This window comes from Streptococcus sanguinis, from assembly GCF_050222175.1.
Lineage (GTDB): Bacteria > Bacillota > Bacilli > Lactobacillales > Streptococcaceae > Streptococcus > Streptococcus sanguinis_M.
This window is the reverse complement of the sequence record NZ_CP071420.1, coordinates 403577-461247: the sequence shown is the minus strand read 5'-3', so window position 1 is coordinate 461247 and position 57671 is coordinate 403577. Positions and strand designations below refer to the sequence as shown.

Sequence of the window (57671 nt, the reverse complement as noted above, 5' to 3'; positions counted from 1 at the left end):
CTGTCTGACTTCACCAAAAAAACCATCAAAAAAATTTCCCAAAAGGGCCACAAGGTCATTATCACAACAGGTCGGCCCTACCGTATGGCTTTGAAATATTATAAAGAATTAGAGCTCAATACGCCCATGATCAATTTCAATGGCTCTCTGACTCACATTCCAGAAAAGAAATGGGACTTTGAAAAATCGCTGACGCTGGATAAGTCCTTTCTGCTGGATATGGTTAAGCGCAGGGATGAGATTGAAGCGGATTTCATTGCTGGCGAATACCGCAATAAATTCTATATCACCAATCCCAACGAGGAAATCGCTGATCCCAAGCTCTTTGGCATCGATGCTTTCAAACCAGAAAACCAGTTTCAAGCTAATCTGGTAACGGAGAATCCTAACGCCATTCTCCTGCAGACACGAGCAGCTGACAAATACGCTCTGGCAGAGGAAATGAATGCTTTTTACCAGCATGAACTTGCTATCAACTCTTGGGGCGGGCCACTCAACATTCTCGAGTGTGCTCCAAAAGGGGTCAATAAGGCCTTCGCCCTTCAGTACCTGCTTAATGTTCTCAATGTGGATCGCAAAAATCTGATTGCCTTTGGTGATGAGCAAAATGATACTGAGATGCTGTCCTTTGCTGGTTCTGGCTATGCCATGAAAAATGCCAATACTGACCTGCTGCCCTACGCCGACCAGCAATTATCTTTGACCAATGACCAAGATGGTGTCGCCCACGAGCTCAACAAACTTTTTTTATAAAAGTAGACAATTAGGCAAACTCTGTTTGAGAGTTTGTCTTTTATTTTTGTATTCTCCCGAGCATCTTCAGGCTCAAAAAACTTTAAAAATAGAAGCTTATCAGCTATTTCAGAATATTAGAGTGAATTCACGCTTAGATTTGTAAGCGTTTGCTATTTGTTTGAGTTTGTGATATAATTAACATAATCAAAAACTAAATAACAGGAGGAAACTACTTATGAAAGCAGTTGTTGTAAATCCAGAGGGAACCAATGTCCAACTCATCGAAAATAAGGAACTTCGTCCTCTTGAAACAGGGGAAGCTCTCGTTGATATCGAATACTGCGGTGTCTGCCATACGGACCTACATGTCGCGCATGGTGACTTTGGCAAGGTACCGGGCCGCGTTCTTGGCCATGAAGGTATCGGTATTGTCAAAGAAATCGCTCCAGATGTAAAAAGTCTCAAGGTCGGAGACCGCATCAGTGTCGCTTGGTTCTTTGAAGGCTGCGGCGCTTGTGAATACTGTACAACTGGTCGCGAAACCCTTTGCCGTACTGTAAAAAATGCTGGTTATTCTGTTGACGGTGGGATGGCAGAGCAATGTATCGTAACAGCCGATTATGCTGTCAAAGTTCCTGAAGGACTGGATCCTGCCCAAGCTTCTTCTATCACTTGTGCCGGTGTAACTACCTACAAGGCTATCAAAGAAGCTCAGTTGCAGCCAGGCCAATGGACAGTTATCTTTGGAGCAGGTGGATTGGGTAACCTAGCGGTTCAATATGCCAAGAAAGTCTTTAATGCCCATGTTGTTGCTGTTGATATCAACAATGACAAACTAGCTTTGGCCAAAGAAGTTGGTGCTGATATCGTCATCAACGGCCATGAAGTTGAAGATGTCGCTGCTCTTATCCAAGAAAAAACTGGCGGTGCACATTCTGCCGTAGTAACAGCCGTTTCTAAAGTTGCCTTCAACCAAGCGGTTGACTCTGTTCGTGCTGGCGGTCGTGTAGTTGCCGTTGGATTGCCATCTGAAATGATGGACCTCAGCATTGTCAAAACTGTTTTAGATGGTATCCAAGTCATCGGTTCCCTCGTTGGTACTCGCAAGGACTTGGAAGAAGCCTTCCAGTTTGGTGCTGAAGGATTAGTGGTTCCCGTCGTTCAAAAACGCCCTGTTTCAGATGCAGTGGATGTCTTTGATGAAATGGAAGCGGGTACCATTCAGGGACGTATGGTACTTGACTTCACACACTAATACTTTAAAACATGTCAGTCCCAACATTTACCAAACTCTTGGAAACGTATGATAGACAGGCTTGATATTATTTAGAAACTTTTGCCATTAATAGAGGGAGACTAAAGACATAAGATGCGAATTCTTGTCTTTGGTCCTCCTCTTTCTTTTTTGATAAACAAACACTTTCTCAAACACGATTCTTTTCTTTCATTTCAAAAGTCTCTTTCATATTATTTCAATATTTTTTCATATATTGACATATTTTATTTTCTGTTTTCCTAATTTATTAAAACATTTCTATAGCTATGGTTTGCTTATACCTATATTTATCAGGCATTCAGTGAATACTGACATTTTTGAAAGAAAAAGTCGTTTTTAGGAACAAACGCTTGCATTTTTCATGAAAACGTTTTATAATAAACTTGCCTTAAAGTTTTCTTAAAACTTAAGTCAAACATTTTATAAGGAGGAATGTCAATAATGAGTATCGGAATCATTATTGCTAGCCACGGTGAATTTGCTGCTGGTATTCATCAATCAGGTTCTATGATTTTCGGTGAGCAGGAAAAAGTACAAGTTGTAACTTTCATGCCCAACGAAGGACCAGATGATCTCTATGCAAAGTTCAATGACGCTGTGGCTTCGTTTGATGCGGACGATGAAGTGTTGGTCTTGGCTGACCTTTGGAGTGGCTCTCCATTCAACCAAGCTAGCCGTGTCATGGGTGAAAATCCAGACCGCAAGTTCGCTATCATTACAGGCTTGAACCTGCCTATGCTGATTCAAGCTTATACAGAAAGGATGATGGATGCCAATGCCGGCGTTGAGGCTGTAGTGGCCAATATCATCAAAGAAGCCAAGGAAGGAGTCAAAGCTCTGCCTGAAGAGCTGAACCCTGCTGTTGAAGAAGCAAATGCTCCTGCTGCAGCTGCTCCAGTTGCCCAAGCAGCGATCCCTGAAGGGACTGTAATCGGTGACGGCAAGCTCAAAATCAACCTTGCCCGGATCGACACACGTTTGCTGCACGGTCAAGTAGCAACAGCTTGGACGCCAGATTCAAAAGCAGATCGTATTATCGTTGCTTCTGATTCAGTAGCTCAAGACGAACTTCGTAAAGAGTTGATTAAGCAAGCTGCACCAGGTAATGTCAAAGCCAATGTTGTCCCAATCGACAAATTGATTGCTGTTTCAAAAGACCCTCGCTTTGGCAACACACATGCCTTGATTCTGTTTGAAACTCCTCAAGATGCCCTTCGTGCTGTTGAAGGCGGTGTGCCAATCAAGACCCTTAACGTTGGTTCCATGGCTCACTCAACTGGTAAAACAATGGTCAACAACGTGCTTTCAATGGACAAGGAAGACGTTGCTACTTATGAAAAGCTGCGTGACCTTGGCGTTGAATTCGACGTACGTAAAGTACCAAATGACTCTAAAAAAGATTTGTTTGATTTGATTAAGAAAGCCAACGTGCAGTAGAATCAAACGTTTTGCTTTTATTAATTTACGAAAGGATTTAGAACATGTCTATTATTTCTATGGTTTTAGTAGTCTTTGTTGCCTTCTTAGCCGGTCTAGAAGGTATCTTGGACCAATTCCAATTCCACCAACCTCTGGTTGCTTGTACCTTGATTGGACTGGTAACTGGTAATTTGGCTGCCGGTGTTATGCTGGGTGGCTCTCTCCAGCTGATCGCTCTTGGCTGGGCTAATATCGGAGCTGCTGTAGCACCTGATGCTGCCCTCGCTTCTGTTGCCGCTGCCATCATCATGGTACTGGGTGGAGACTTTTCAAGCAAAGGAATCGCTGTAGCACAAGGTGTTGCTATTCCACTTGCTGTTGCTGGTCTCTTCTTGACTATGATTGTCCGTACTTTGTCAGTCGGTTTGGTTCACGGTGCAGATGCTGCTGCGAAAAAAGGAGACTTCAAAGGCGTTGAACGCGCTCACTTTATTGCTCTCTTCATGCAAGGAGCACGTATTGCTATCCCCGCAGCACTTCTTTTGATGATTCCTGCTGAGTCTGTTAAATCTGCTCTTGAAGCTATGCCAGCTTGGCTATCAGAAGGTATGCAAATCGGTGGTGGTATGGTCGTAGCCGTTGGTTATGCAATGGTTATCAACATGATGGCAACTCGTGAAGTATGGCCATTCTTCGCTATTGGTTTCGCTTTGGCTGCTGTCAGCGAACTCACTCTGATTGCCCTCGGTGCAATTGGTGTCGCTATTGCCCTCATCTACCTCGCTCTGTCTAAAAAAGGCGGAAATGGCGGTGGCGGAGCAACAGCTTCATCTAACGATCCAATCGGCGACATCCTAGAAGACTACTAAGAAAGGAGATACACTATCATGACAGAATTAAATACTGTAAAACCTGATGAGTCAGGAAAATTGACTCTTTCAAAGGCTGACCGTCAAAAAGTTTGGTGGCGTTCTACTTTCTTGCAAGGTTCTTGGAACTACGAACGTATGCAAAACTTGGGCTGGGCTTATTCATTGATTCCAGCTATTAAGAAGCTTTATACTAAAAAAGAAGATCAAGCTGCTGCTCTTGAGCGTCACTTAGAATTCTTCAACACTCACCCATATGTAGCAGCTCCAATCATCGGAGTTACACTTGCGCTTGAAGAAGAAAAAGCAAATGGTGCAGCAATTGACGATGCGGCTATCCAAGGGGTTAAAATCGGTATGATGGGACCTCTGGCTGGTATCGGAGACCCTGTCTTCTGGTTCACAGTTCGTCCTATCCTTGGAGCACTTGGTGCATCTCTTGCTTTGACTGGAAATATCATTGGTCCACTTATCTTCTTCTTAGCTTGGAATGCTATCCGGATGGCTTTCCTCTGGTACACACAAGAATTGGGCTACAAGGCTGGTTCTGAAATCACTAAAGACATGTCTGGTGGTATCCTCCAAGACATTACTAAAGGTGCTTCAATCCTAGGTATGTTTATCTTGGCTGTTCTGGTTGAGCGCTGGGTATCTATTAAGTTTGTCTTTAATGTTTCATCTGTTAAGCTAGATGATAAAGCATATATCCATTGGGACAAATTGTCTAGTGGTTATAAGGGTATCCAAGAAGCCTTTGCCCAAGTAGGTCAAGGACTATCTCAAACCCCCGAAAAAGTTACAACTTTCCAACAAAACTTGGATTCCTTGATTCCTGGTTTGATGGGACTGCTTCTAACTTTCGCTTGTATGTGGTTGCTTAAGAAGAAAGTATCCCCTATCACTATCATCATCGCCCTCTTCGTAGTTGGTGTACTAGCTCACGTTGCTGGTTTGATGTAATCAAAAAGAAGGTTTCGGCCTTCTTTTTATTGTGGTATAATAGCTATATTATTTAAAAGGGAGTTACTCTATGGCACAGTCACAAAACAAAACAGTTGAGTTTAATACCACTGGCGTATCCTATCTTGGATTAGGCGGAAAGGTTGGGAAATTTCTAATCGGCGAGACAGCTCTGGAGTTTTATGCTGATGCCAATGTAGAAGATTATATTCAGCTGCCTTGGACTAGCATCACTGCTATCGGCGCCAATGTTTCTGGCAAGAAAGTCAGCCGCCACTTTGAAATCTGGACTGACAAAGGAAAGTTTCTCTTTGCCTCCAAAGACTCTGGTAAGATTCTCAAAATTGCACGAGAACATATTGGCAACGACAAAGTCGTTAGATTGCCGACCCTGTTACAAAAAATTGCTGGAATCTTTAAGAAGAAAAAATAGGGTTGAAAAAGTTTCAACCTTATTTTTTATATTTTCGACTGAGACAAAAGCTGCTTGTATCAGCAAAATGGAGCTAGCACAAAAAATTGAAAAGTGAAACAATCTGAGAATGCACTATTTCAGTCCCTTGAAATGATGGGGTGGGGTAAGCTGACATTATCAATGCAAGACCGCATCATTAGATCTTCAAAAAGTATAAACATCAGCTAAATTTTTCTCGAAAGTCCATGTCTTGACACCTTCAACATCACGGACATCTAGCTGCTTAAATCCGTTCTTTTTGTAAAAACGACAGTTGCTTTCTGTATGAGTAATCAAAGTAAGCCGCTGGCATTTCTCTTCTTTTGCAAGCAACTCAAGCCCCTTTGAGATAAAAAGACCGCCAACTCCCTGTCCTTGATAATCAGGCAGCACACCCAGCAATTCAAGATAAAGAGTTGAAATCCCCCTTTTTTTAGCTTCTTTACTGCCCTCCCCAAAGACTTTTTGAAAGGCTAAAAGCTGGGGAATATATTGCCACATCCTCCATGCTCCTGCCCGCAAAAAGGAAAGTATACCGACAGGATGGCTACCGAGCTTATGAATAGTAGCGACCGCCATAAGACGCCCGTCCACTTCAGCAAGTAGGCAAATATGATGACGCATCGCTGCCTTAACCATAACTGCATGCAATCTATTTAGAAAATCAATATAAGACTGGCTACTGCCAAAGAGAGGACGAAATTTTTCTCTGTAGATCTCATGCTCAGCAAAAGCAGCAGTTAAAACTGAGACCGCAGCAGCAAGATCCCTTTCATCTGCTCTTCTAAAACGAATCATGATAGCTACCTCTTCAAATCTTTTCCGATAGTTTTTCTAAAAAAGCCTGCCGTTTTTCAGCTGTAGACTGAGAAATATTCCCGAAGTTCAACCAACGGCGCTGTCTAGCACCGATAGACTTAAAAGTATGTCCCAACATGGCTTTCTTGATGACATCACCACAGAAATACTTAAGATAGAAAGTCGGTGCTGCAGAGGTAGTAATAGCCAATACCTCTTTAATATTGGTCAAACGACCAACTAACTGGCGAGTCTTCGTCTCCTCGTAAATCTTATTTTTCAAAAATACCTTATCTTCAAAGCCCTTGACAATAGCTGGCATATCCGCCCACCAGATAGGAAAAATCATGATAAGGCGGTCACAGGACGCAAGAGCTTCCTGATATTTTAAAACCAGCGGGTCTGATGCCTGCCCCTTATTAAAAAGCGCTAGCTCTTCCTTGGTATAGACAGGATTAAAACCATCCTCATAAAGATCAATCAGTTCATAGGTCTGACCTTTCTTCTCCAACAAGTCCTGAACCTGCTCTAAAATAGCATGGTTAAAGCTTTTATCATAGGGATGTGCATAAACAATGAGATTTTTAAACATGTTTGTAACCTCCTAGTAAATCATTGAACATTGAGCGATAGACTTCCTCATCAAAAGGCTCCAAGCCTTTGGCAATAAAATGGCCATAACCTGTGATGAAAGTGTCCAGCTTGAGCAAGAGAATCTTTTTTTCTTTCTGACTCTCAATAGGCAGCCGATCCAGATAATCCACTGTCTTGTTCCCGATTTCCAGAAGCTCACCTTTCCGATAAGCCTCTGTCGTCACAGGGCTGAAAAAGAGAAAATCCATCATCCGACTGTTGGTCTCATATTCCGATAAAAGAAAGAGTCCTATCTGCCAAATGCAATCCAAAGGATCAGAGACTCCGTCTAAATACTGTTCCTCTAAACGTTTAAGCTGCCTCTGGTTTTCCAAAAGACAGACCTGATAATAAAGATCCTCCTTATTCTCAAAAGCCTTGTAGAAAGCACCAGTCGTAACCCCCAGCAGAGATGCCAGTTTCCTTAGGGGGATATTCTGATAGCCATACTCTCTGATAAGCTGGCTTGCCTTTTCAACCATACGGTCGCGCGTTGTTTGTTTTACCATAAGAACTCCTTTGGATAACTATGTTACCTTTATCTAAAGATAACATAGTTATCTTTTTCTGTCAAGATTTTTCCTATCCTGGGATTTACATTTTCCGGAAAATCCTGTATAATAGTCGAAACGGATAAGTACTATTGGGCACTTTTCAGAAAGTCTGCGGCGGCTGTGAGCAGATAAGGAGAAAATAGGAAATTCTACCGTTAGTTTAAAAATGAATAATTAAGCAAGTGCACTTTAGTGAAGTTGGATGGAACCGCGGCTCTGCCGCTCCAACAGTTTCATAAAGTGCTTTTATTTTTGGAGGTACCTATGTTAGATTTAAAACGCATCCGTACAGACTTTGATTCTGTCGCTGAAAAATTAGCTACGCGAGGTGTTGACGCTGCTACCCTTAACCAAATGAAAACTATTGACAAAGAACGTCGGGATTTGTTAGTCAAGGTCGAAGAACTCAAGGCTGAGCGCAATACTGTCTCTGCTGAAATTGCTCAAGCTAAACGCAACAAAGAAAATGCAGATGACAAGATTGCTGCCATGCAAAAACTCTCTGCTGAAGTCAAGAACTTAGACGCAAACTTGGCTGAGCTGGATGCTAAGTTGACTGAATTCACTACCACTCTGCCTAATATCCCGCACGAAAGTGTTCCTGTCGGAGCAGATGAAGACGAAAACGTCGAAGTTCGTCGCTGGGGGACACCGCGCCAATTTGACTTTGAAGCCAAGGCTCACTGGGATTTAGGTGAGGATTTGAACATCTTGGACTGGGAGCGTGGGGCAAAAGTTACTGGTGCTCGTTTCCTCTTCTATAAGGGGCTGGGAGCTCGATTAGAGCGTGCTATCTACAACTTCATGCTGGATGAGCATGGCAAAGAAGGCTACACAGAAGTCATCACTCCCTACATGGTCAACCATGATTCTATGTTTGGGACAGGGCAATATCCTAAATTCAAAGAAGATACCTTTGAGCTAAGCGATACCAACTTCGTTCTGATTCCAACTGCTGAAGTTCCACTGACCAACTATTATCGAGATGAAATTTTAGACGGCAAAGAATTGCCAATCTACTTCACAGCTATGAGTCCGTCATTCCGCTCTGAAGCTGGCTCTGCTGGTCGTGACACACGTGGTCTCATTCGTCTGCACCAATTCCACAAGGTTGAAATGGTGAAATTTGCCAAGCCAGAAGAATCTTATCAAGAGCTAGAAAAGATGACTGCCAACGCTGAAAACATCCTGCAAAAGCTGAATCTGCCTTACCGTGTTGTAGCACTATGTACTGGAGATATGGGCTTCTCTGCTGCTAAGACCTACGACTTGGAAGTTTGGATTCCGGCTCAGAACACCTACCGTGAAATCTCTAGTTGCTCTAACACAGAAGATTTCCAAGCTCGTCGAGCTCAAATCCGCTACCGTGACGAAGCAGATGGTAAGGTCAAACTCCTTCATACTCTCAACGGTTCTGGACTGGCCGTCGGACGTACAGTAGCAGCTATCTTAGAAAATTACCAAAACGAAGATGGCTCTGTAACTATCCCAGAAGTTCTACGTCCGTACATGGGTGGATTAGAAGTTATAGCTCCAAAATAAAAAGCAGATCATACTGATAATTTGCCTGTATCATTAGGTCTAAATGCAGACTTATTTTGCTAAAATTAAAAAAATCCGAGTTCAACTCAGAGAAAATCAAAAACTGATTTTCAAAGAGTATCATCTCGGATTTTTTGTTATCTTTCTGGCTCGCAATGAGACTGTATAGTAAAAACAAACATAGAGGACAATTACGACGGCTAGCAGAGCTTCTGCATGACTTAGCCAAACAAGCCAGGTCCAACCTAGATAATCAAGTCCTAGTTTCAGGGCAAAAGCTGTATTGACAAGAGGAAAGGTCAAGGCTGACCAGCTAAGCTGAGGCCCCAGTCGGAAAATGCGGGGTAAAAGACATAAAGCCAAGAGATAAAAGGCCTGCGATAAGAGGAGCAGCAAGGCGACAAACCAACCTTCAGCATCAGAACCAGCCAGACGGATATAACTTCCCAACAGGAGCGAGAAAGGTGCACAGTAAATGGCCCACTGTGGCTTTAAAGTATCTGGCATCCTTTGTGACCGCCTAACCTTGTAAAACAAGGGATAGAGAATCAAACTCAGTAGCAGAGCAAAAAACCAAGCCAAATAGCCCAAAAGCAGCTGATGAACTACTCCCTGGGTCAAGCTTGCCATGGCCAATCCAACATAGAGAACCGTCCAGCTCGGGGTCAAAGATAATCCCTCAGCCTTAAGCACATACTTCCATGTAAAGATAGCTATTAGAACAATATGCAGCAACAAGGCCATGTACCAAAGAAACTGGCTCACCAAAAATAAGCCAAGCTTACTTAGGTAAGCAGCTAAGAGCATACTAGCCATTGGATAAGTCGCAAAGCTCGATAAGAAAGGGGTCTTTTGCAAATCTTGCCGATAGTCCGAAAATGACAGTACTAAAGCCAGTGTCAGATAAATCCAAAGTATCAATGCCAGACCATTTAACAAGTGGAAAAAGATAGAATGGTAGTTCAGTAAAAGATTAGCTAAGCCAAATAGGCCAAGAATCAACCCAGATAAGAGAATGGGCGGTCGTTTGCTGTTCACGAAGCAACTCCTTTTATAGTAATGTCATGAAGTCCCTTTTCAATGCCAATCAGACGTTTGTTTGCTATCATTTCTATGAAACTTCTAAAATATGCCGCAGCTGGACTGCACTCGGTGAGACAATGGGAAGAAATGCTCCTTCGTTCCAACGACGGATAAAGCCAGAAGTCGAATTACTCAAATATCCTCTGCCTCCACTAGCCTGCAGCTCCAAGAGCAGACTTTGAGCTACCACATCAACTATATCAATTCGCAGCTGGAAGAGCTCCTTAGGACGTTCAACAAAATAGCCAGGCTGGAGAAGACCTCTATAGAGCTGATCCTGGATTTCAGTCAGAGCAGCCACTTGCTCCTCCCACTCCTCTCTCAAAATAGAGCGGACTGACAGATTGGCTTCGACCTCCTCCAGAGACTTCTCTGCTAGGCCAAGAGCCAAACCAAACTGATAACCTAGAAAAGCTGGTCGATTTTCTGCCAAAAAGGCCTGGGCATTTTGAGCGAGAATCCATTCCTTTTGCAAAGGTACATGATTAAAGGTCAGGGCAGCTGTATTTCCCCCTTGCAAGGATACAAACTCTAAATCCGCTGAACGGGAGAAATTCTCTGCGTCAGATGGTACAGCCAGAACCAGCGGCTGACGGCTCCCGTCTTCGAAACCGGCAACAAATATGCTGAGGAAGCGATCCGCGCGAGCATTGGTTACCCAAGGCAGACGCCCCTTGAGGTAAAGCTTCCCGTCTTCCTCTACAATAGAGACATTTAACTCTTCTAAGTCCGACAGGAATTTAACAGCATTGGACAGGGCTGTCGCACCTGCATATTCCCCTGACAGGAGACCTTCCAAATAGTGGTCTCTAAAGTAGGGATTAGCAGACTTTAAGACGTTATCAATAAAGGTCCTTTGCCCCCAAGAGATAAAGGAAGCGGTCAAAGAATGGTGAGCCAGCTCCTTGAGCACTTCAATCACATCCGTATCATTGCCACCTCGGCCTCCCAGCTCTTCTGGAACGCCAACTCGAAAGGCTCCTTCAGCAGCAATACGCTCAATCAGTTGATTGCCAGCTGCACAGGATTCTTTGTCAATTTGGTCAGCGTGATCATCCAACCAGTTGATAAACTCTTCTGAAAAAAATGTCATTTGCCACCTCCTCAAAGACTAGGCATAAGGCTGCAATTCCGGATTAATTGGCGTGTTGGCTAGATTATTGGCATAATTGCAGAGGGTCGCAAGGCTAACACCCAAAACTACATCCAGAGCATTCTCATGCGTATAGCCCGCTTCTAGGAAGTCTGCTAACGCCTCATCTCCGACCCGTCCCTTGGTATTGATGACAGCAATGGTAAATTTAGCAAGCGTATCTAACTTCGGATCTGTATCAATCGGAGTACGATTGCGCAGAGCCTCCAAAAGATCATCATTCATTTGAATCTGCTTGATTGAAAAAGCTGTATGACCCGCCACACAGAAAGCACAGCCATTGGTAACCGCAGCCGTAATCTGCACTACTTCACGCTCAGTCGGTGTCAGGCTGTTACGGCGATTGATGGCTCCAACCGTCCGATATGTTTCCAAAGCCGTTGGCGCATTGGCCAAAAGACCGATAAGATTGGGAATGTAGCCACCGTTATCTTTTTGAACAGTTTCTAGGACTTCTTTTACCTCAGCTGGTGCGGACTCAATCGTGTGGATAGTAAATTCTGACATATGAAACCTCATTTCTTTTAATTAGAAACTATCTTAACATAGGACCAATGGCTTGTATAATATATATTTTATATAAGTCCTATAAAGAGAATATAATGCAATTTTTCAAACTAAAATATATTACCCTCATGAGGTAGCTCCACATCAATTCCAAACAAGAATCCGAAACGAGAAAAAGAAGCCTTTTGGCTTCGATTTTTTAATATTTCCTGAATCTCTGATAGCGATTTTCCAGTAATTGATCCAAGGGGAGCTGAGACAGACTATCCAACTCAGCAGCGATTTCTTCTTTCACTGCAGCCAGTAATTCATGGTTGTTAAAGCCTCTTTCAGGAATGACCTTATCCACCACTTCCATCTGCAAGAGCTCATGTGAAGTAATTTTCATCAGCTCTGCCGCTTCCATAGCGCGACTGCCGTCTTTCCAGAGGATAGAAGCAAAGCCTTCCGGACTGAGAACTGCATACATAGAGTTTTCCAGCATCCAGACCTTATCTGCTACAGCCAAAGCCAAGGCTCCGCCTGAGCCACCTTCACCAATGATGATGGCAATAATCGGTACTTTGAGATTGCTCATTTCCATCAAGTTACGGGCAATAGCTTCCCCTTGGCCACGCTCCTCAGCACCGACACCAGGATAAGCACCTGCCGTATTGATAAAGGTTACCACAGGACGACCAAATTTTTCCGCCTGCTTCATAAGACGCAGGGCCTTACGGTAGCCTTCTGGATGCGGCTGTCCAAAGTTTCGTCGCAAATTATCCTGCAAATTGCGACCTTTTTGAATACCGACCACTGTTACAGGCTGACCGTTTAGCGTCCCAATACCGCCAATCACCGCACCGTCATCTCGAAAAGAGCGATCTCCATGCAGCTCGACGAAGTTATCAAAAATTCCTTGTGCAAAATCCAGCGCAGTCAAACGAGCCTGATCACGCGCTTCTTTAATAATCCGAGTGATTTTTGTCATGCTTGACCTCCATGGAATGCTAATAAGGTAGCAAGTGTATCTCTCATGTCACCACGCTTGACGATGGCATCTACAAAACCATGCTCCATGAGAAATTCAGCCTTTTGAAAATCATCTGGCAGCTTCTCACGAACTGTGGACTCAATAACCCGACGCCCGGCAAACCCAACAAGAGCCTGAGTTTCTGCCAGAATAATGTCTCCTTCCATTGCGAAAGAGGCTGTGACACCACCAGTTGTTGGATCCGTCAAGACGGTCAGATAGAAGAGGCCTGCTGCAGAGTGACGCTGAACAGCCGCAGAGACCTTAGCCATCTGCATCAAGCTCATAATGCCCTCTTGCATGCGGGCACCGCCAGAAGCCGTAAACAGCACTATTGGCAATTTATGCTCTGTCGCATACTCAAAGAGACGGGTAATCTTTTCACCCACAACTGTCCCCATAGAAGCCATGATAAAGTTTGAATCCATGATTCCTAGAGCCGCTTTATGCCCCTTGATGCTAGCTGTTCCAGTCAGAACCGCCTCATCAAGTCCCGTCTTCTCACGGGTAAGAGCCAATTTTTCTTGATAATTAGGGAAGTTCAGAGGATCCTTGGTTTCAATTCCAGTGAACATCTCCTCAAAACTATTCTCATCTACGGTTAGGTTTAAGCGCTCATGAGCAGAAATACGGAAATTATAGCCACAGTTAGGACACACACTGTCATTTCCAAGATCTTTTTGGTAAATGGTATGCTTACAACCTGGGCATTTCGAAAAGAGTTCGTCTGGTACCTCAGGCTTTGCTTGAGGCTTTTCCCGACTCGCTCGATTAGGATTGATACGGATATATTTATCCTTCTTTGAAAACAAAGCCATCGTTTACGTCTTCTCCTTTTCAAGATTTTATACTCAGGCACATCAAACTGCAATAGCCACTGTCTTTCGAGTTTACAGAGCAGCTCTTACATGTCGTATCTATTGTTTCTCTTGATAAGCCGGAAGGAACTTCTCCATGAGAAAGGCTGTGTCATAATCACCAGCAATTACATTAGAATCTGAGATTAAGTCCAGTTGGAAGCCACTATTGGTCACAACACCGTCAATTTCTAGTTCATAGAGTGCACGTTGCATCTTCATCAGAGCATCAAATCGGTTTTCCCCGTGAACAATTATCTTCGCAATCATGCTATCGTAGTAAGGCGGGATGGTATAGCCAGGATAGACGGCTGAATCCACGCGCAGACCCACTCCACCGCTTGGCAGATAAACATTTGAAATCTTACCTGGACTCGGTGCAAAGTTAAAGGCTGGATTTTCAGCATTGATCCGACACTCAATCGCATGCCCTCGGATTTCAACATCATCCTGACTGAAGGACAGCTCTTGACCGTTTGCAATCTTAATCTGCTCTTTTACAATATCCACACCGGTAACAAACTCGGTGACTGGATGCTCAACCTGCACCCGAGTGTTCATCTCCATAAAGTAGAATTCACCCTTGGCTTCATCAAGCAGAAACTCAATCGTCCCGGCATTTTCATAGCCGACAGACTGAGCAGCCCGAACAGCTGCTTCACCAATCTGCTGACGCAGGGTTTTCCCAATCGCCACAGATGGACTTTCTTCCAGCACCTTCTGATTATTACGCTGCAAAGAGCAATCCCGCTCGCCCAAGTGGACGACATGTCCCTGCTGATCTGCCAAAATCTGCACTTCAATATGGCGCGCTGGATAGATGACTCGCTCCATATACATGGCACCATTACCAAAGGCTGCTTTTGCTTCGCTAGAAGCAGACTCAAAGGCCGCTACTAAATCCTCAGCCTTTTCAACCTTACGAATACCCTTGCCGCCGCCGCCAGCCGAAGCTTTAAGCATGACTGGATAGCCTATCTTTTCGGCGACTTCCAAGGCTTCTTCAGAGGTATGAACTTCTCCATCAGAGCCTGGGATAACTGGCACTTCAGCCTTAATCATCTGAGCCCGAGCATTAATCTTGTCCCCCATCAGGTCCATAACAGCACCAGAAGGACCAATAAACTTAATGCCAACTTCTTCGCACATGGTCGCAAATTTAGAGTTTTCACTTAAAAAACCAAAACCAGGATGAATGGCTTCTGCACCTGTCAGAACAGCAGCAGACAGGACTGCGTTCATATTCAGATAAGAATCAGTGGACTTGGCTGGACCGATACAGACTGCCTCATCAGCCAGTAAGGTATGGAGTGCTTCCTTGTCAGCCGTTGAATAGACAGCTACCGTATCAATTCCCAACTCGCGGGCTGCACGAATGATTCTGACCGCAATTTCCCCACGGTTAGCAATTAAAATTTTACGAAACATGGTGAAAGCTCCTTTTATCTACTGGCCAATCGCAAAGGTCAAGGTACCGCTGGCTGCCAATTTCCCATCAACTTCTGCTTTCGCCTCTACAACCGCAATGGTTCCACGGCGCTTGACAAACTTAGCTGTCATAATTAGTTGATCACCTGGTACAACTTGCTTCTTGAACTTAACCTTGTCCATGCCAGCATAGAAGACCAGTTTGCCCTTATTTTCTTCTTTAGACAACTCCAGCACGCCAGCTGTTTGAGCCAGAGCTTCCATGATTAAGACACCTGGCATAACAGGATATTGAGGAAAATGTCCGTTAAAGAAAGGCTCATTGACTGTCACATTTTTCAGAGCAACAATCTCATCTTCGCTAATTTCCAATACGCGATCTACTAAAAGCATTGGGTAGCGGTGCGGAAGTGCTTCTTTTATTGCATTGATATCAATCATTTGATGCGTACCAGCCCTTTCCCAAATTCAACCATTTCTTCATTCTGAACCAGAATTTCTGTAACCAGACCATCTTTAGGTGCTGGAACTTCATTCATGACCTTCATCGCTTCAATAATCATCAAGGTTTGACCTTTTTTAACTTGGTCTCCAACTGATACAAACGGCGGCTTGTCTGGACCAGCTGCTAAGTAAGCCACACCAACCAAAGGGCTTTCCACAACATCACCTTCAGCAGCAGGTGCCGGAGCTTCTGAAGCTGTTTCTGGCTCTGCAGGCGGAGCTGCTTGAGGAGTTGGTTCAATCACAGGCGCACTCGTAGCCTGCAAAGGTGCAGCAATTGGAGCAGCACTGGCTGTTGGAACTGGAGCCTGACCTTCATTCTTACTAAAAGTCAGCTCATCGCTCTGATTTTTGTAAGAAAACTCACGCAGACTAGACTGGTCAAACTGCGCCATTAAATCTTTAATTTCGTTGATATTCATAGGTTTTTAAGCCTCCCAGCGTTTAAAGGCAAGAACGGCATTGTGGCCGCCAAAGCCAAATGTATTGGAAATCGCATAAGGGATTTCCTGTTCCTTACCTTGACCGTAAATAACGTTGGCTTCAATATAGTCTGGCAACTCTCTTGTACCAGCTGTTTTTGGCACATAGCTATGACGCATCGCTTCAATCGTCGCAATAGCCTCAACCGCGCCCGCTGCACCGAGCAGATGTCCTGTAAAGGATTTAGTAGAAGACACCGCTACATCTTTACCAAAGACAGAAACAATGGCTCCGCTTTCGCCTTTTTCGTTAGCAGGAGTTGATGTACCATGAGCATTGACATAAGCTACATCTTTTGGCTCAATTTCAGCTTCTTCAACCGCTTGTTTGATAGCCTTGATAGCGCCCAAACCTTCTGGATGCGGAGAAGTCATATGGTAAGCGTCACAAGTATGACCGTATCCTACCACCTCAGCCAAGATAGTAGCTCCGCGTTTCTCAGCATGTTCCAAACTTTCCAGAACTAGCATACCAGAACCTTCACCCATGACAAAACCATTGCGGTCCTTGTCAAAAGGAATAGAAGCACGCTTAGGATCTTCTGTCGTAGAAAGAGCAGTCAGAGCTTGGAAACCAGCAATCGCAAATGGTGTAATAGAAGCTTCTGAGCCACCAACCAGCATCACATCTTGATAGCCAAATTTAATTGAGCGGAAAGCTTCACCAATCGCATCGTTTGCTGAGGCACAGGCCGTATTGACAGACTTACAGATACCATTGGCTCCAAAGCGCATAGCCACATTTCCTGCCCCCATATTTGGCAATGCTTTTGGCAAGGTCAAAGGTTTGATACGTTTAGGACCTTTTTCATGCAAGCGAACAACCTGCTCTTCAATTTCCTGAATCCCACCGATACCTGAAGCAACGATGACACCAAAGCGATCCTTATCCAGCGTATCTACATCTAAGTGAGCATTATTCACCGCTTCTTGAGAGGCATAAAGCGCATAAAGAGTGTAATTATCATAACGGTTGGTATCCTTTTTGACAAAATATTTATCAAATGGAAAATCCTGAATTTCCGCCGCATTGTGAACACTGTATTCACTATGATCAAATTTAGTAATTGGACCGATTCCAATATTGCCTTCTTTTAAATTATTCCAGAATTCTTCTGGAGTATTCCCGATAGGTGAAGTTAAACCGTATCCTGTTACAACAACTCGATTAAGTTTCATATTGAGCTCCTTTATTTAGATGAATCAACTGATTTTCTACTCGTTATTATTCAAAAATTGTGACTTACTGCATAGTAAAGCCGCCATCAATCGTGATGACTTGACCTGTCAGATATTCTTGACCCGCCAAGAAGAGAGCAACATCTGCTACTTCTTCTGGAGTACCAAAACGCTTCATCGGAATGAGTGCCAGAGACGCTTCCTTGATTTTTTCTGGAAGCACATCTGTCATATCAGATGCGATAAAGCCAGGGGCAATGCAGTTCACACGGATATTGCGCGCTGCCACTTCACGGGCTACTGACTTAGAAAAACCAATCAGACCGGCCTTGGAAGCTGCATAGTTTGCCTGACCGATATTTCCTGCCAAACCAACGACACTCGATAGGTTGATAATAGCACCCTGACGAGCTTTTGTCATCGGTTTCAGGACTGATTGTGTCATATTGAATGTTCCAGTCAAGTTCACTTTCAGCACCTGCTCAAAATCTTCTTCCGTCATTTTCAGCATGAGCTTATCACGTGTAATACCAGCGTTATTGACCAATACATCAACAGACCCCAGAGCCGCAACAGCTTCTTCCACTATCCGCTGAGCATCCGCAGCTTTAGACACATCCCCAATAACAGCTACGACTTTACCAGAATAGCCGGCAAATTCAGCCAAAATATCATCAGAAATCCCGCTTAGTCCGTTTAAGATAACATTAGCTCCGACACTGGCAAATTTATGCGCAATTGCCAGCCCAATCCCACGAGCGGACCCTGTAATTAACACATTCTTGTTTTGTAATTCCATGATGATTCCTCATTATTTTTCTAGAAGAGCATTCAAACTTTCTACATCTTCAACTTGGCGTACATCCGCAGATTTATCAATTTTCTTAATAAAACCAGACAGAACTTTGCCAGGACCGATTTCGATAAATTCAGTCACACCAGCTTCCTGCATCTTAGCAATGCTGTCATAGAAACGCACTGGCTCCATTACCTGACGAGTCAAAAGCTCTTTGACTCTCTCTTTTTCCATCACAGTTGCTTCTGTATTTCCGACTAATGGCCGTACAAAATCTGAAAACTCAACTGTTTCCAAGACTTCTGCCAATCGTTCGCTGGCTGGCCTTAAAAGCGCTGTATGGAAAGGTCCGGATACATTGAGCGGGATTAAGCGCTTGACACCGGCATCTTTCAAAAGCTCCACCGCCTTATCTACTGCCGCCACTTCTCCACCGATAACGATTTGACTAGGCGTATTATAGTTAGCTGGTGAGACTACACCAATAGCGCTTGCTTCCTGACAGACCTCTTCGATGAGAGAAACTTCTGCATTTAAAACTGCGACCATTTTCCCAGAACCTGCTGGAGCTGCCTCTTCCATGAAGCTACCCCGCTTAGCGACCAAGGCCACTGCTGTCTTAAAATCAAGAGCACCAGCAGCTACCAAGGCAGAATATTCTCCAAGTGAGAGACCTGCTACCATATCAGGCTCGATTCCCTTATCAACCAAGAGCCGATAAATAGCTACTGAAGTCGTTAAAATAGCCGGTTGCGTGTAGCGAGTTTGATTGAGCTTTTCTTCATCTTGATCGATCAAAGCTCGGACATCATAACCTAGAACTTGGCTAGCTTCATCAAAAGTTGACCGCACAAGCTCATACTGATCATAAAGCTCACGTCCCATTCCAAGGTACTGCGCTCCCTGACCGGCAAAGAGAAAGGCTCTTTTAGTCATTTCTAGTTACTCCTGCCCAACGTTTTGCTTCCTGCTGAATCTTCTCAGCAGCACCATAGTAGATATCTTTGAGGATCTCTTCGACTGTCTCTTCCTTACTGATTAAACCAGCAATTTGACCAGACATGACGGAACCATTTTCCACATCTCCGCGAACAACCGCATTGGCCAAAGCACCAGCACCCAGATTTTCAAAAACAGTCAAATCTGGATTTTCTTGCTTGAAGGCTTCTTTTTCTGCCTTTTCGAAATCACGCGTCAGCTTATTCTTGATAGCACGAACCGCATGGCCGAAATGCTGGGCAGAGATAGTCGTATCAATATCACGAGCCTTCAAAATCATGTTCTTATAGTTCTGATGGGCATTGGATTCCTTAGCAACGACAAAGCGAGTTCCGACCTGAACGGCCTCCGCTCCCAGCATAAATCCAGCCGCAGCTCCAGCACCATCTGCAATACCACCAGCAGCAATAACCGGGATGCTGACTGCTTCTGCAACCTGACGAACCAAGGACATGGTAGTCAATTTCCCGATGTGGCCACCGGCTTCCATACCTTCTGCAATGACTGCATCCGCACCGATTTTTTCCATCCGCTTAGCCAAGGCCACACTTGGCACAACAGGGATAACTGTAATCCCCGCTTCATGGAAACGAGCCATGTGCTTGCTTGGATTACCTGCACCAGTTGTTACTACTTTTACTCCCTCTTCAATGACGAGATCAACAATATCGTCCGCAAAAGGAGACAGGAGCATGATATTAACACCGAAAGGACGGTCTGTTAAGGACTTAATCTTATCAATATTAGCCTTTACTACTTCCTTAGGTGCATTTCCGCCACCGATGATACCAAGACCACCAGCTTTTGAAACTGCACCAGCCAAATCACCGTCAGCAACCCAGGCCATCCCGCCTTGAAAAATAGGATAATCAATATTCAATAATTCTGTAATACGTGTTTGCATAATACCTTCCTTTTATCATTGCTTAAGTAATAGCTTGATCTCAAACTATCACATACTGGTGTATTTTCTTTACTTTGACAGTCAAACTATTACCTAAACAAGAGAGAATATCTTTCGATACTCTCAGTTACTTGCTTATTTAGTTTTTTCTTCTACATAAGCAACCAAATCACCAACTGTGTTCAAACCTTCTTCAGTTTCGATTTGGATGTCAAATGCATCTTCAATTTCTGAAATCACTTGGAACAAGTCCAATGAATCTGCTTCAAGATCATCGAAAGTTGACTCAAGAGTAACTTCTGATGGCTCTTTGCCAAGTTCTTCAACGATAATTTCTTGTACTTTTTCAAATACTGCCATGGATAGACTCCTTTAAAAATAAAATATTTTTTATCATGTGTTTCCACTTGATTAACTAAATTGTAACAATAAGCGTGCCCCATGTCAAACCCCCACCAAAACCTGACATCAAAATTGTCTGATTTCCGTTCAGTTTGATCAGTCCTTGCTCCACACACTCAGATAATAAAATCGGGATGCTAGCTGCACTAGTATTACCATATTCCATCATATTGGCTGGAAGCTTCTCCCGCGCAACACCAAGCTTCTTAGCCATTTTATCCAAAATACGGATATTGGCCTGATGCAACAACAGAAAATCCAAATCTTCCGCTAAAAGCTGACTGCTTTCAATGGTTTCTTTGATAGAACGAGCAACATCACGAATAGCAAAATCAAAAATAGCTCGACCGTCCATTGTCAGATAAGGCTGATTCTCACCCTTTTCAGAAAAAGGTGAAGACAAACCAATTTTTCCGCAGGTCAGACTATCTCCGCGAGATCCGTCCGTAAACTGACTTTCTGCCAAAAAATGCTGTTCTGAAGCACTTTCCAACAGGACACCGCCAGCGCCATCTCCAAAGAGAACAGCCGTTGAACGATCCGACCAATCTACAGTCTTAGAGAGCGTCTCACTTCCTATAACCAGACCTTTTTGATAACGACCTGAAGAAATTAATTTTTCTCCAGTCGATAAGGCGAAGATAAAGCCACTGCAGGCCGCCGTCAAATCAAAGGCAAATGCATTCTTAGCACCAATATTGGCCTGTACTCTCGCAGCCGTTGAAGGCATTAAAGAATCCGGCGTAATGGTGGCAACAATGATAAAGTCTAGGTCTTGAGCAGAAATCCCTGACTTTTGCAGCAAATTCTCTGCTACTTTTGTAGCTAAATCACTGGTCGTTTCATCTGACGATAAATGGCGGTTTTTAATCCCAGTTCGACTTGAAATCCACTCATCACTGGTATCCATAATCTCGGCTAGATCATCATTGCTGACAACCTGACGGGGAGCATAATGAGCCACCTGGCTAATCTTAGCATAGTTCATTATTTCAAATCCTCTAGGAAACTATATAAATTTTGCAGGCCCTTTTGCATCACTTGTCTCTCTTCTGGACTCATCCCATCCACCACCTGCATGACCATGCGGTTGTGGAATCGCTTGTGAAGACGATACAAAAGCCGCCCATTCTTTGTCAAATTCAGATGTACCACACGACGGTCAACTTCCGACCGACGCCGCTCAATATACCCCTTACGTTCCAGATTATTCAAACTAGTTGTAACAGTTCCCAAAGTAACCATCAATTCTCGTGATATATCACTTGGAGTAGCATTTGGGGTTGTGCCGATGACATCAATCGTATGCATTTCCTTAATGGAGACGTCGTTGAAGCGACTGCTTCTTAGGCTCGATTCTTCAATAACCAAGACATTATTGAAAATAGACGTTAAGTAATCATTTACTAACTGAAAATTCAAAACCAACCCTCCTTAAGAAAATACTTTGACAATCAAATTTTATCAGATAGAAAAGTAATTTGCAAGCTTTTTTGAAAATTAATTTGATTTTCAAATATTTTCGTAAACAACTTGCAAAATAAGCAACCTTGAACCAATACATTATTTACCTGCGAAGTTTGGACGACGCTTCTCAGAGTATGCCCGAACTCCCTCTTTGAAATCTTCTGTGAAAGCCAGCGATTTCTGAAGCTCCAATTCTAGCTCAGCATACTCAGACCAGCCGCTGAACAAACTCTTCCAGACCATTTCTTTCATGGCTCTGTAAGAATTCAGAGAACCGCGTTTGAGCTTCTTCAGCAACTGTTCCGTTGCTTTTTCCAATTTCTCTGCTTCACAGACTTTATAAAGCAAGCCATAATCCAGAGCTTTCTCTGCAGTCAGAGCTTCCCCAGTCATAACCAGATGGGTCGCCCTAGTCACCCCGATAGCACGAGTCAGTAAGTAAAGACCGCCAGCATCTGGCGCCAGACCAACCCCAACAAAGGCCTGAATGAAACGGGATTTTTCAGTGGCAATGCAGAAATCTGCTGCAACGACCATATTAGCAGCTGCACCAGCAACAGGGCCATCAACACTCATGATAACCGGCTTAGGCAAACGCTTCATAGCAAAGGAAATATCATTCACCAGTTCCGCGATTTTCACCAAGGATTGGACATCATCATCACTGACAGCTCTCTGCATCTCAGCCAAATCCCCACCCACTGAAAAAACCTTGCCATTAGCATTGATAACTAAAAATTTGACGGACTCATCCTTAGCAGCAAGTTCAATAGCCTCTAAAATTTCCTCGCACATAGGAATATTAAAGCCATTTGAAACTTCAGGGCGATTAAAAGTAATCGTTGCTACCTCATCTGCTACGTGATAGAGAATTCCATTAAATGTCATTTCAGCTCCATTCCCGACCCGATTTCAAATCAGCCGTTTTGTTTTATTCTTAAATAATTTGATATTCAAATTATACACAACTTATATTTTATCATAAAATATAAAATAAAGGAAATAAAAAATGGGAAAAATTAGATGGTCTTCAAATTTAAAGTGTAAAAGCAATATTATGGATAAAAATAGTATAAAAACAGCGTTTGAATAATTTTCAGAATTTTGTTATAATTTTTAAAATAAGATAGGAGAACCTATGAAAGTTGTAAAATTTGGCGGAAGTTCACTGGCTTCTGCGACTCAATTAGAAAAAGTTTTGAACATTGTCAAATCTGATCCTGAACGTCGGTTTGTTGTAGTATCAGCGCCAGGAAAACGCCATGATGACGATATCAAAGTAACCGATGCTCTGATTAAATATTACCGAGAGTATATAGCAGGAAATGATGTCACATCAAACCAACAGTGGATTATCAATCGCTATGCAGATATGGTGGCAGAACTTGGTTTGAAACCAAAAGTTCTGGAGAAAATTTCCAAAAGCATCACAAGCCTTGCAACCTTGCCAATTGAAGATAACGCATTTCTTTATGATACTTTTCTTGCTGCAGGAGAAAACAACAACGCCAAATTAATTGCAGCTTATTTCAGTCAAAATGGCGTTCCAGCTAGCTACGTACATCCAAGAGAAGCAGGACTCGTCGTTTCCAGTGAACCTGGCAATGCAAGAATTCTTCCTTCCAGCTATGATAAAATTGAAGAACTTAATAATTCTGATGAAGTTCTAGTTATCCCTGGTTTCTTTGGTGTTACACAAGATGGCCAAATCTGTACTTTCTCCCGTGGTGGTTCTGATATTACAGGTTCTATCATTGCTGCGGGTGTCAAAGCAGACATTTATGAAAACTTTACTGATGTTGATGGCATCTTTGCTGCCCATCCCGGCATTGTCCACAAACCGCATTCCATTCCCGAGCTAACCTATCGTGAAATGCGTGAATTGGCCTACGCTGGCTTTACTGTTCTCCATGACGAGGCTCTGCTTCCAGCATACCGCGGCAAAATTCCTTTAGTTATTAAAAATACTAATAATCCTGAACATCCTGGAACTCAAATTGTTCATAAACACAGTAAGGACCACCTCCCGGTCGTTGGAATTGCTGGAGATGCAGGATTTGTCAGCATTAACATGTCCAAGTACCTGATGAATAGAGAAATCGGCTTTGGTAGACGCGTCCTTCAAATTCTCGAAGACCTGAATATTGGTTGGGAGCACATGCCTACAGGAATTGATGACCTTTCCATTATCTTGCGCGAGCGCGAATTAACTCCTATCAAAGAGGAAGAGATCCTTCGCCAGCTTGTTCAAAAAGCAGAGGTTGATCATGCAGAAATTGAACACGACCTTTCCATTATCATGATTGTCGGCGAAAAAATGAAAAGTCATATTGGTGTAACTGCCACTGCAACCAAAGCTCTTTCAGAAAATAACATCAATATTCAAATGATGTCCCAAGGCTCAAGCGAAGTATCCATCATGTTTGTTGTTGAAAAAAATCAGGAAAAAGCTGCCATTCGTGCACTTTACCGAGCTTTCTTTGAACCCCAAACTCTGGAGTAAGACCAGACCTAGAAACCATTTTTATCAAACAAACTCTAAAAAAGCAGAAACTAGTCTCAGGCTAACTTCTGCTTTTTTTGATTCAACTATAAAGAATAAAAAGATAAAATTCAGAATACACTAAGTACTGATAAAAGTTTCATAGCTCATCAATAAGACTATAAAATACCTTGTCTCCAGTATATCCTATCACTAAAAATAAAAAGAGGTAAAAACCTCTTTGAAACTCCGCCAGTAGGACTCGAACCTACGACATCATGATTAACAGTCATGCGCTACTACCAACTGAGCTATGGCGGATAACTGCTAAGCGACTACCATATCTCACAGGGGGCAACCCCCAACTACTTCCGGCGTTCTAGGGCTTAACTGCTGTGTTCGGCATGGGTACAGGTGTATCTCCTAGGCTATCGTCACTTAACTATTGAATTAACTGTCCTGTCCTCTCAGACAAGCCTTGTCAACTCAAAATTGAATACAATATCAAATCTAACATTTCTCTAAACCATTCGCTGCACTCTGATGAAGCTCTTATTCTAGGATAAGTCCTCGAGCGATTAGTATTAGTCCGCTCCATGTGTCACCACACTTCCACTCCTAACCTATCAACCTGATCTTCTCTCAGGGCTCTTACTAACTTGCGTTATGGGAAATCTCATCTTGAGGTGGGTTTCACACTTAGATGCTTTCAGCGTTTATCCCTTCCCTACATAGCTACCCAGCGATGCTCTTGGCAGAACAACTGGTACACCAGCGGTAAGTCCACTCTGGTCCTCTCGTACTAGGAGCAGATCCTCTCAAATTTCCTACGCCCGCGACGGATAGGGACCGAACTGTCTCACGACGTTCTGAACCCAGCTCGCGTGCCGCTTTAATGGGCGAACAGCCCAACCCTTGGGACCGACTACAGCCCCAGGATGCGACGAGCCGACATCGAGGTGCCAAACCTCCCCGTCGATGTGAACTCTTGGGGGAGATAAGCCTGTTATCCCCAGGGTAGCTTTTATCCGTTGAGCGATGGCCCTTCCATACGGAACCACCGGATCACTAAGCCCGACTTTCGTCCCTGCTCGAGTTGTAGCTCTCGCAGTCAAGCTCCCTTATACCTTTACACTCTGCGACTGATTTCCAACCAGTCTGAGGGAACCTTTGGGCGCCTCCGTTACCTTTTAGGAGGCGACCGCCCCAGTCAAACTGCCCGTCAGACACTGTCTCCGTAGATGATTAACCTACCGGGTTAGAGTGGCCATAACACAAGGGTAGTATCCCAACAACGCCTCCATCGAAACTGGCGTCCCGATTTCATAGGCTCCTACCTATCCTGTACATGTGGCACAGACACTCAATATCAAACTGCAGTAAAGCTCCATGGGGTCTTTCCGTCCTGTCGCGGGTAACCTGCATCTTCACAGGTACTAAAATTTCACCGAGTCTCTCGTTGAGACAGTGCCCAAATCATTACGCCTTTCGTGCGGGTCGGAACTTACCCGACAAGGAATTTCGCTACCTTAGGACCGTTATAGTTACGGCCGCCGTTTACTGGGGCTTCAATTCATACCTTCGCGTTACCGCTAAGCACTCCTCTTAACCTTCCAGCACCGGGCAGGCGTCACCCCCTATACATCATCTTACGATTTAGCAGAGAGCTGTGTTTTTGATAAACAGTTGCTTGGGCCTATTCACTGCGGCTGACCAAAGTCAGCACCCCTTCTCCCGAAGTTACGGGGTCATTTTGCCGAGTTCCTTAACGAGAGTTCTCTCGCTCACCTGAGGCTACTCGCCTCGACTACCTGTGTCGGTTTGCGGTACGGGTAGAGTATGATACAACGCTAGAAGCTTTTCTTGGCAGTGTGACATCACTCACTCGCTACTAAACTTCGCTCCCCATCACAGCTCAACGTTAGAGGTATAAGCATTTGACTCATACCACGCCTCACTGCTTAGACGTACATCCAATCGTACGCACGAGTTAGCCTACTGCGTCCCTCCATCACTTCATACTCTAGTACAGGAATCTCAACCTGTTGGCCATCGGATACACCTTTCGGTCTCTCCTTAGGTCCCGACTAACCCAGGGCGGACGAGCCTTCCCCTGGAAACCTTAGTCTTACGGTGGACAGGATTCTCACCTGTCTTGCGCTACTCATACCGGCATTCTCACTTCTATGCGTTCCAGCGCTCCTCACGGTACACCTTCTCCACACATAGAACGCTCTCCTACCATACCTATAAAAGGTATCCACAGCTTCGGTAAATTGTTTTAGCCCCGGTACATTTTCGGCGCAGGGTCACTCGACTAGTGAGCTATTACGCACTCTTTGAATGAATAGCTGCTTCTAAGCTAACATCCTAGTTGTCTGTGCAACCCCACATCCTTTTCCACTTAACAATTATTTTGGGACCTTAGCTGGTGGTCTGGGCTGTTTCCCTTTCGACTACGGATCTTAGCACTCGCAGTCTGACTGCCGACCATAATTCATTGGCATTCGGAGTTTATCTGAGATTGGTAATCCGGGATGGACCCCTCACCCAAACAGTGCTCTACCTCCAAGAATCTTCATGTCGACGCTAGCCCTAAAGCTATTTCGGAGAGAACCAGCTATCTCCAAGTTCGTTTGGAATTTCTCCGCTACCCACAAGTCATCCAAGCACTTTTCAACGTGCCCTGGTTCGGTCCTCCAGTGCGTTTTACCGCACCTTCAACCTGCTCATGGGTAGGTCACATGGTTTCGGGTCTACATCATGATACTAAAGCGCCCTATTCAGACTCGGTTTCCCTACGGCTCCGTCTCTTCAACTTAACCTCGCATCATAACGTAACTCGCCGGTTCATTCTACAAAAGGCACGCTCTCACCCATGAACGGGCTCGAACTTGTTGTAGGCACACGGTTTCAGGTTCTATTTCACTCCCCTCCCGGGGTGCTTTTCACCTTTCCCTCACGGTACTGGTTCACTATCGGTCACTAGGGAGTATTTAGGGTTGGGAGATGGTCCTCCCAGATTCCGACGGGATTTCACGTGTCCCGCCGTACTCAGGATACTGCTAGGTACAGAATCTATTTAAAATACGAGGCTCTTACTCTCTTTGGCTGACTTTCCCAAGTCATTCTTCTATAAATTCTGAGTCCACATTGCAGTCCTACAACCCCGAAGAGTAAACTCTTCGGTTTGCCCTTCTGCCTCTTCGCTCGCCGCTACTAAGGCAATCGCTTTTGCTTTCTCTTCCTGCAGCTACTTAGATGTTTCAGTTCACTGCGTCTTCCTCCTCATTCCCTTAACAGAAATGGGTAACAGGCATCAACCTGTTGGGTTCCCCCATTCGGACACCCCCGGATCGAAGCTTACTTACAGCTCCCCGAGGCATTTCGTCGTTTGTCACGTCCTTCTTCGGCTCCTAGTGCCAAGGCATCCACCGTGCGCCCTTACTAACTTAACCTTATTTTTGACCTTTCAGTCTTAAACTCATTAATTTTCACAGCGTTTTCGGTTTATTTTCTTGTTACTATTTGATATCGGTATTCAATTTTCAATGGACAAGTTCTTTATCTAGTCAAACTAGATAATGGAGCCTAGCGGGATCGAACCGCTGACCTCCTGCGTGCAAAGCAGGCGCTCTCCCAGCTGAGCTAAGGCCCCACATAGCCCTCTCAAAACTAAACAAGACTCAAGTGCATTCCGTGTGTCCTTACGGACTCCTTAGAAAGGAGGTGATCCAGCCGCACCTTCCGATACGGCTACCTTGTTACGACTTCACCCCAATCATCTATCCCACCTTAGGCGGCTGGCTCCTTGCGGTTACCTCACCGACTTCGGGTGTTACAAACTCTCGTGGTGTGACGGGCGGTGTGTACAAGGCCCGGGAACGTATTCACCGCGGCGTGCTGATCCGCGATTACTAGCGATTCCGACTTCATGTAGGCGAGTTGCAGCCTACAATCCGAACTGAGACTGGCTTTCAGAGATTAGCTTGCCGTCACCGGCTTGCGACTCGTTGTACCAGCCATTGTAGCACGTGTGTAGCCCAGGTCATAAGGGGCATGATGATTTGACGTCATCCCCACCTTCCTCCGGTTTATTACCGGCAGTCTCGCTAGAGTGCCCAACTCAATGATGGCAACTAACAATAGGGGTTGCGCTCGTTGCGGGACTTAACCCAACATCTCACGACACGAGCTGACGACAACCATGCACCACCTGTCACCTCTGTCCCGAAGGAAAACTCTATCTCTAGAGCGGTCAGAGGGATGTCAAGACCTGGTAAGGTTCTTCGCGTTGCTTCGAATTAAACCACATGCTCCACCGCTTGTGCGGGCCCCCGTCAATTCCTTTGAGTTTCAACCTTGCGGTCGTACTCCCCAGGCGGAGTGCTTAATGCGTTAGCTGCGGCACTAAGCCCCGGAAAGGGCCTAACACCTAGCACTCATCGTTTACGGCGTGGACTACCAGGGTATCTAATCCTGTTTGCTCCCCACGCTTTCGAGCCTCAGCGTCAGTTACAGACCAGAGAGCCGCTTTCGCCACCGGTGTTCCTCCATATATCTACGCATTTCACCGCTACACATGGAATTCCACTCTCCCCTTCTGCACTCAAGTTAAACAGTTTCCAAAGCATACTATGGTTAAGCCACAGCCTTTAACTTCAGACTTATCTAACCGCCTGCGCTCGCTTTACGCCCAATAAATCCGGACAACGCTCGGGACCTACGTATTACCGCGGCTGCTGGCACGTAGTTAGCCGTCCCTTTCTGGTAAGATACCGTCACAGTGTGAACTTTCCACTCTCACACCCGTTCTTCTCTTACAACAGAGCTTTACGATCCGAAAACCTTCTTCACTCACGCGGCGTTGCTCGGTCAGGGTTCCCCCCATTGCCGAAGATTCCCTACTGCTGCCTCCCGTAGGAGTCTGGGCCGTGTCTCAGTCCCAGTGTGGCCGATCACCCTCTCAGGTCGGCTATGTATCGTCGCCTTGGTGAGCCGTTACCTCACCAACTAGCTAATACAACGCAGGTCCATCTGGTAGTGATGCAATTGCATCTTTCAATTAATTATCATGCGATAAGCAATTTCATGCGGTATTAGCTATCGTTTCCAATAGTTATCCCCCGCTACCAGGCAGGTTACCTACGCGTTACTCACCCGTTCGCAACTCATCCAAGAAGAGCAAGCTCCTCTCTTCAGCGTTCTACTTGCATGTATTAGGCACGCCGCCAGCGTTCGTCCTGAGCCAGGATCAAACTCTCATTAAAAAGTTTGAGTTCGCACTCATTACTGTCCACTGACAGATTTATTTTCTCGTTTTTTGACAGGTTACATATCTCTATGTCACCCTGCACTTGGTTCGTCTTGTTCAGTTTTCAAAGGGCTTTGTCTTTCGCGACAACTATATTAGTATATCACCTATACCCACCAACTGTCAATACCTTTTTTGAAAAAAATTAAAAAATTATTATTTTTAAATTGGTGAATAGTTTTACATACCTTTGAGGATGGTAAATTGACCTACATTCTATCTTTTTAAAGGCGTAAAAAATGCCCTTTCGGACATTTTTTCTATTCTTGTTCTTGTTTATACTTTTCGAGTTCAGCTTTATTAGCCCAGACATAGTGTCCCGGACGAATCTCTGCCATTTCTGGTTTATCAACTGAATAATCGTGCTGTTCAGGATCATAGACCTTCAACACTTTTTTACGCTCCAAGATTGGGTCTGGAATTGGAACAGCTGAGAGCAGGGATTGTGTATAAGGGTGGACAGGATGGTTGAACAATTCCTCTGTCTCTGCCACTTCTACAATGACACCTTTGTAAATCACGGCGATACGATCAGAAATAAAACGAACTACCGAAAGGTCATGGGCAATAAAGAGATATGTCAAGCCTAATTCTTTTTGAAATTTTTTCAAAAGATTCAAAACTTGAGCCCGAACAGATACGTCCAAGGCAGAAATCGGCTCATCTGCAATTACGAAGTCTGGTTGCATGACCAGAGCACGAGCAATCCCAATCCGCTGACGCTGTCCACCAGAGAATTCGTGAGGATAGCGAGTTAAATGCTCAGCTAACAAGCCAACTTCATTGATGATATCTTTGACTTTTCTTTGACGTTCTTCTTCGCTATCAAACAAATGGTAATTATAGAGACCCTCAGATATGATATAGTCAACCGTTGCACGTTCATTCAGACTGGCAGCCGGGTCTTGGAAAATCATCTGAATCTTGCGAATCAAGTCCGCTTCTTCTGCTTTTGACTTTTTACCATTAATCTTTTTGCCTTCATAGAAGATATCACCTGCACTGGTATCATTAAGGCCAATAATAGCTCGACCAATAGTAGTCTTACCAGAGCCTGACTCTCCTACAAGAGAGAAAGTTTCTCCCTTATTGATGAAGAAATTTGCATTTTTAACTGCCACAAATTTCTTACTTCCTTCGCCGAAGGAAATTTCTAAATCTTTAATTTCAACTAATTTTTCAGTCATTTCCTTCCTCCTAAGCTTCTAATTGATTGAAGCCCATTTTTGAACGAATTTTTTCATGCAGGTTTTCGATAATCTCTGGTTTATCAACCTTAGGCGCATCTTCGTGCAGCAACCATGTCTTAGCCCAATGAGTATCTGACACATTGAAAGCCGGTGCTTCTTCTTCAAAGTCAATTGACATGGCATAGTCAGAACGCAAAGCAAAGGCATCCCCTTTGATTGGTGAATAAAGTGACGGTGGAGTACCAGGAATCGAGTAGAGCGCACCATTCGCATCTGCCAACTGAGGTAAACTGGATAGCAAACTCCATGTATAAGGATGTTTTGGCTCGTAGAAGATTTCTTCAACTGTACCGTATTCTACAATTTCACCGGCATACATGACCGCAACCTTATCTGCAATACTAGCCACAACACCAAGGTCGTGCGTAATAAAGATGGTTGTGAAATGATATTCTTGCTGCAAGGATTTGAGCAAGTCAATGATCTGCGCTTGAATCGTTACATCAAGGGCCGTTGTCGGCTCATCACAGATAAGAATATCAGGACGGCAAGCCAAAGCAATAGCAATAACAATCCGCTGACGCATACCACCCGAGTATTGGAAAGGATATTCTTCGAAACGTTTTTCCGCATCTGGAATCCCGACCTTACTCATATAGTCAATGGCCATTTTTTTAGCTTCTTTGGCTGATTTTCCTTGGTGCTTGATAATGACCTCTGTAATCTGGCTCCCAATCGTATTAATGGGATCCAAGCTCGTCATCGGATCTTGGAAGATAGTCGCAATTTTTGCACCGCGAATCGGCTCCCAATCCTTATTATTACGAAGAGTTGTCAAATCTTTTCCGCGATAGTCAATAGTTCCTTTAGCTACACGGCCATTTTCTTCTAACATACCAGTAAAGGTCTTTGTTAATACAGACTTTCCTGAGCCTGATTCACCAACAATAGCCAGCACTTCGCCTTCAATCAAGTCCAGAGAGACTCCACGAATGGCGGTTAAGACACGATCGCGAACATCGAATTCCACGACAATATCGCGAGCAGTCAATATTACATTTTCATTCTTTGTCATATTTACTCCTATCTATGTGTACGTGGATCGCTGGCGTCAGCTAAGTTTTGACCAACTACGAAGAAGGTAAGAGATACCAAAATCAGAGTTGTGAGTGGAATCCAAAAGAGGTAGGCATTCGTCGTCACATTTTGAGAATAATCTGAAATCAGGCGTCCCAAACTTGGCACTGTTACAGGAAGACCTAATCCAAAGAAGGACAGAAAGGCTTCGTAAGAGATAAAGCTTGGCAACATCTGTGAAGTGGTAGTCACGATAACAGATACCAACTGCGGCATAATGTTCTTCGTAACAATCTTGAGAGTCGGTGTACCAAGAGTACGAGAGGCAAGGTTGTATTCCAAATCCCGATAGCGCATAATCTGCACACGGATAGTGTAGGCAATACCGACCCAACCAGTAATCGTCATGGCAAAAATAAGATTCCAGAAACCAGCACCGATAGAGTAGGTCAAGACAATGACAATCAAGAGGGCTGGGATATTTGAAATGATATTGTAGATTTCCATCATGACACGGTCAACTGTTTTGGAAATTCCCCAGATACCGCCAATGATAACTCCGATAGCCAGATTAATAACCGTCGCAATAATCGAAATAAGAATAGAGTTACGGGCACCAAACCAAACACCGTCAAAGAGAGACTTACCATTACTATCCGTTCCAAACCAGTATTGACCACTTGGCTTGATATAACGCATGCTAAAATCATTTACCTTGCTCACGTCATTAAAGTCGAAGTTTGAAAACATAGGATAAATGAAACTCATAAGAATAATGGCAATCAGAATCCCCAGCATGGTAATGGTTGATTTCTTTTTCAGAAATTGACGCATGACTGACTTCCAGTAAGAATAGGCTGGAGCATCAATCGTTTCAGAGGCAAAATCGTCACGTTTGACAAATTGGAATTTGCTTTTATCAATTGTAGCCATTATTTACCTCCTTTTGATGTTAACTTGATACGTGGGTCCAGTACTGTCATCAGAATGTCACCCAATAAGAGGGCAAAGATAGACAGACATGTGAAGATGAATACAAGACCAACAACCATAGAGTTATTGGATGCCTTAACGGAATCAATCAGCATCTTACCCATACCAGGAAAGGCAAAGACAGTTTCTGTCAGAGTCGCACCTGCAATAACACCAACGATAGAAGCTGGGATACTAGATACCAGCGGCACCATAGCGTTTTTAAAGATGTGCTTGTTAGAAATTTCTTTTTCAGAGAGACCCTTAGCACGTGCAAAGCGGACAAAGTCCTGAGACTGCAGGTCAATCATATAACGACGAATCCAAACAGCTGTCCAAGGAGCACTCAAAAGCCCTAAAATAACAGCTGGAAGGACATAAGAACGCCAATCTCCTGCTCCCAAGATTGGGAAGGAGTCTGGAAGACCAACAGCAGACCCCGCCAAACGAACGATGTAGACCAAGGCGATGGTTGGCAGTGACATCATAAAGGTCAAGCCCGCTGTAGAAATGCTATCAAACCATGTGTTTTTGAGTCGAGCCATGTAGGATCCGAGTGGAATAGCAATCAGATAAGACAGAGCCACACCAATCAAACCGATAATGGCTGAGCTGGTAATCATGGATGGATTTTGATAGTTGCTTTGAGTCGCCGTATAGGCATCTCCCTTACCAAACTTAGCAATGTCCTGTGAATCGGCTTTGCTTGGCGTCTTGTAAGTACGAGAATAAATATTAACAGACGATGTCTTTTTACCTGTTGGGAATTGAACTTCAGAAGACTTAGTTTGCCCTTGTCCCTGTGTAATAACCTGCAGAACAGGGATATTAGCATAGGTTGGATAAGAATTACCTAAATTAAAGGTAATAAAGTTCTGGTGGACAAATGGGAACTGACCATTAAAGTACAGCAGATACTTATGCTTGGTACCAGAACCCACAAGAGACCAGCCAACAGAAGGATCATTTTCAAACCGGATATAACGCTCTAGGTTTGGATTTTCCTCATCTTGAATAACATTTGGATGGTCAATTTGAATCAAATTAGCATAGAACTCAAAGACACGCTCATAAACAGGCACTTCACGTACAGCATAGAACTCACCACTTAGTGGGAATTTCTGCAATTTCCAGCCATTGCCAAGTTTATTAATATACTTCTGATAAATCTTCTTGTTTGCTTCTGTAGCTTCTGTTGTAACAGAGGAATCTTCCTTGCTGGCCTTCTCCTGCAGTTCCTTAGTATCATAATAGTCAATGTAACCCATCCGCTCAAAGATGGTGTTTTCATAGTTAGTCTTTTTATCTTTATTTGTCGCTATCTTATTATAGTTAGGATCCTGCTTGAAAATCAACCTTCTTGGCACCATAGTATAGATAATGGCATAAGTCAGGGTCGTCACCAAGAAAATCGACACAATTGAGCGTAAGATACGCATAAAAATATATTTTTTCATTTATCGTTTCCTTTAAATTCCAAAAGAACTTTCTCCTCTATTAGAGAAAGTTCTCTTAGCAAGCTTATTTCACGTGGTCTGCTAATTCTTCTTGAGCTTTTTTATTAGATTCCGCACGTTCTTTATTCCATTTTTCCTGAGCGCTATTATAATCTTTTGTCGTTACAGGCTCATCCTGCAATTTCATGTACTTATAACTTGCTGCTTCACGCGCCTTAGCACCAGACCAAGCAAACGGTGCTGAGAAAGGCACTACCTTAGTCAAGGTTGGACGGCCTGTTCTAGAAGTTACCGGAATCAACAAAGCACTATCAGTCAGCCAAGCCTGAGCAGCCGCATATTTTTCATAACGCTTGTTCAAATCTTGCTTTTCTGCACCCGCTTCGTCAACCAGCTTGGTATATTCATCCAAACCAACTTGTTTCGCTGCTGCATTATCTGTGCCATCAAATCCTAAGAAGGTCTTGGTGTTTTCACCACCAGGTTTGATAACATCAAGATAGGTAGATGGATCTTGATAGTCTGGAGACCAGCCGACATTATCTGAAATATCCCAGTCCTCTTCAGCAGCAGAAGGTGCAAATAAGGTAATGTTAGTCACTTCATCCTTAGACAACTGGTGAACATCAATCACAACATTATCTGTTCCCAAAGTCTTTTCGATAGACTGCTTGAGGGATTGAACACGCTGTACTTTAGAAGTAGCTGTTTGATCAACCGGAATGTCCAGATGGATTGGGAATTCTACTCCATCGGCTTTCAAAGCTTCTTTTGCTTTAGCAAATTCAGCCTTTGCTTTGTTCTCGTTATAGAGACCATCTTGGCCATCTGAGAAGTCCACATCTTTCCACTCGTCGCCATAAGTTACTACTTTTTCCTTAACTAAGTCACCGAAGGATTTGTCACCAGCTTGCACAAATGTAGGTGGGATGTAAAGGTTACGAAGAAGTTTGTCCGCTCCGTCCTTACCATTAATCTGAGATGCATAAGACTCACGATTGAAGGCAAAGGTCAAAGCCTGACGAAAGTCCTTGTTAAGTAAGGCTTTCTTAGTTGAATTCTTTTGAGCTTCTGATGTCTTAGCAGTATGGTTGTAAGACTGGCGATCAATGTTAGTACCTACTAAGAAAGTTGAGGCATCCTGAGGTGTATAGACGATATTATCTTTAAAGTCTTTTTCAACCTTTTCATAAGTCGCACTAGTTGGGAAGAGTCTGGCTGTTGTCAGAGCTCCTTGACTGAACTGATCAGCTAGTTTCCCTTGATCTTGTCCATCATAGAAAGAGAGTTTAACTGCATCTACGTGAACATTTTCTTTGTCCCAATAATTAGGATTCTTTTCAAACTGGATTTCAGATTTTGAAGTCAATGATTTAAGCAAGAAAGGTCCGTTGTAAAGCAAACTTGTTGGATCCGTTGCTTGAGCGAACTTATCGCCTTGGTTTTTCAAAAAGTCTTTGTTTACTGGGTAGAGAATTCCCATTGTAGTCTTAGAGTTCCAGAAGCTTTCTGGCTCATTAAGAGTATACTCAACGGTATGATCATCGACTGCTTTAATCCCTACTTCTGAGAAATCAATCTTCCCAGAAATATAGTCCTTAAGCCCTTTGACAGAATCCTGAACCAAGTAGATTGTTTCAGATTTATTGTCTGCCGCATACTTAAGACCTGTAACAAAGTCTTCTGCTGTCACATCTGCGTACTCTTCACCTTCGGAAGTATACCACTTAGCGTCTTTGCGAAGCTTATAAGTATAGGTTTTCCCATCTGGGGATACAGTCCATTCCTCTGCCATTGAAGGAACTAAGTTTCCATATTGGTCGTTTTCTAAAAGACCGTCAATGACATTGGCAGTCAAGTCTGTTGTAGCAGCTTTACTTGAAGTGAGATAGTTCAAGTTTTCAGGATCTGTCTCGTAGATATAATTAAAGGTGTTTGAAGAGTCTGAGCTGCCTGACTTTGTGTTTGGCTTAGAGCCTGAGCAAGCAGCAAGAAAGCCAGCTGCAAGAAGAGTGACTCCTGCTAGCGCAAGGACTTTGCTTTGTTTCATATGGGTTTCTCCATCTTTTAGATTTTTAGATTTAATTAAGATTATAGCATAGATAGTACTAAAAGTAAAATAAATTTTCAGAATATTAAGTTAGCTCACTAACACCCTAAGATGTTTATGCAATTGGTTTTCTCGGATGTTGATTATCTAGGACTAGACAAGCTCAACCTCGTCCATTTCGTCTTCAAAATCATCAAAAATCCCACTGTAGCTACAATGGGATTTTCTTGCTTTATTTGATATGTTCTGCGAGTTCTTTTTGAGCTTTTTTATTGGATTCTTCCTTTTCTTTTGCCCATTTTTCACGCGCTTTTTCATATTCTTTAGTCGTTATTGGTTTATCTTGGATTTCAACATATTTAAAGCTGTATTCACCCTTGTTTCCAGTCCAAGCAAATGGTCCTGAGAATGGAACAACCTTACGGACACTTGGTGTTGCACCAGATGACCATGCCGGCATCAACAGGGCACTGTCTGTCAGCCAAGCCTGAGCTGCAGCATATTTTTCGTAACGTTTGTTAATATCCTCGTTTTCTGAAGCAGCGTCTTCCAAGAGTTTATCATACTCTTCAAAGCCAGCCTCTTTAGCTGCTGCATTATCTGTTCCAGGGTCAAAACCAAAGTAGCTGTCAACATTCTCACCAGTCTTAGAGCCAGTGATTTCCAGATAAGAAGATGGATCGTTATAATCTGGACTCCAGCCAAGATTATTATTCAAATCCCAGTCTTCTTGGGATGCAGAGGTAGCAAAGTAGGTGATATTATTCAACTCATCATCTGTCATTTGCTGAATATCAATCACTACATTGTCAGAGCCAAGATTAGCTTCAATAGACTGCTTCAGTGACTGAACACTCTTAACGCCATTGGTATCTGCTGAGCTGACCGGAATATCCAGATGAATAGGGAATTCCACTCCTTCTGCCTGCAGCGCTTCCTTAGCTTTGGCAAATTCTGCCTTAGCTTTTTCTGGATTATAAAAGCCATCCTGAGCGTCGTCTAATTTGACTCCCTTCCACTCATCACCGTAACTAGCTAGATTTTCTTCTACAATGCTGCCGAACTCTTTCCCATTAGCTTGAACAAAGGTTGGCGGAACAAAGGTATTACGAAGCTGCTTGTCTGCTGCTTCTTCGCCATTGGTTTGTGCAGAATAGGCAGTCCGGTCAAAGGCAAAAAGCAGAGCCTGACGGAAATCTTTATTGAGCAGTGCTTTCTTAGTGGAAGACTTCTGTGCATCCGTTGTCTTAGAAGTATGCTCGTAAGACTGACGATCAATATTAGTTGTAACAAAGAAGGTTCCTGAACCTTGAGGAGTGTAGACGATATTATCGCCATACTGTTTCTTCACACTGGCAAAGTTGGAGCTATTTGGGAAAAGACGAGCAATGGTGTAGTTGCCATCAGAAAAGCCACGCACCAGAGATTCTGTATCTTGACCATCATAGTAAGAGAATTTGACTGTATCAATTTTTACCTTTTCCTTATCCCAATAGTTTGGGTTCTTCTCTAAGCTAATTTGAGATTTCGAAGTTATAGATTTCAAGATAAACGGACCGTTGTAGAGGACACTGGTCGGATCCGTTCCCTGAGCAAACTTGTCACCTTTTGATTTCAGAAATTCTTCGTTAATTGGGAAAAGAATTCCCATGGTTGTCTTAGAATTCCAGAAACTTTCTGGCTGATTCAAAGTGTATTGAACAGTAGAATCATCCACCGCCTTGACACCAACTTGGGAGAAGTCAGTTATTTTACCATTGACATAGTCGTCCAAGCCTTTAACAGATTTTTGAACGATATAGAGACCATCAGACTTGCTGTCAGCAGCATGCTTCAGACTGGTCACAAAGTCCTTAGCAGTCACATCTGCATACTCTTCACCATCAGAAGTATACCACTTCACTCCCTTACGAAGCTTATAAGTATAGGTCAGACCATCCTTTGAAACGGTCCAATCTTCCGCTAGAGAAGGCACTAAGTTACCATACTTATCGCTTTCTAGCAAACCATCCACTACATTAGCCATAATCTCATTGGTTGCCCGCTTATTGGACACAGTGTAATCCAGCGTATCTGGATCTGCCGTATAAACATAGCTATAGTTTTTCCCAGATGAATTGGAGCCACCAAACGAACAGGCAGCCAAAATTCCTGCAGAGAGAATGACAAGCCCAGCAGCTGCAGCTAACTTAGATGTTTTCATAAACTTCCTCCAGTTTTCATTAAGATTACTTTCATTATAGCACTTCTGCGACAGGATGTAAACGCTTCAATGCAATAGAGAGTCATATAAAAAAAGAGACTGGGACAAAATGTCTCAGTCTCGCTTTATCGTATTCACAAACTTTTGATTCCAAACTGTTTATAAAGAATCAAAAATTCGCGGTTCAGAACCTTATTTAATGTGTTTTTCTAAGTCTTCTTGGGCTTTTTTATTGGATGCTTCCTTTTCTTTTTCCCATTTCTTAAGAGCCGCTTCATAGTCTTTAGCTGTAACAATATCATTTTGGAGCTCCATGTTCTTAAAGACATAGGCATCTCCTTTAATTCCGACATAAGAGTAAGACTTGGTAAATGGCACAACCTTCTGAACGACTGGTGAACCACCACCAGAAACACTAGGAATAACAATGGAGCTATCCGTCAACCAAGCCTGAGCTGCTGCGTACTTGGTGTAACGAGCATCTGTATCTTGTTTTTCTTGATCAGCTTCATCCAGCAAAGCCTTGTATTCATTCAAGCCAACCTTATTTGCCACATCAGCATTTTTCCCTTTTTCTATACCAATATTATCTGCAGCATCACCTGTTTCAGGGTTAAAGATATTCAGATAAGTTGATGGATCTTGGTAGTCTGCTGACCAGCCAGACATGTTGAGATCGTAGTCTTTCTGAGCTGCTGTTTCTGCAAAGTAGGCAGAATTATCAAAGTCATCTGTTGACATTTGCTGAACATCAATAACGACATTTTCTTGGCCAAGCGCTGATTCGACAGACTGTTTGAAGGAGTTGGTCCGTTGTACCAAAACCTTGTCAGACTGATCGACAGGGACGTCAATATGGATTGGGAATTCTACACCTTCAGCTTGCAAGGTTTCTTTTGCCTTGGCAAATTCCGCCTTGGCTTTATCAGCATTGTAGATACTATCCTGAGCATCCGCCAGCTTAATGCCATTCCACTCATCTCCATAAGATGAAAGTTGGCTCTCTACTACATCAGAGAAGTCCTTACCGTCCACCTGCACAAAGCTAGGAGGAACAAGCAAGCTACGGATGAGTTTAGTCGCTCCATCTTTACCATTCATCTGAGCTCCAAAAGATGTCCGGTCAAAGGCAAAGTTAATCGCCTGACGGAAGTCTTTATTTTGAATAGCAGCTGTAGTTGATGCCTTTTGAGCATCTGATGTCTTAGACGAATGATTATAAGTCTTACGATTCAGATTGAAAGCAAAATAGAAACTAGTTGAATTCTGTGGTGTGTAAATAATATTGTCTTTGTACTGCTTTTCTACAGAAGCATAGTTAGAGCTCGTAGGGTAAAGCCGTGCTTGAGAATAAGCCCCGTCTGAGAAGTTGCGGATCAAGGATTCCTGATCCGAACCATCAAAATAAGTCAGTTTTATATTTTCAACCTTGACATTGTCCTTATCCCAATAGTTCTGGTTTTTAGCATATTCAATGACAGACTTAGAAGTGAATGCTTTCAGAACATAAGGTCCGTTATAAAGAATGGAAGAAGGTTTTACGGTACCAAAATCTTTGCCTTGTGACTTCAAGAAATCCTCATTGATGGGGAACAGAATCCCCATGGTCGTCTTAGAGTTCCAGTAGCTTTCTGGCTGGTTGAGCGTGTATTCGACCGTGTGGTCATCAACTGCTTTTACTCCAACTGTTGAGAAGTCTTTAGACTCTCCTTTGACATAGGCATCCAAGCCTTTGATAGAGCTTTGGACGATAGGAAGAGCTTCAGAATTTTCATCTGCCGCGTGCTTCAAACCTGCTACAAAGTCTTGTGCTTTAACCTCTGCATATTCTTCACCATCTGATGTGTACCACTTAGCATCTTTACGAAGCTTATAGGTATAGGTCAAACCATCCTTTGAAACAGTCCAGTCTTCCGCAATAGATGGAACCAAATTGCCGTATTTATCATTTTCTAAAAGGCCGTCCACCAAGTTTGTAATAACATCGGACGTAGTAGCTCGATTTGAATTGACATAGTCCAAAGTATCAGGATCACTCAAATAGACATAAGAATAGGTATTACTGGCGCTAGAGCTTCCACAAGCAGCTAAGATTAGTGTTGACACGACTGTCAGTCCAGTAATGGCCAACCATTTAGATTTTTTCATGAGCATTCTCCTTCTCAATTTATATTGTATTATTATACAATGTTTTTTTATAAAAACAAATGTTTTATGTAGAAAAATAATAATTTTCTATTTTTCAGCTTGTATATCTGTATTATTTCAAATATTTTTCTATTTTGTGAGTTTTTCCGAAAGATGCTTTTATAAAAAATCTCTTTAAGGGGATTACCCTACTTTTCTCTACATTTATTTTGTAACCTTTTATTATCCTTGATTTATAAAAGAAAAGAGAATTTTATGATACAATGGTTATATCTTGTTTTAGGGGAAAGAAATGAAACGATTATTCCTATGTTTACTAGTTTTGGTCGGAATGACCGCCAACAAGGTGGCAGCAGATGATTTCAACATTGCCGCTAAAAGTGCAATGGCTGTGGATGCTACTTCTGGAAAGATTCTCTACGAAAAAGATGCTAATACTCCAATCGAAGTCGGCTCCATCACCAATCTTTTGACCGTCTATCTGGTCTATGAAGCCATTGACAGAGGAGACTTGACTGCCGATACTTATGTTGATATTTCAGACTACGCTTACAGTCTGACATCTAATCCAAATATCAGCAATGTCCCTTTGGAAGCCAAACGTTACAAAGTCAAAGACTTGATTGCCGCTTCCTTGATGTCCAGCTCCAACAGTGCCACGATTGCCTTGGCTGAAAAGGTTGGAGGCAGCGAAGAAAATTTCGTCCAAATGATGAAGGCCAAGCTTAAAGAATGGGGAATCAAAGATGCTACTATTGTGAACTCCACAGGGCTGAATACTCTTCTTCTAGAATACGCAACTGAAGAAACAGAGTATAGCGCCTCAGCTAGCACATCTAAAAAAAGCAAGGACACTGAAAATAAATTCAGTGCCTACGACTTGGCTGTTATCAGCCGGCATCTGATTATGGACTTCCCTCAAGTGACAGACATCACTTCCAAGTCCACAGCTAAAATTGCAGGGACGAGTCTGGAAAATTATAACTTCATGTTGGAAAACCAGTCCAACTTCCGCTCAGGTGTAGACGGACTCAAAGCCGGCAGTTCGGATAAGGGAGGCTCTTCCTTTGTTGCGACGACTACTGAAAATGGTATCCGCATGATTACTGTTGTGCTGGACGTTGAGCAAACCGACGGCGACCCCTACGCACGCTTTGTAGCCACAGCATCTTTGATGAACTATGTTTCGCAAAACTTCACTCAGACGACCATTGTGGCTGAGGGGGAGACCTACAATAAAAGTAATTCAACCGTTATTGACGGCAAGCAAAAGACCGTTCCAGCCGTCGCCAGCAAGGATTTCACCATCATTGAGCGCATCGCCAATCAGGCTGAGCACAAGGTGGAATTTTCCACCAACGAAAAAGGCTTCCAAGCTCCGCTGAAAAAAAATACTGAGCTCGGAACCTTGACCTATACCGACCCTGAGCCAATCGGCCAAGGTTATCTGGAAAACAAAGCGCCTTCTGTCACGATGGTGGCAGGCCAAGAGGTAGAAAAAAGTATCTTCTTCAAGGTCTGGTGGAATGACTTTGTCCGCTATGTCAACGAGAAATTATAAAGAACAACCGCGAATCAAATGATTCGCGGTTGTTTTGTATGTTTTCTAAATGTTGGACTAGAGCTAGCAAACATCTTTGAATATTAACTCACAATGCGTGTCTTCAAGCAGTGATTCAAAATTTCGCTTAGACGAAGCTTTACCCAACTGATCCTTCCATTTCATAGCTGATAAGGCGGTTAAGCTCAACAGCATACTCCATAGGCAGTTCTTTAGTAAATGGCTCGACAAAGCCCATGACAATCATTTCGGTGGCTTCGGATTCGGACAAGCCACGGCTCATGAGATAGTAGAGCTGCTCTTCTGAAATCTTAGAAACCTTGGCCTCATGCTCCAGAGCCACCTGAGAATTATGAATTTCATTAAAAGGAATGGTATCTGACGCTGAAATATCATCCATGATAATCGTATCACACTCAATATGGCTGACGGATTTCTGTGAATTCTTTCCAAAGGTCACTTGACCGCGGTAATCCACCTTACCTCCACCCTTAGCAATAGACTTAGACACGATAGATGAGCTGGTATGAGGAGCATTGTGAATCATCTTAGCACCTGTATCTTGGTGCTGATTGGTATTAGCAAAGGCAATGGAAAGCATGGTTCCACGCGCTCCAGGTCCATCCAGATAGACAGACGGATATTTCATAGTCGTTTTCGCACCGAGGTTCCCATCAATCCACTCAACCGTCGCATCTTTCATAGCCCGCGCCCGCTTGGTCACGAGGTTGTAGACATTATCTGACCAGTTTTGAATAGTGGTGTAGCGCATATAGGCACCATCGAGGGCAAAAATTTCGACAATCGCAGCATGCAAGCTATTGCTAGAATATGTCGGAGCAGTACATCCCTCAACATAATGGACGCTAGCGCCCTCATCAACAATAATCAAAGTCCGCTCAAACTGACCCGAATTTTCATTGTTAATCCGAAAATAAGTCTGCAAGGGAACATCTACCTTGACACCTTTTGGCACATAGATGAAGGTACCACCTGACCAGACGGCGGAGTTGAGAGCTGCTAGTTTGTTATCTGTTGGAGGGACCAATTTAGCAAAATACTGCTTGAAGAGCTCTGGGTATTCCTTAAGAGCTGAGTCGGTATCCGTAAAGACAATTCCTAGCTTTTGGAACTCTTCCTTCATATTGTGGTAGACCACTTCGGACTCATACTGAGCAGCCGCTCCAGCGAGGTATGCTCGCTCTGCTTCTGGGATCCCAATCTTCTCAAAGGTTTCCTTGATCTTCTCAGGCACTTCATCCCAGCTTCTAGCAGGCTTATCAGAGGCCTTTTGATAATAAATCAAGTCATCAAAATTAATTTCTGACAAATCCGGCCCCCAAGTCTGCATCGGCATCTTCTTAAAAGCCTCGTAGGATTTGAGACGGAAATCCAGCATCCATTCTGGTTCATCCTTGGCTGCAGAAAGCTCACGAATGACCGCTTCATTCAGCCCTTTCCCTGTTGAGAGGACAGGTTCAACATCGTCATGGAAACCAAACTTATACTCTCCGAGATCAATCGGTTTTGGTTCTACTCTTTCTTCTGACATAATTTCCTTTCACATTCTTACTTTTTATCTTCTTCAATTGCTCGCTTGAGGGCATTCCAACCCAAGGTCGCACACTTAATCCGCTGCGGGAATTTGGCAACACCTGCTAAAAAGGCGCCATCGCCCAATTCTTTCTGGCGACTGTCTTCCTGACCCTGAACCATCTGCGAGAAAACTTCTGCTAATTCCAGCGCCTGCTCTTTTGTCTTGCCCAGAACCGCATCCGTCATCATGCTGGCCGAAGCCGTTGAGATGGTACAGCCGGAATTAACAAAGGCAATATCCTCAATCTGGTTTTCAGCATTAAACTTCACAGACAGGCTGATAACATCACCACAGGTCGGGTTATTAAGGACTACCTGCTCCACATTTTCCAGTTTCCCATGATGATGGGGGTGAGCCGAGTGGTCCGTCACAACCGCCTTGTAAAGACTGTCTAACTTAGAAAGTGCCATTGAAAAACTCCTTTGTCTTTTCTAAAGCATCTACCAGCTTGTAGCAATCCGCATAGGTATTGTAGATATAAAAGCTAGCCCGCACAGTCGCTGGCACCTGCAGATAGGTGAGCAAAGGCTGGGCACAATGGTGACCCGCCCGAACAGCCACTCCTTCGTAGTCCAGAGCCGTCGCGACATCATGCGGATGGAGACCATCTAGGTTAAAGGCAATCACGCCTGAACGCTGGGCCAAATCCTGAGAGCCATAAATGGTCAAGCCTTCCACTGCCTGTAGCTTAGGAAATACGTAGGCAATCAGGTCCTGCTCATGCTGGGCAATGGCATCCATGCCCAATTCTTCCAAATAATCAATGGCCGCCGCAAGACCGATTGCTCCTGCCATATTTGGAGTGCCGGCCTCAAACTTCCAAGGAAGCTCCTTCCAGGTCGCTTCCTGCTCATAGACGAAATCAATCATTTCGCCGCCGAATTCGACTGGCGACATCTGCTCTAGCAGCTCTTCCTTGCCATAGAGAACTCCGATACCAGTAGGTCCGGCCATCTTATGCCCCGAAAAGGCGAAGAAGTCCGCATCCAAATCCTGCACATCAATCTTCATGTGCGGAATGGATTGAGCCCCATCTACCACCAAAAGTGCTCCTTGCTGATGAACCAACTGGGCAATCTCCTTGATGGGATTGATGACACCGAGGACATTAGAAGCATGAGCCAGAGAGACAAACTTTGTCCGATCATTGAGCTTAGTACGGAAATCTTCCATATCCAGAGCACCATCTTTGAGATAGACATAGACTAACTTGGCTCCGGTCTTCCTACAAGCTTCCTGCCAAGGAATGACATTGGAATGGTGCTCCATGATAGAAATCATCACTTCGTCACCAGGCTGCAGCCTTTCAGCCGCAAACTGAGCCACCCAGTTGAGACTCGTCGTGGTTCCTCGTGTAAAGAGGATTTCTCTGCTAGAAGCTGCGTTGATAAAAGCACGAACTCTTTCTCGGGCTGCTTCATAGGCCGCTGTCGCCCGCTCGGCTAGCGTATGGACACCGCGGTGGACATTGGCATTGTCTCTAAGATAGTAGTTTTCAATAGCTGCCAGCACCTGCTTGGGTTTCTGGGTTGTCGCCGCATTGTCCAAATAAACCAAAGGCTCATCATTGACAATTTGGTCCAAAATGGGAAAATCTTGCTTGATTGCTTCTGCATTAAACATGGACATGAAGGCTCCTATCTAACTAATACGGGACAAGGCCCAGCTTTTTATCTTTTTGCGAGAATAATATCGATATTTTCAATCATTTCATCACGGACTTCCTTAACAGGGATTTCTACTATCACTGAGCCCAAGAAGCCGCGCACGACCAAGCGTTCAGCCGTCGCCTTATCAAGACCCCGACTCATGAGGTAGTACATATCCTCTGGATCCACCTGTCCGATAGAAGCCGCGTGACCAGCTGTCACATCGTTTTCATCAATCAAAAGGATTGGATTAGCATCTGAACGAGCCTGGTCAGACAGCATGAGAACCCGGCTTTCCTGCTGGGCATCTGCTCCCTTGGCACCTTTGATAATATGTCCGATACCATTGAAGGTCAGGGTTCCTTTTTCTAGGATAACCCCGTGCTGCAGGATATTTCCGATAGAGTTGCAGCCATAGTTAGTTACTCGGGTATCAATCCCCTGAACCTGCTTGCCACTGGAAAGAGCCACCACCTTCATATCCGCATGGCTACCCTTGCCATAGAGGTCGCTATCAAAGTCAGCCACAACATTGCCTTCGTTCATAACGCCGATGGCCCAGTCAATCATGGCATCATTATCCAGCTTGCCACGACGACTGATATAAGCTGTAACATTTTCGCCCAAGCGATCAATAGCTGAAAACTTAATCTGAGCTCCAGCCTGAGCAATAACTTCAACAGTGATATTGGCTGTTACTGGAACAGAGCCCTCACCATAAGTCTCCAAGCGTTCCAAGTAGTTAACCTTGGAATGCTTGCCCGCGATAATCAAAATATGCTTGTTAAAAGGAACATCGCTTTCACTGTCCTGATAAAAAATTCCTTCAATCGGCTGGTCAATCTCAACATTGTCCGGCACATAAAGAACCGCACCGCTGTTGAAATAGGCAGTGTGATAAGCCGCCAATTTGTCCTCGTCATACTTGACCGCGGACATAAAATGCTTCTCTACTAGCTCTGGAATCTCTTCCAAAGTAGAGTGGAAATCTGTGAAGATCACACCTTGCGCTGCCAGGTCAGCCGGCAATTGCTCCAGAACAGTCTGAGTTCCCAACTGAACAAGCTTGAGATTGTCATCTAAAGCTGTAAAGTCTGGAACACTTGTCAGCGGCTCGCTCTCTGAAATACGGCCGTCACCCAGATTCCAGCGATGAAATTTAACCCGCTCAATACGCGGCAATTCTAACTGGTCAATTTTATCAAAGGCCTGCTGGCGCAGTTGAAAGAGCCAGTCTGGCTCTGCATGTAGCTGTGAAAATTCTTGAATCAATTCTTTAGTCATGTCATTCTCCTATCTTTTATAAAAGTCAAAAGAATGTTTGACTAGACTTCTTCGGTATAGGTGAAGCCCAACTCTTCAGCCAATTTAGCATATCCTTCTTTCTCCAAGCGGACTGCCAATTCAGGACCGCCAGAAAGAACGACTTTACCATCCATCATGACATGAACCACATCAGGAGTGATATAGTTGAGCAGGCGTTGGTAGTGGGTGATAATCATAGCACCAAAGCCTTCACCGCGCATAGCATTAACCCCTTTGGACACAACCTTAAGAGCATCGATATCCAGACCTGAGTCAATCTCATCCAAGAGGGCAAAAGTCGGCTCAAGCATGAGCAACTGCAGGATTTCATTGCGCTTCTTTTCACCACCGGAGAAACCTTCATTAAGGTAACGCTCAGCCATTTCTTCTTTCATGTTGAGCAGTTCCATCTTTTCATCCAGCTTCATGATAAAGTCGCGGACAGAGATTTTTTCCTCGTCTTCTTTGCCAGCATTCATAGCTGCACGGAGAAACTCTGCGTTAGTAATACCAGGAATTTCACTAGGGTACTGCATAGCTAGGAAGAGTCCCATGCGAGCACGCTCATCCACTTCCAGCTCCAAAATATTGACCCCATCAAAAAGCACTTCTCCTTGAGTTACTTCGTAGTTAGGATTGCCCATGATAGCTGCAGACAAGGTGGACTTCCCTGTTCCATTCGGGCCCATAATAGCTGCAACCTCTCCCGTTTTCAGAGTGAGATTCACCCCTTTGAGAATTTTTTTCCCTTCAATTTCAACATGAAGATCTTTGATTTCTAAGACAGACATTTCTTTTTCCTTTCTTTGCTTAGCTGATTTACATACTTTAGTATACCAAAAAAAAGCCCAAAAGGCTTTTATTTTGTTTAGAGCTATTCTTATTTATTCCGCTTTTGACGCCATTTCCGCCGAACTTCCTCTCGGTAGGAGGAGTTGCCAATAAAGCGGAGAATATTGAGCAAAGGAGTACGATTAGGCCCCAAAACTCCGACCAACTCAGCAAAGAGCTCAACTCCCAGAAGTAAGCCTATCATCAAGAGCACGCCACCAATTCGACTGGAAACATTCAACAAGAGAGAAATCATGGCAAAGACCAGCGAAATTCCGTAGATAACCAGCACTGTTCCTCGGTGAGTCAATCCCAAGGACAAGAGTCTATGATGAAGATGGTGCTTGTCAGGCGTGTAGAATTTCTGACCAGACAGAGTACGGCGGATAATCGCCAGAAAAGTATCCGTAATCGGCACTCCTAAGATAATCATAGGAGTCACGACCGCAACAGCCGTCGCATTTTTCAATCCTTGTAAGGACAGAACAGCAATCATAAAGCCGATGAAGAGGGCTCCTGTATCACCAAGATAAATGATAGCAGGGTGGTAATTGTAAGGGAAAAAACCAGCAATTGACAAGACCAAGACGAAAATTGTCAGGGTCAAAAAGAGATTGTGCTGGGGCAAAAAGAAGTAAGAAACAATCCCCATCGTCACCAAGGAGATGATGGACACCCCACTCACCAGACCATCCAGACCATCAATCAAATTAACCGCATTGGTGATAGAAATAATCCACACCACTGTCAAAATATAGGACAGCCAAGGCTCAAAATGCAGGAAAGGTCCGCCAAAAGGAAGCTTAAAATCATCCAATCGGAAATCAGTCAGCCACCAGATTAGACTAGCTGCCAGAACAATTCCGCCCATTTTCAGCATAGGCGACAGCTCTTTGATATCATCGACCAGCCCTGTAAAGGCAATAATCAAACCACCTAGTACGACCGGCCAAACATAATCAAAATAGGTCTGTCCAAAAAAATCTACAGCAACAATTTGCGGCATCAAGAGCAGAGTAGAGATAGAAAAGGCCGCTACAATCGCCAACCCGCCACTGCTAGGCATGGGCTTTTTATTGATGCGGCGAGCATTGGGATAATCTACCGCACCAATCTTAAAGGCTAAGAGCCGAACTAAGGGCGTCAGAATCACCCCGATAAAAAAAGTTCCCAGCAAAACCAAGATAAACTTTAAAGGAAAAGTAATCATAGGCATTCAACCTTCTGCAAGCCGGAGACGGCATCTGTCACCAAAAGAAGATGTCCGTGCTCCTGCAGCACTGCCCGAGTGATATCTGAATCATCTGCGAATTCACGCATCTTAGCCAAAAGCCAAGCTGGATAGCGCTCTGGGAAGCCCTCAACATCTACTAAAATCGTCAAATAATAAGTTGAATCATACTTATAAAGTTCTGATAAGTCAATCTTATAGTCCACCGTCTGGGCAAAAACCGCCGCAGCCTTAATATCTTCAAAGCGCAGGATATAGTAAATATAGCGTTCTGCATTTTCTGCCGACTGCTCATCAGCATCCTCCTGAGAAAGCTGCTCCCTTTCCTCTGCTTCGGCTGTTTCCAAAGATTGGACTGCTTCTATGTCTTCCTTACTCTTTTCAAAAATGCTCTTTTCCAGTGTCTTGAGGAATTCATCTGGAGACATATGAGACAGCTCGTCCATGTCTGGCAGATCTGCCAAATCCTCAAAACTCAGATTCTTATCCAACTTAGATTTGGTAACAAAAACATCTACCTTGTCTGGCTTAGGCGTCACACGGAAACTCAGCATACCGCTGTCCAAAAAATTATCCGGCATCTCCAACTCATCTAAGATGGTATAGAAAAACTCTTCCGTCTTTTCTTGGGGAACCAAGAAATCGGCCATTTCCATGCCACGCTCTTCCAAATCTTCCAGCTGAATCGTGATTTTTATGGTCGAATCACTAATCTGTTTCATTTCCATATCTCTACCTCATACACTTCTAGTCCTACTATTATACTAAAAAATCCCCCGTATTTCAAAAAATAGCTAGTATTGGTCTGAAAATGGAAGTTGCAAGAAAAAAACTCTCAGGAAATTCCGAGAGCTTATTATTTCACTACATGAGAGAGTCAGGGAAACATTAAATTTTCCCCTTTTATCCCATCAAAGCTTTGATGGCTGCATAAACCAGAAGCACGCCGCCTAGGCCAATCCGATATTTCCCAAAAATTGTAAAGTCATGCTTTTTGACGTAGTCTGTCAGGAAACGAATCACGAATAGACTGACACCGAAGGCCACTCCCATGGCAACCAAGAGCAAGAAGATTTGCCCAAATCCCAGACTGTTCCCATTCTTGATAAACTTAAGAATTTTCCAGCCACTAGCGCCAAACATAATGGGAATCCCTAGATAGAAAGTGAACTCTGTCACGACAGAACGGCTGACACCATTCAGGAGACCGCCGACAATAGTGGCACCAGAACGGCTAGTCCCAGGAAATAGAGCTAGAATCTGAAAGAGACCAATTTGCAAGGCAGTCTTGTAAGGAAGAGAAGCTAAATCTGTCACAGCAGGCTCCTCATGCTCCCGCCTTTCCAGATAGATAAAGGCCGCCCCATAGACAATCAGCATCACTGACACAGAGACCAGATTATAAAAATGCGCTTCAAACCAATCATCCAAGAATAAGCCGATAACAGCAGCCGGCAAGGCTGCCACGACGACCTTAGCCCAAAGCTGCCAGGTCTTTTGAACCTGACGGGCTGATTTGCCTGGTTTAAAAGGGTTTAGCTTGTCAAAATAGATAACGACAACCGCCAAAATAGCTCCCAGCTGGATAACGACATTAAACATTTCCATAAAGGCTGGACTTTGATTCTTAAACTGGATAAAGTCTTGAATCAAAATCAGGTGGCCTGTACTAGAAATCGGCAGCCATTCTGTGATTCCTTCGATGATACCGTAAATAATAGAGATAAAAATTTCAATGATAAACATAGAATACTCCTGAAACAAGGGTCTACTCAAGGAAAGTCGCAATTAAATTCCCAAAGAGTATTAGGTCTTATTATATCACAATTTCAAAGCTAGGAAAAGCCAGTACGATAACTTTTCTGGCTAGGAGAGAGCTTGTTTATCAGAAAGCTCCACCGCCTCCACCGCCTCCGCCGCCAGAGAACCCACCACCTGAACTTCCGCCAGATGAGACAGAGAAATTGCTGGCTGTGGTGGCTACATGGCCGTAGTTTGAGAAACTGTGCATACTGCTATAGAAGGCATAGTGCAAGTTAGCCTGAACATAGCTGTCCATAGATGGATTTTCCAAGTGAATCTGACGCAGAGCCATGACACGACTGACGCGATCTGCATAGCCAAAGAGGGTCGCATAGACCAAGAGACGGTTCCACAGGATAATGCCTTCGATTTCTGTCTTGTCCAGATGAGCAATATCTCGCAGCATATTTGAAAAACTTCTCCACAAATAGTAATCATGCGCGCCTTCATCATTCAGGACGCCATCTCGCCAATAAAGCTGCGCCTTACTAGCAAAAATGCAAATCATAACAAGTCCCACCAGTGCTAAGGGAATATATATCCAGATGAGACTTTCAAAAGCGGCCATATAGACAAACAAAACTCCAAGAGAGAACAGCAAAACAGCACTAGCTAGAATGATGGCAGTAATCAGCAATCTCTTTTCCTGAACTTTGAGAGGCCGGTAGTGACCAAAGAGGCCCAAACGCTTGCCCTCAGAGCGCACTTCTTTAGATAAGGAGCGCAGACTGTTAGTAAATAAGGACTTGATATTGCTACCAATGTTACGGATATAGGACTCATCCGCAGAAGACTTGTGCTTATAAATATCTTCTGAAATTTGATAGGCTGAAAAGAGATCTTTCACACTGGCTTGGGATTGTTTGTTGAAAGCCATGCCCAGAAAACGTCTTTCAAAGTCCGCCAGTCCATCATAGGTCGCTATTTGCAGAACAGGATTTTCAGCATCTCCCTGCAGGAGGAGATTGCCCCTATCCAGCAAGTCTAATAAAGTCGCCTGAACCATGTTTTCAAAGTTCAGCACTGCCTTGCCGCCCCTAGTCGGGTCGACATCCTCCATGTCCACCGCGTAAATATTTTCCGCCAAGACAAGAGGAGACAAGTCCTGAGGAGCCTCATATAGACGGGCATTCTTGGGATAAGACTGCTTAGGCTTGATCTTCTGGGCAAAGACAAAATAAAGAATAGCCGCTGCAAGGATGGCACATAGGAGCAGCAAGGGTATATAAATTTCTCCTAGCTGCCGGTAAAAGACCGTCTTGCGGGCAATCTTTTCTTCCTGAGCTTTAAAGGTTGGCAAGTAGTCGCTCTCGTCTTCATTCTGGGACACAAGAGAGACCGCTTGTCGATCCCAATAGCCGTGGAGCTCGACATTATCGCCCGAGCCAATTCCATTGAGTTTGACCAGATAGTCGGTGCCATCCTTATCCACGAAAGGCTGAGTACCAAAGTAGCCACTATGAGCAAAGAGCTCGCTCTTATCTGGATTGCTCAAGCCAGAAACTGTCAAAACGACCTCTCCTATCCCCTGGTCCCAGTCACTGATAGGAGTCCAGTTGAGCTCAGCAATATCCTTGTGAAGAAAAAGGAGATTTCTCAGCTGCCAGGTCACAGTAACAACAACTCTGTCACCGTCGTTTCCTGAATTATAGATTTTGACCTCATAGCCATCTCCTAAGTCTCTGACTTGGGGGTTAATGTCCATATCTGGCTCACCATTCGTCAGAACCGAGACCGTCGGATTCCCATCAATGGCAAAGCCATTGGGCATCTTTCCAGCAGAGCCCAGCGAAACAATCTGACCATTATAGTCGTCATTAAACTTGTAGGTCACTTTCTCTGTGTAGGTAGCTGTATTGTCCTCACGCAAGGCCAGATCGCCTTGATAGGATTCAATATCATAGTCAACAGCCGAGACAACCTGACCAAAACAAAGACAGGAAAATAAGACTAATAGGAGACAAAAATATCGTTTCATACTCAACCTCTCTTTACAGATATTTTGTTCTATTATATCATTTTTATCAAGTAAGGGCTTACTAGGATTGAAAAGAACGGTAATTTTCGATAGAATAGGAAGAACAATTATTAGATAAGCAGGAGAAACCCATGAAGAAATTATTACTCACTTTATTTACTGCCCTCCTGGTCGCTTTAGGAACAGCCCAAGTTATCCAAGCCGATGACTACCTGAGAATCGGTATGGAGGCAGCCTACGCTCCCTTCAACTGGACTCAGGATGACGATTCCAACGGTGCTGTAAAAATCGAAGGAACCAACCAATATGCCAACGGATACGATGTGCAGATTGCCAAAAAAATTGCTCAAGAGATGGGCAAGGAACCTCTGGTTGTCAAGACTTCTTGGAATGGCTTAATTCCTGCTCTGACCTCCGGAAAGATTGACATGATTATTGCGGGTATGAGTCCAACTGCCGAGCGGAAAAAGGAAATCGCCTTTTCCAACAGTTACTACACCAGCGAGCCAGTTCTCCTAGTTCGTAAAGATGGAAAATATGCATCCGCTAAGACTCTAGAAGACTTCAAAGACGCCAAAATCACTTCCCAGCAAGGAGTTTACCTCTACAATCTCATTGACCAACTGTCTGGTGCCAAAAAAGAGACAGCTATGGGCGATTTTGCTCAGATGCGTCAAGCCTTGGAATCTGGAGTTATTGATGGCTATATCTCTGAGCGGCCAGAAGCTTTGACTGCTGAGACTGCCAACTCTAACTTCAAAATGATCCAATTTGAGAAAGGCTTTGAAGTAGGAGAAGAAGATGCTTCCATTGCCATTGGGATGCGTAAAGATGACAATCGTATCGAGCAAGCCAATGCAGCTATCACTAAGATTACTACCAATGACCAAGTCAAGCTGATGGATGAGATGATTCAGAAACAGCCTGTTGATACGGATAGTGAAACAACGAATGAATCATTCTTCAGTCAAGTGGCTAAGATCCTGGCTGAAAACTGGCCGCAATTTTTACGCGGAGCTGGTTTGACCTTGCTTATTTCGATAACAGGAACCATCGCAGGTCTCATCATCGGACTGCTGATTGGCGTTTATCGAACAGCGCCAGCTTCTAAGAATAAACTCCTAGCATCACTGCAAAAAATCTTCGGCTGGTTCTTAAATGTCTATATTGAGATTTTCCGCGGAACTCCCATGATTGTTCAGTCCATGGTTATCTACTACGGAACAGCCCAGGCATTCGGAATTTCTATCGACCGGACTATCGCTGCCATTTTCATCGTCTCCATCAACACCGGAGCTTATATGAGCGAGATTGTCCGCGGTGGTATCTTTGCCGTTGATAAGGGGCAATTCGAGGCCGCAACAGCACTGGGTATGACTCACAGCCAGACCATGCGCAAGATTGTACTGCCTCAGGTTGTCCGCAATATTCTGCCCGCAACTGGTAATGAATTTGTCATCAACATCAAGGATACATCCGTGTTGAATGTTATCTCGGTGGTTGAGCTTTATTTCTCTGGAAATACCATCGCTACCCAAACCTACCAATACTTCCAAACCTTTACCATCATCGCTGTAATCTACTTTGTCCTGACATTCAGCGTGACACGCATCCTGCGTTATGTTGAAAAACGCTTTGACACAGATAACTACACGACAGGTGCTAATCAAATGCAGACCGGAGAAGTAAAATCATGACAGAAACCATTTTAGAAATTAAAAACCTCAAAAAGTCCTACGGTGAAAACGAAGTCCTCAAGGACATCTCCCTCACTGTTCATAAAGGAGAAGTGATTTCCATCATCGGCAGCTCTGGCAGTGGAAAGTCAACCTTCCTGCGCTCTATTAATCTTTTGGAGACACCAACCGGTGGTCAGATTTTCTACCGAGGTAAGAATGTCTTGGCAGAGAACTATAATCTGACCCATTACCGTGAAAAGCTGGGCATGGTCTTTCAGTCTTTCAATCTCTTTGAAAATCTTAATGTTCTGGAAAATACCATCGTCGCTCAGACAACAGTTCTGAAAAAAGAACGGTCAGAAGCCGAAAAAATTGCCAAAGAAAACCTCAACAAGGTTGGAATGGGCGAGCAATACTGGCAGGCCAAGCCTAAGCAACTCTCAGGCGGTCAGAAGCAGCGAGTCGCTATTGCCCGCGCCCTCTCCATGAATCCTGATGCTATCCTCTTTGACGAGCCGACTTCAGCCCTCGACCCTGAAATGGTTGGTGAAGTTCTGAAAATCATGAAAGAACTGGCTCAGGAAGGGCTGACTATGATAGTCGTAACCCACGAGATGGAATTTGCCCGTGATGTCTCCAGCCGTGTCATCTTTATGGATAAAGGCGTCATTGCTGAATCTGGCAGTCCGCAGGATATCTTCACAAATCCAAAAGAAGAAAGAACCAAAGAATTCTTGCAACGCTTCCTCAGCTAAATTACTTCTATTTTCAAAAGCAAAAAGGAATCTGGATTTAGTTCCAGATTCCTTTTTTTATTTAATGAGCAATATCAGTTGCACGATTTTGAAGTTTAGTCTTCAAATTTTTCATGGTTTTTGTCGTAGAAATCAATCAAGCCAAGAGCTGTTTCAAAAGAGATATTTTTCACTTTTGCACGTCCTTGAGCAAGAGCAATGATAGACATTTCACGTGCATTTGTTTCTTTACTAATACGGTAACCAGTGATCTTCTTATCACGTACCCAACTAACAACAGATTCTACTTTCTCGAAATTAGATTTAGCCATTTCTTACTCCTCTCTATTCTAGCTACATCAACTACTATAATTGTTTTTATACAGTTTGTCAACTTAAACAAACCAAATTCGAACAAATTAAATAATTCTGAATTTTCTTTACTTAGCTTTGAGGGCTGAAAGTATCTGAGTCCGAATACTTTCGACTCCTTCTGGATTTGCTGGAAGGAAGATGGTATTATTACCCGAACTATCTGCAAAATTATTCAGCGTATCTAGGTACTGGTTGGTCAAAAGAATAGACATAATCTGCTCTTCTGTCAACTCAATATTGGCTCCCTTCAATTCTTTGATGGAGTCAGCCAAACCATCCACAATGGCCTTCCGCTGCTCAGCGATACCAACCCCATGCAGGCGGTCTTTCTCAGCTTCTGCAGAGGCAGCTGTCACAATCTTAATCTTATCCGCTTCAGCCAATTCCTGAGCAGCCACACGCTTACGCTGCGCCGCATTGATTTCGTTCATAGACTGTTTAACTTCAGCATCAGGCTCAACCTTGGTAATCAAGGTTTTGACAATGATATAGCCATAGGTCGACATTTCTTCTGCCACTTGCTTTTGGACTTCTAGGGCAATTTCGTCCTTCTTTTCAAAGAGCTCGTCCAAGGTCAGTTTTGGAACTGAGGAACGAAGGGCGTCTTCGATATAAGACTTAATCTGAGCTTCTGGCCGCATAAGTTTGTAATAAGCGTCAATCACGTTGTTTTCATTTACACGATACTGGGTCGCAACATTCATAGTTACGAAAACATTATCCTGTGTCTTGGTCTCAACGACAATCTCGCTCTGCAGCAAACGCAGCTGAACACGAGCCGCTATCTTATCAATCCCTAAAGGAAGACGGAAATTGATACCGCTGCTGCTAGTTTTGTGGTAGCGTCCAAAACGCTCAATGATTGCCACAGATTGCTGACGAACCACATAAACTGCACTAAGCAACAAGAATATAAAGATTATGATCAATATGATAAAGAAAAATGGAATAAAAAACATGTTCAAGCCTCCTTGATTCACTATAGTATATTCTAACATATTTAATTTGCAGTTTCAAACGAAAGCATACAAATTAGGCTAAAATATATTTACAATTAGACAAGCATATTGTAGAGTGTTTCATTCCCGTTCAGATTGATAAAGGACGGATCGAACTGCTCAATACGGTTAATCAAAGAAGCATAATCATGCTTATCTGCCAGAGAAATACCAATCAAAACTGGTCCTGTTCCCTTACTTGCCCGCTTGATATATTCAAAACGAGTGATGTCGTCATTGGGTCCTAAAATATCATTCACGAATTCACGCAAGGCACCTGGACGCTGCGGGAAGTTGACCACGAAATAGTGCTTGATACCATCATAAATAAGAGCCCGCTCTTCCATCTCTGGCATCCGGTTGATGTCATTATTACCACCTGAGATAATGCAGCAGATAGTCTTCCCCTTGATATACTCGCTCAGCACTTCCAAAGCAGCAACACTTGCCGCACCAGCTGGCTCTGCGACAATCCCTTGCTTGGAGTATAGGTCAATAATGGTCTCTGAAATAAGCCCTTCATCTACACCGATAAGATTTTGAACATTCTTTTGTGTAACCTCATAGGTTGATGCACCGACCTTCTGTACTGCGATGCCGTCGGCAAATTTGTCGATTTCTTTAAGCTTGACCGGACCTCCAGCTTCAAAAGCTGCTTTCATACTGCGGGCACCGTTGGCTTCCACACCAATAACTTCGATAGCTGGCTGACTTTCTTTGATATAGGTTGAGACTCCTGATATCAGTCCGCCGCCGCCAACTGGTACTAAAACTGCATCAAAATCGATAGCTTCTCTCTTGGCCTCGTCTAAGATTTCATAAGCCACTGTTCCTTGACCAGCTTGGACATCATCATTGTCAAAAGGATCGATAAAGGTGCGATTTTCAGCCTTAGTATAGTCAAGCGCAGCCTTGGCCGAAGCATCAAAGGTATCTCCGACCAATTTAATTTCCACAAATTCACCACCAAAGAAGCGGACCTGGCCAATCTTCTGCTGAGGAGTCGTGATGGGCATAAAAATAG

The 57671-nt window shown here is 43.8% G+C and carries 49 protein-coding genes, 2 tRNA genes and 3 rRNA genes (2 of these 54 running past the window's edge); 11 read left to right on the top strand and 43 right to left on the bottom strand.

All coding sequences use genetic code 11. From position 1 onward, the window contains the following. From J1C91_RS02340 to J1C91_RS02315, 6 genes are all read left to right on the top strand, one after another. Window positions 1-753, top strand: partial view of a Cof-type HAD-IIB family hydrolase gene (locus tag J1C91_RS02340; RefSeq protein WP_125439301.1) — the 3' portion only. Its footprint begins 60 nt before the window's first position; only the last 753 of its 813 coding nucleotides appear in the window; the start codon falls outside the window, past its left edge; it ends in the stop codon at window positions 751-753. 217 nt (window positions 754-970) lie between these two features. Continuing rightward, entirely contained in the window at window positions 971-1990 is a 1020-nt protein-coding gene (adhP, locus tag J1C91_RS02335) for an alcohol dehydrogenase AdhP (RefSeq protein ID WP_002908914.1), read from the top strand. Between the two features lie 462 nt (window positions 1991-2452). Next, entirely contained in the window at window positions 2453-3448 is a 996-nt protein-coding gene (locus J1C91_RS02330) for a PTS sugar transporter subunit IIB (RefSeq protein ID WP_002908913.1), read from the top strand. A 44-nt stretch (window positions 3449-3492) separates the two neighbouring features. Further along, on the top strand, window positions 3493-4299 hold the full coding sequence (locus J1C91_RS02325) for a PTS mannose/fructose/sorbose transporter subunit IIC (protein ID WP_002908912.1): 807 nt from the start codon (window positions 3493-3495) through the stop codon (window positions 4297-4299). A gap of 18 nt (window positions 4300-4317) precedes the next feature. Then, entirely contained in the window at window positions 4318-5259 is a 942-nt protein-coding gene (locus tag J1C91_RS02320) for a PTS system mannose/fructose/sorbose family transporter subunit IID (RefSeq protein WP_002893579.1), read from the top strand. A gap of 70 nt (window positions 5260-5329) precedes the next feature. Then, window positions 5330-5692 carry a DUF956 family protein gene (locus J1C91_RS02315; protein ID WP_002908911.1) on the top strand — a complete coding sequence of 121 codons (363 nt, stop codon included), beginning with the start codon at window positions 5330-5332 and terminating at the stop codon, window positions 5690-5692. Between the two features lie 186 nt (window positions 5693-5878). On the opposite strand, the gene J1C91_RS02310 is transcribed toward J1C91_RS02315, so the two are convergent. From J1C91_RS02310 to J1C91_RS02300, 3 genes are read right to left on the bottom strand one after another with little or no spacing between them, the layout of a single operon-like run. Then, a complete protein-coding gene (locus J1C91_RS02310; RefSeq protein ID WP_002908910.1) occupies window positions 5879-6511 on the bottom strand; it encodes a GNAT family N-acetyltransferase in 633 nt (210 codons plus the stop codon). Between the two features lie 13 nt (window positions 6512-6524). After that, window positions 6525-7103 (bottom strand): NAD(P)H-dependent oxidoreductase, encoded by a 579-nt coding sequence (locus tag J1C91_RS02305; protein WP_002908909.1) that lies wholly within the window; start codon window positions 7101-7103, stop codon window positions 6525-6527. Further along, window positions 7096-7653 (bottom strand): TetR/AcrR family transcriptional regulator, encoded by a 558-nt coding sequence (locus J1C91_RS02300; RefSeq protein ID WP_002908908.1) that lies wholly within the window; start codon window positions 7651-7653, stop codon window positions 7096-7098. The genes J1C91_RS02305 and J1C91_RS02300 overlap by 8 nt, the downstream gene beginning before the upstream one ends. A gap of 309 nt (window positions 7654-7962) precedes the next feature. Between J1C91_RS02300 and serS the strand changes: the two genes are divergently transcribed. Next, on the top strand, window positions 7963-9240 hold the full coding sequence (gene serS, locus J1C91_RS02295; RefSeq protein WP_002908906.1) for a serine--tRNA ligase: 1278 nt from the start codon (window positions 7963-7965) through the stop codon (window positions 9238-9240). A gap of 120 nt (window positions 9241-9360) precedes the next feature. Here the strand turns inward: serS and J1C91_RS02290 are convergent, their stop codons facing one another. The 16 genes from J1C91_RS02290 to J1C91_RS02215 all read right to left on the bottom strand — a co-directional run bounded on the left by J1C91_RS02290 (window position 9361) and on the right by J1C91_RS02215 (window position 22901). Continuing rightward, window positions 9361-10278: a TDT family transporter gene (locus J1C91_RS02290; RefSeq protein ID WP_002908902.1), complete on the bottom strand. Its 918-nt coding sequence runs from the start codon at window positions 10276-10278 to the stop codon at window positions 9361-9363. Window positions 10279-10351: 73 nt separating this feature from the next. Then, window positions 10352-11416 carry an acyl-CoA dehydrogenase family protein gene (locus tag J1C91_RS02285; protein WP_002908901.1) on the bottom strand — a complete coding sequence of 355 codons (1065 nt, stop codon included), beginning with the start codon at window positions 11414-11416 and terminating at the stop codon, window positions 10352-10354. A gap of 18 nt (window positions 11417-11434) precedes the next feature. Further along, complete coding sequence (locus J1C91_RS02280) at window positions 11435-11983, bottom strand: carboxymuconolactone decarboxylase family protein (protein WP_009659051.1); 549 nt, start codon at window positions 11981-11983, stop codon at window positions 11435-11437. 199 nt (window positions 11984-12182) lie between these two features. Beyond that, complete coding sequence (locus tag J1C91_RS02275) at window positions 12183-12953, bottom strand: acetyl-CoA carboxylase carboxyl transferase subunit alpha (protein WP_002908900.1); 771 nt, start codon at window positions 12951-12953, stop codon at window positions 12183-12185. Beyond that, complete coding sequence (gene accD, locus J1C91_RS02270; protein ID WP_002908899.1) at window positions 12950-13813, bottom strand: acetyl-CoA carboxylase, carboxyltransferase subunit beta; 864 nt, start codon at window positions 13811-13813, stop codon at window positions 12950-12952. Before accD ends, J1C91_RS02275 begins: the two co-directional genes overlap by 4 nt. A gap of 99 nt (window positions 13814-13912) precedes the next feature. After that, window positions 13913-15280, bottom strand: a complete 1368-nt coding sequence (locus J1C91_RS02265) for an acetyl-CoA carboxylase biotin carboxylase subunit (protein ID WP_002908898.1) — start codon at window positions 15278-15280, stop codon at window positions 13913-13915. A gap of 18 nt (window positions 15281-15298) precedes the next feature. Beyond that, window positions 15299-15721, bottom strand: a complete 423-nt coding sequence (gene fabZ / locus J1C91_RS02260; RefSeq protein ID WP_002908897.1) for a 3-hydroxyacyl-ACP dehydratase FabZ — start codon at window positions 15719-15721, stop codon at window positions 15299-15301. Continuing rightward, window positions 15718-16206 carry an acetyl-CoA carboxylase biotin carboxyl carrier protein gene (accB, locus tag J1C91_RS02255; protein WP_002908896.1) on the bottom strand — a complete coding sequence of 163 codons (489 nt, stop codon included), beginning with the start codon at window positions 16204-16206 and terminating at the stop codon, window positions 15718-15720. Before accB ends, fabZ begins: the two co-directional genes overlap by 4 nt. A 6-nt stretch (window positions 16207-16212) precedes the next feature. Beyond that, on the bottom strand, window positions 16213-17445 hold the full coding sequence (fabF, locus tag J1C91_RS02250) for a beta-ketoacyl-ACP synthase II (protein WP_002908895.1): 1233 nt from the start codon (window positions 17443-17445) through the stop codon (window positions 16213-16215). Between the two features lie 64 nt (window positions 17446-17509). Then, complete coding sequence (fabG, locus tag J1C91_RS02245; RefSeq protein ID WP_002901179.1) at window positions 17510-18244, bottom strand: 3-oxoacyl-[acyl-carrier-protein] reductase; 735 nt, start codon at window positions 18242-18244, stop codon at window positions 17510-17512. A gap of 12 nt (window positions 18245-18256) precedes the next feature. After that, a complete protein-coding gene (fabD, locus tag J1C91_RS02240; RefSeq protein ID WP_002908894.1) occupies window positions 18257-19177 on the bottom strand; it encodes an ACP S-malonyltransferase in 921 nt (306 codons plus the stop codon). After that, window positions 19170-20144: an enoyl-[acyl-carrier-protein] reductase FabK gene (fabK, locus tag J1C91_RS02235; RefSeq protein WP_002902460.1), complete on the bottom strand. Its 975-nt coding sequence runs from the start codon at window positions 20142-20144 to the stop codon at window positions 19170-19172. Before fabK ends, fabD begins: the two co-directional genes overlap by 8 nt. A 135-nt stretch (window positions 20145-20279) precedes the next feature. Beyond that, window positions 20280-20504, bottom strand: coding sequence for an acyl carrier protein (locus J1C91_RS02230; RefSeq protein ID WP_002893611.1), 225 nt, complete (start codon window positions 20502-20504; stop codon window positions 20280-20282). 55 nt (window positions 20505-20559) lie between these two features. After that, window positions 20560-21534, bottom strand: a complete 975-nt coding sequence (locus tag J1C91_RS02225) for a beta-ketoacyl-ACP synthase III (RefSeq protein ID WP_125439303.1) — start codon at window positions 21532-21534, stop codon at window positions 20560-20562. Next, window positions 21534-21968, bottom strand: a complete 435-nt coding sequence (locus tag J1C91_RS02220; RefSeq protein WP_002901186.1) for a fatty acid biosynthesis transcriptional regulator FabT — start codon at window positions 21966-21968, stop codon at window positions 21534-21536. The genes J1C91_RS02225 and J1C91_RS02220 overlap by 1 nt, the downstream gene beginning before the upstream one ends. Window positions 21969-22109: 141 nt before the next feature. Next, window positions 22110-22901, bottom strand: a complete 792-nt coding sequence (locus J1C91_RS02215; protein WP_125439305.1) for an enoyl-CoA hydratase — start codon at window positions 22899-22901, stop codon at window positions 22110-22112. A gap of 250 nt (window positions 22902-23151) precedes the next feature. Here J1C91_RS02215 and J1C91_RS02210 point away from each other — a divergent pair, with 250 nt between their 5' ends. Further along, window positions 23152-24516 carry an aspartate kinase gene (locus J1C91_RS02210; RefSeq protein ID WP_002908888.1) on the top strand — a complete coding sequence of 455 codons (1365 nt, stop codon included), beginning with the start codon at window positions 23152-23154 and terminating at the stop codon, window positions 24514-24516. Between the two features lie 226 nt (window positions 24517-24742). Here J1C91_RS02210 and J1C91_RS02205 read toward each other — a convergent pair. The 12 genes from J1C91_RS02205 to J1C91_RS02150 all read right to left on the bottom strand — a co-directional run bounded on the left by J1C91_RS02205 (window position 24743) and on the right by J1C91_RS02150 (window position 40906). Then, window positions 24743-24816: transfer RNA gene (locus tag J1C91_RS02205), tRNA-Asn, on the bottom strand. A 5-nt stretch (window positions 24817-24821) separates the two neighbouring features. Further along, window positions 24822-24937: ribosomal RNA gene (gene rrf / locus J1C91_RS02200) — 5S ribosomal RNA — on the bottom strand. A gap of 116 nt (window positions 24938-25053) precedes the next feature. Continuing rightward, window positions 25054-27953: ribosomal RNA gene (locus J1C91_RS02195) — 23S ribosomal RNA — on the bottom strand. A 127-nt stretch (window positions 27954-28080) separates the two neighbouring features. Next, a tRNA-Ala gene (locus tag J1C91_RS02190) sits at window positions 28081-28153 on the bottom strand. A gap of 64 nt (window positions 28154-28217) precedes the next feature. Further along, window positions 28218-29765 (bottom strand): 16S ribosomal RNA (locus J1C91_RS02185). Together the 16S, 23S and 5S rRNA genes with 2 tRNA genes alongside form the textbook arrangement of a ribosomal RNA operon. Window positions 29766-30069: 304 nt before the next feature. Then, a complete protein-coding gene (locus tag J1C91_RS02180) occupies window positions 30070-30996 on the bottom strand; it encodes an ATP-binding cassette domain-containing protein (RefSeq protein WP_002908887.1) in 927 nt (308 codons plus the stop codon). Window positions 30997-31006: 10 nt separating this feature from the next. After that, entirely contained in the window at window positions 31007-32074 is a 1068-nt protein-coding gene (locus J1C91_RS02175; RefSeq protein ID WP_002908886.1) for an ABC transporter ATP-binding protein, read from the bottom strand. An 8-nt stretch (window positions 32075-32082) separates the two neighbouring features. Next, window positions 32083-33009: an oligopeptide ABC transporter permease OppC gene (gene oppC, locus J1C91_RS02170; RefSeq protein ID WP_002908085.1), complete on the bottom strand. Its 927-nt coding sequence runs from the start codon at window positions 33007-33009 to the stop codon at window positions 32083-32085. Next, window positions 33009-34505: an ABC transporter permease gene (locus tag J1C91_RS02165; RefSeq protein ID WP_002908885.1), complete on the bottom strand. Its 1497-nt coding sequence runs from the start codon at window positions 34503-34505 to the stop codon at window positions 33009-33011. The genes oppC and J1C91_RS02165 overlap by 1 nt, the downstream gene beginning before the upstream one ends. Before the next feature lie 64 nt (window positions 34506-34569). Beyond that, window positions 34570-36555, bottom strand: a complete 1986-nt coding sequence (locus J1C91_RS02160) for a peptide ABC transporter substrate-binding protein (protein WP_002908884.1) — start codon at window positions 36553-36555, stop codon at window positions 34570-34572. Window positions 36556-36787: 232 nt separating this feature from the next. After that, window positions 36788-38758, bottom strand: coding sequence for a peptide ABC transporter substrate-binding protein (locus J1C91_RS02155; protein ID WP_002908872.1), 1971 nt, complete (start codon window positions 38756-38758; stop codon window positions 36788-36790). A 192-nt stretch (window positions 38759-38950) separates the two neighbouring features. Then, complete coding sequence (locus tag J1C91_RS02150; RefSeq protein ID WP_032912388.1) at window positions 38951-40906, bottom strand: peptide ABC transporter substrate-binding protein; 1956 nt, start codon at window positions 40904-40906, stop codon at window positions 38951-38953. A gap of 292 nt (window positions 40907-41198) precedes the next feature. Here J1C91_RS02150 and pbp3 point away from each other — a divergent pair, with 292 nt between their 5' ends. Further along, window positions 41199-42467: a D-alanyl-D-alanine carboxypeptidase PBP3 gene (pbp3, locus tag J1C91_RS02145; protein ID WP_002908870.1), complete on the top strand. Its 1269-nt coding sequence runs from the start codon at window positions 41199-41201 to the stop codon at window positions 42465-42467. Window positions 42468-42606: 139 nt separating this feature from the next. Here the strand turns inward: pbp3 and sufB are convergent, their stop codons facing one another. The 9 genes from sufB to J1C91_RS02100 form a co-directional block, all read right to left on the bottom strand. Then, complete coding sequence (gene sufB, locus J1C91_RS02140) at window positions 42607-44019, bottom strand: Fe-S cluster assembly protein SufB (protein WP_002893631.1); 1413 nt, start codon at window positions 44017-44019, stop codon at window positions 42607-42609. A 17-nt stretch (window positions 44020-44036) separates the two neighbouring features. Continuing rightward, window positions 44037-44474, bottom strand: a complete 438-nt coding sequence (gene sufU, locus J1C91_RS02135) for a Fe-S cluster assembly sulfur transfer protein SufU (RefSeq protein WP_002908868.1) — start codon at window positions 44472-44474, stop codon at window positions 44037-44039. Then, window positions 44461-45693 (bottom strand): cysteine desulfurase, encoded by a 1233-nt coding sequence (locus J1C91_RS02130; RefSeq protein WP_002908866.1) that lies wholly within the window; start codon window positions 45691-45693, stop codon window positions 44461-44463. The genes sufU and J1C91_RS02130 overlap by 14 nt, the downstream gene beginning before the upstream one ends. A 41-nt stretch (window positions 45694-45734) precedes the next feature. Further along, the gene (gene sufD, locus J1C91_RS02125) at window positions 45735-46997 is read right to left on the bottom strand and encodes a Fe-S cluster assembly protein SufD (protein WP_125439260.1); all 1263 of its coding nucleotides are present in this window, start codon (window positions 46995-46997) and stop codon (window positions 45735-45737) included. Window positions 46998-47038: 41 nt separating this feature from the next. After that, a complete protein-coding gene (sufC, locus tag J1C91_RS02120) occupies window positions 47039-47809 on the bottom strand; it encodes a Fe-S cluster assembly ATPase SufC (RefSeq protein ID WP_002908857.1) in 771 nt (256 codons plus the stop codon). Window positions 47810-47898: 89 nt separating this feature from the next. Further along, window positions 47899-49065: a glycosyltransferase family 4 protein gene (locus tag J1C91_RS02115; protein ID WP_002908854.1), complete on the bottom strand. Its 1167-nt coding sequence runs from the start codon at window positions 49063-49065 to the stop codon at window positions 47899-47901. After that, window positions 49056-49808: an adaptor protein MecA gene (gene mecA, locus J1C91_RS02110; RefSeq protein WP_125408228.1), complete on the bottom strand. Its 753-nt coding sequence runs from the start codon at window positions 49806-49808 to the stop codon at window positions 49056-49058. The genes J1C91_RS02115 and mecA overlap by 10 nt, the downstream gene beginning before the upstream one ends. A 175-nt stretch (window positions 49809-49983) precedes the next feature. Next, window positions 49984-50826, bottom strand: a complete 843-nt coding sequence (locus J1C91_RS02105) for an undecaprenyl-diphosphate phosphatase (RefSeq protein ID WP_125439258.1) — start codon at window positions 50824-50826, stop codon at window positions 49984-49986. A 139-nt stretch (window positions 50827-50965) separates the two neighbouring features. Then, the gene (locus J1C91_RS02100; RefSeq protein ID WP_125439256.1) at window positions 50966-52861 is read right to left on the bottom strand and encodes a DUF2207 domain-containing protein; all 1896 of its coding nucleotides are present in this window, start codon (window positions 52859-52861) and stop codon (window positions 50966-50968) included. A gap of 131 nt (window positions 52862-52992) precedes the next feature. Between J1C91_RS02100 and J1C91_RS02095 the strand changes: the two genes are divergently transcribed. Both J1C91_RS02095 and J1C91_RS02090 read left to right on the top strand, forming a co-directional pair. Then, complete coding sequence (locus J1C91_RS02095; RefSeq protein WP_002908850.1) at window positions 52993-54558, top strand: ABC transporter substrate-binding protein/permease; 1566 nt, start codon at window positions 52993-52995, stop codon at window positions 54556-54558. Beyond that, a complete protein-coding gene (locus tag J1C91_RS02090; protein WP_002908849.1) occupies window positions 54555-55295 on the top strand; it encodes an amino acid ABC transporter ATP-binding protein in 741 nt (246 codons plus the stop codon). The genes J1C91_RS02095 and J1C91_RS02090 overlap by 4 nt, the downstream gene beginning before the upstream one ends. Before the next feature lie 95 nt (window positions 55296-55390). Here the strand turns inward: J1C91_RS02090 and J1C91_RS02085 are convergent, their stop codons facing one another. From J1C91_RS02085 to ilvA, 3 genes are all read right to left on the bottom strand, one after another. Continuing rightward, window positions 55391-55606 carry a hypothetical protein gene (locus tag J1C91_RS02085; protein ID WP_002893653.1) on the bottom strand — a complete coding sequence of 72 codons (216 nt, stop codon included), beginning with the start codon at window positions 55604-55606 and terminating at the stop codon, window positions 55391-55393. Between the two features lie 108 nt (window positions 55607-55714). Then, window positions 55715-56647, bottom strand: a complete 933-nt coding sequence (locus J1C91_RS02080; protein WP_002898882.1) for an SPFH domain-containing protein — start codon at window positions 56645-56647, stop codon at window positions 55715-55717. A 56-nt stretch (window positions 56648-56703) separates the two neighbouring features. Further along, window positions 56704-57671: the 3' portion of a threonine ammonia-lyase IlvA gene (gene ilvA, locus J1C91_RS02075; RefSeq protein ID WP_002925915.1), read on the bottom strand. Its footprint extends 283 nt past the window's final position; the window shows 968 of its 1251 coding nt (coding positions 284-1251); its start codon lies off the right edge, out of view; the stop codon is at window positions 56704-56706.

What these genes read in the sequence shown, in the direction of transcription:
- adhP (WP_002908914.1), top strand. Translation starts at nt 971, where the DNA reads ATGAAAGCAGTTGTTGTAAATCCAGAGGGAACCAATGTCCAACTCATC.
- J1C91_RS02330 (WP_002908913.1), top strand. Translation starts at nt 2,453, where the DNA reads ATGAGTATCGGAATCATTATTGCTAGCCACGGTGAATTTGCTGCTGGT.
- J1C91_RS02325 (WP_002908912.1), top strand. Translation starts at nt 3,493, where the DNA reads ATGTCTATTATTTCTATGGTTTTAGTAGTCTTTGTTGCCTTCTTAGCC.
- J1C91_RS02320 (WP_002893579.1), top strand. Translation starts at nt 4,318, where the DNA reads ATGACAGAATTAAATACTGTAAAACCTGATGAGTCAGGAAAATTGACT.
- J1C91_RS02315 (WP_002908911.1), top strand. Translation starts at nt 5,330, where the DNA reads ATGGCACAGTCACAAAACAAAACAGTTGAGTTTAATACCACTGGCGTA.
- J1C91_RS02310 (WP_002908910.1), bottom strand. Translation starts at nt 6,511, where the DNA reads ATGATTCGTTTTAGAAGAGCAGATGAAAGGGATCTTGCTGCTGCGGTC.
- J1C91_RS02305 (WP_002908909.1), bottom strand. Translation starts at nt 7,103, where the DNA reads ATGTTTAAAAATCTCATTGTTTATGCACATCCCTATGATAAAAGCTTT.
- J1C91_RS02300 (WP_002908908.1), bottom strand. Translation starts at nt 7,653, where the DNA reads ATGGTAAAACAAACAACGCGCGACCGTATGGTTGAAAAGGCAAGCCAG.
- serS (WP_002908906.1), top strand. Translation starts at nt 7,963, where the DNA reads ATGTTAGATTTAAAACGCATCCGTACAGACTTTGATTCTGTCGCTGAA.
- J1C91_RS02285 (WP_002908901.1), bottom strand. Translation starts at nt 11,416, where the DNA reads ATGACATTTTTTTCAGAAGAGTTTATCAACTGGTTGGATGATCACGCT.
- J1C91_RS02280 (WP_009659051.1), bottom strand. Translation starts at nt 11,983, where the DNA reads ATGTCAGAATTTACTATCCACACGATTGAGTCCGCACCAGCTGAGGTA.
- J1C91_RS02275 (WP_002908900.1), bottom strand. Translation starts at nt 12,953, where the DNA reads ATGACAAAAATCACTCGGATTATTAAAGAAGCGCGTGATCAGGCTCGT.
- accD (WP_002908899.1), bottom strand. Translation starts at nt 13,813, where the DNA reads ATGGCTTTGTTTTCAAAGAAGGATAAATATATCCGTATCAATCCTAAT.
- J1C91_RS02265 (WP_002908898.1), bottom strand. Translation starts at nt 15,280, where the DNA reads ATGTTTCGTAAAATTTTAATTGCTAACCGTGGGGAAATTGCGGTCAGA.
- fabZ (WP_002908897.1), bottom strand. Translation starts at nt 15,721, where the DNA reads ATGATTGATATCAATGCAATAAAAGAAGCACTTCCGCACCGCTACCCA.
- accB (WP_002908896.1), bottom strand. Translation starts at nt 16,206, where the DNA reads ATGAATATCAACGAAATTAAAGATTTAATGGCGCAGTTTGACCAGTCT.
- fabF (WP_002908895.1), bottom strand. Translation starts at nt 17,445, where the DNA reads ATGAAACTTAATCGAGTTGTTGTAACAGGATACGGTTTAACTTCACCT.
- fabG (WP_002901179.1), bottom strand. Translation starts at nt 18,244, where the DNA reads ATGGAATTACAAAACAAGAATGTGTTAATTACAGGGTCCGCTCGTGGG.
- fabD (WP_002908894.1), bottom strand. Translation starts at nt 19,177, where the DNA reads ATGACTAAAAGAGCCTTTCTCTTTGCCGGTCAGGGAGCGCAGTACCTT.
- fabK (WP_002902460.1), bottom strand. Translation starts at nt 20,144, where the DNA reads ATGCAAACACGTATTACAGAATTATTGAATATTGATTATCCTATTTTT.
- J1C91_RS02230 (WP_002893611.1), bottom strand. Translation starts at nt 20,504, where the DNA reads ATGGCAGTATTTGAAAAAGTACAAGAAATTATCGTTGAAGAACTTGGC.
- J1C91_RS02225 (WP_125439303.1), bottom strand. Translation starts at nt 21,534, where the DNA reads ATGAACTATGCTAAGATTAGCCAGGTGGCTCATTATGCTCCCCGTCAG.
- J1C91_RS02215 (WP_125439305.1), bottom strand. Translation starts at nt 22,901, where the DNA reads ATGACATTTAATGGAATTCTCTATCACGTAGCAGATGAGGTAGCAACG.
- J1C91_RS02210 (WP_002908888.1), top strand. Translation starts at nt 23,152, where the DNA reads ATGAAAGTTGTAAAATTTGGCGGAAGTTCACTGGCTTCTGCGACTCAA.
- J1C91_RS02180 (WP_002908887.1), bottom strand. Translation starts at nt 30,996, where the DNA reads ATGACTGAAAAATTAGTTGAAATTAAAGATTTAGAAATTTCCTTCGGC.
- J1C91_RS02175 (WP_002908886.1), bottom strand. Translation starts at nt 32,074, where the DNA reads ATGACAAAGAATGAAAATGTAATATTGACTGCTCGCGATATTGTCGTG.
- oppC (WP_002908085.1), bottom strand. Translation starts at nt 33,009, where the DNA reads ATGGCTACAATTGATAAAAGCAAATTCCAATTTGTCAAACGTGACGAT.
- J1C91_RS02165 (WP_002908885.1), bottom strand. Translation starts at nt 34,505, where the DNA reads ATGAAAAAATATATTTTTATGCGTATCTTACGCTCAATTGTGTCGATT.
- J1C91_RS02160 (WP_002908884.1), bottom strand. Translation starts at nt 36,555, where the DNA reads ATGAAACAAAGCAAAGTCCTTGCGCTAGCAGGAGTCACTCTTCTTGCA.
- J1C91_RS02155 (WP_002908872.1), bottom strand. Translation starts at nt 38,758, where the DNA reads ATGAAAACATCTAAGTTAGCTGCAGCTGCTGGGCTTGTCATTCTCTCT.
- J1C91_RS02150 (WP_032912388.1), bottom strand. Translation starts at nt 40,906, where the DNA reads ATGAAAAAATCTAAATGGTTGGCCATTACTGGACTGACAGTCGTGTCA.
- pbp3 (WP_002908870.1), top strand. Translation starts at nt 41,199, where the DNA reads ATGAAACGATTATTCCTATGTTTACTAGTTTTGGTCGGAATGACCGCC.
- sufB (WP_002893631.1), bottom strand. Translation starts at nt 44,019, where the DNA reads ATGTCAGAAGAAAGAGTAGAACCAAAACCGATTGATCTCGGAGAGTAT.
- sufU (WP_002908868.1), bottom strand. Translation starts at nt 44,474, where the DNA reads ATGGCACTTTCTAAGTTAGACAGTCTTTACAAGGCGGTTGTGACGGAC.
- J1C91_RS02130 (WP_002908866.1), bottom strand. Translation starts at nt 45,693, where the DNA reads ATGTCCATGTTTAATGCAGAAGCAATCAAGCAAGATTTTCCCATTTTG.
- sufD (WP_125439260.1), bottom strand. Translation starts at nt 46,997, where the DNA reads ATGACTAAAGAATTGATTCAAGAATTTTCACAGCTACATGCAGAGCCA.
- sufC (WP_002908857.1), bottom strand. Translation starts at nt 47,809, where the DNA reads ATGTCTGTCTTAGAAATCAAAGATCTTCATGTTGAAATTGAAGGGAAA.
- J1C91_RS02115 (WP_002908854.1), bottom strand. Translation starts at nt 49,065, where the DNA reads ATGCCTATGATTACTTTTCCTTTAAAGTTTATCTTGGTTTTGCTGGGA.
- mecA (WP_125408228.1), bottom strand. Translation starts at nt 49,808, where the DNA reads ATGGAAATGAAACAGATTAGTGATTCGACCATAAAAATCACGATTCAG.
- J1C91_RS02105 (WP_125439258.1), bottom strand. Translation starts at nt 50,826, where the DNA reads ATGTTTATCATTGAAATTTTTATCTCTATTATTTACGGTATCATCGAA.
- J1C91_RS02100 (WP_125439256.1), bottom strand. Translation starts at nt 52,861, where the DNA reads ATGAAACGATATTTTTGTCTCCTATTAGTCTTATTTTCCTGTCTTTGT.
- J1C91_RS02095 (WP_002908850.1), top strand. Translation starts at nt 52,993, where the DNA reads ATGAAGAAATTATTACTCACTTTATTTACTGCCCTCCTGGTCGCTTTA.
- J1C91_RS02090 (WP_002908849.1), top strand. Translation starts at nt 54,555, where the DNA reads ATGACAGAAACCATTTTAGAAATTAAAAACCTCAAAAAGTCCTACGGT.
- J1C91_RS02085 (WP_002893653.1), bottom strand. Translation starts at nt 55,606, where the DNA reads ATGGCTAAATCTAATTTCGAGAAAGTAGAATCTGTTGTTAGTTGGGTA.
- J1C91_RS02080 (WP_002898882.1), bottom strand. Translation starts at nt 56,647, where the DNA reads ATGTTAGAATATACTATAGTGAATCAAGGAGGCTTGAACATGTTTTTT.